Below are 57,671 nucleotides of genomic sequence, written 5' to 3' on the forward strand. Positions count from 1 at the left end.
GTAAATACAAATTGCCCCGATGAAAAAGATCCACCTTTTACTGCTTAAATCATTTATAAGGCCTTTTGTAAGCACCCTTTTCATCGTGATGTTTGTGTTGCTGATGTTGTTTTTGTTTAAATACATCGACGACTTGATAGGCAAAGGCTTTGCCTGGTATATTATCCTCGAACTGATGATGTATAACTCGGCAACCAACGTAGCGATGGCGCTTCCGCTATCGGTATTACTATCAACCATTATGACCTATGGCGCCCTTGGAGAAAATTATGAACTGGTAGCTATTAAAGCTGCCGGCATTTCCCTGCGCAGGGCAATGTATCCGATGATAATTATTGTATCAGTATTAAGTATCGGGGCTTTCTTCTTTTCAGATTATATGCTGCCAATAGCTAACCTGAAGTACTATTCCCTTTTGTATGATGCGCGAAAACAGAAATCGGCCGATTTACTGCCCGAAATGATTTTCAGTTCCAACTTTCCTGGTTACACTATTCGTGTAAGCAAAAAGGATCCCGATGGGCAGCGGTTATATGGCATCATTATATACAAGAAAAACGAAGAAAATAACAATACCGAGGTTACCATGGCCCGTGAAGGCACCATGTTTCGTACCATGGGTGACAAGTACCTGGTGTTAAAGCTAAAAGATGGCGTAAACTACAATGAGTCGAAAAGTGACGGCGCTAATTATGATTTACGGCAACGCTTTACCCGTTTCCGGTTTAAAGAAATGGAGCAAAAATTTCCGCTGGATGGCTTCAAGATTAGCCGCACCGACGAAAACGAGTTTAAGCAGGCATCGCAGATGATGAACTTAAGGCAGCTGAAGTTTTTTGTCGATTCGAGCCAAAAAGCGGTGGATGCTGCCGTATCGTTAAACTATAAGCTCATTACTCCCTACATCAAATATTTTAATTTACCGGCCAAATCAAAAGTGAAATTTATTCCTGCTGATAAAGATGTATTAAAAAGCATGAAAATAGCCGACCAACAGATGGCCTTGTCAAGCGCGGCATCGGAAGTGCGGTCGGTAAAAGACTTTTTGAAGAACCGCGCCGATAAGTATAATAACGACGCATCTACCATCCGCCGGTACAGCTCTGAAGTGCAGAAGAAATATACCTTATCTGCAGCCTGTATCGCCTTATTTTTAATAGGTGCGCCCCTGGGTGCTATTATCCGTAAAGGGGGGTTAGGGCTTCCGGTGGTAATTTCAGTAATATTTTTCCTCATCTACTATATCATATCAACCATAGGCGAAAAATCGGTAAAGGCAGGTAATGTTAATACCGTTTTCGGCATGTGGGTGGCTATTATCGTGCTAACGCCAATAGGGCTTTTCCTGTCATATAAGGCAGCCACCGATTCGGTAATATTTGATATGGAAGCCTATAAAAGGTATTTCAATAAACTCTTTAAACGCAAGGACGCGTGATAGCGGATATTGCCCCATAGATGATTTTACATAGTACCGACCAGAATCATTTTAATATAGTTTAAATTTGTTTAAACTTTAATACATCATGGCAGCCTTTTAGGCCCGCCGTACGTAATAACCATATAATGTTAAATACAATACAAGAAGCTATCGAAGATATACGGTCAGGTAAAATGATCATTGTGGTTGATGACGAGGACAGGGAAAATGAAGGTGATTTTTTGACTGCGGCCCGCAATGCAACCCCCGAAGCAATAAATTTTATGGTGCGCTATGGCCGCGGCCTTGTATGCGCGCCTATTACTGTAGATAGGGCCCGCGAACTTGACCTGGAGCCGATGGTGAGCCATAACACCACATCGCACGAAACCAATTTTACCGTTTCTGTTGACTTATTAGGGCATGGATGTACTACGGGTATATCGGCAACCGACCGCTCAAAAACTACGTTAGCGTTAATTGACCCGGCTACCAAACCAGAAGATTTGGGAAGACCAGGGCATATATTTCCGCTGATTGCTAAGGATGGGGGCGTTTTACGCCGATCGGGCCATACCGAAGCAGCTATTGATTTAGCTGTATTGGCTGGTTTTGAACCCGCCGGAGTAATATGCGAGATAATGAAAGAAGATGGCGACATGGCCCGCCTGCCCGACCTTTTGGTTATGGCAAAAGAATTTAACCTGAAAATTGTTTCGATAAAAGACCTGATAGCTTACCGCTTAAATGCCGAGACCCTGGTTAAAAAAGAGGTATCAGTGAAAATGCCTACCGAGTGGGGCGATTTTGAAATGATTGCTTACACCCAATTGGATACCGGCGAAAATCATCTTGCATTGGTAAAAGGCACCTGGGAGCCCGGTGAGCCCATTTTAACCCGGGTACACAGCTCATGTGTTACCGGTGATATTTTTGGCTCATGCCGCTGCGATTGCGGCCCACAACTGCATAAAGCAATGGAGATGATAAGCAGGGAAGGCAAAGGTGTTGTTGTTTACATGAACCAGGAGGGCCGTGGCATAGGGCTTATTAATAAGTTAAAGGCATATCATTTGCAGGAGAATGGGTACGATACCGTTGAAGCCAACGTTAAACTGGGCTTTAAAATGGATCAGCGCGATTATGGCGTTGGTGCGCAGATATTGCGCAGCCTGGGAATTTCAAAAATGAGGCTCATGACCAATAATCCTAAAAAACGTGCAGGCCTGATTGGGTACGGGCTGGAGGTTGTTGAAAATGTGCCTATCGAAATAGCATCAAACCCACATAACGAATTATATCTGCGCACCAAACGCGATAAAATGGACCACGCCATTATGCGCGATCATTAAGCCGTTCTTTTTAAGACAGCTTTTTGCCAACGATATTAAAGTTGGGGCTTACTATTTTCAAAAAGGATATTTTGCGAGTATGGCAAATGCATTAGTTAAATTATTGAGGCAATTCAGGAACATCCCGCAGGAAGATGAAAACCTGATATCATTGGCGGTACAACATCGGCACTATAAAGAAGGTGGTATTTTGTTTAAGGGTGGCAAAATATGCCGAGAACTATTTTTTATATGCAAGGGTGTGCTACGCATAATAGTGATAGACAATAACGGAAATCAGGTGACTCATTTCTTTTTAAAAGAAAACCAATTTTGCTCGATACTAAACAGCTTTAATAACCAAATTATAGCTTACGAGAGTATACTGGCTGCATGCGATGCCGAAGTGCTGGCGATAAGCCGCACAGCTTTGGACAAACTTTACCTGGATTTACCCTACTTACACGCGTTAATAAACCAGATAACCAACCAGGCCCTGATAGACAAGATAGCCATCCGAAACGCCTACCTTGGACAAGACTCGGCCAGGCGCTATAAAACATTTCTGGCCCGTCAGCCCGAAATCGCTGCACGTGTACCATTAAGCAGTATTGCATCATATTTAGAAGTTACTCCACAATCGCTTAGCCGTATCCGGAAAAATATTCGGTAGGTCATTCGTTTTTACCATTTGGTAAGTGTATAGCGCGCCTGCTTCCTGAAATTTGTATTAAAAATACAAATACAAATGGAAGAGTTATCAAAACAAGCAAACGCGTTATTGAATCAAAAAAAAGTAGTGATATTGGGCGGAAGCGCCGGTATAGGCCTGGCAACAGCAAAGGCTGCCGCTGCCAATGGGGCCGAAATTATTATTGTATCGAGCAATCAGCGTAAACTTAACGAAGCCTTAACGCAACTGCCAGCAAACGCTACAGCCATATCGGTTGACTTAACCCAGGAAGAGCAAATTAAAGAGCTGTTTACCACGATTGGAGCATTTGACCATCTTGTGTTTACCGCCGGCGAACCGTTGCAAATAAATACCATAGCGGATGTTACAATAACAAATGCGAAAACATTTTTCGACCTGCGGTATTGGGGTGCGTTTATGGCAGTAAAATATGCGGCGCCACACCTACGGAAAGACGGCTCGATTGTACTAAGTGGCGGGAGCGCCGCTATCCGCCCCGGAAAAGGCTGGGGATTAGGGGCAAGTATTTGTGCGGCGATGGAAGGGCTGACCAGGGCAATGGCCATTGAACTTGCGCCTATACGGGTAAATATAGTTGTACCGGGTTTAGTTAAAACAGACTTGTGGAGCAATATGGCCGAAGCTGAGCGTGAGGCAATGTTTAACCATTTTAGCGATACACTGCCGGTAAAATACATTGCCGGTGCCGATGATATAGCACAAAGCTATATTTACCTGTTAACCCAAAAGTACAGTACCGGACAACGTGTTGTTGTAGATGGCGGTTATGTATTAATATAGCCATTACAATTTTCGCCGTCCTTAAAGAGGCATCTCAGAAGTAACCTCGAGCTGGAAAGCAGATAACTTTTTGAGAAGCCTCTTTTTGACATTGGACGCTGCCGACTAAAGCAACCAAAAACATTTCATCGGCACATCAAAATCTTCCCCCGCATATCTACTGATCATCCTCATCCGGCCTGGTAACAATAGGATTTGGGTTTGTTACCGGTAGTGGCGTTATCGGTGCCTGGGCGCGCCTGCCACTTCTGAAAAGGTTGCGGATAAACTCGCGGAAAGTGTCAAAATCCCGTTGATATACCAAGCCTAAGCCGTTTACATACTGTGGGAGTAGCTGGTTGTTTAAATTGTTTAGCGTGGTACTATTTAAAATCCTGTATGAATACCTTGCTGTTAGGTTGCCGTCTTTCCTGATCCGGTACAGGGCTTCAAAATCCTTGTTAATGGCATTAAAGCTTTGGTTAAAAAGGGTAGTGTTATTGTTGTTAAACAAATCGTTTGAGGCTGTATTGGTAAATAAACTTCCGTTAAATGAAAGCCTGTCGTTAAAAAAGCGAAGCGAAGCGCTGGCCTCATTAAACGACCGGATGTTTAAATCAAAGTTTTTAATGTTTGATTGCGCTATCAGGTTATTCAGCTTATTAAAAGCGAATTCGGTAACGGCATCACCGGCTGTACTTATTACCTGGTTAGTTAAACTGTTGTTACTGCCCGACGAAAACTGCCTGCGTACAATAATACTTAACGCCTGCTGGCTGCGGTTGTTATTATCTGACAGGTAAGTAGCCACATCATCCTTTACAGATGGGTCAGTGGGGAAGTTAAAATCGAAATCGATAACAGGTAATAATAGCGATTTGGTCAGTATCAGCTCGGCTTGTACCAATACCTGCTTATTGCCCTGCGGCGATTGCAGGCCTGCAGCAGTATACAATGGCGAGCGGTCTGTACGTACTTCATATAACGCCTTAAGGTTTATTTCGGCCTTTGCAGGGTTACCTGTCCACCGGATGGTGCCACCCTGGCTTACCGTAAAGTTTTTGCTGATAAAGTTTTTAGCCGTAAACTCAAATTTACCGGTAGTTATTAAAAAGTCGCCATACATTTCAAAATCGCCCAGGCTATTGATGTTCAGCTTCAGGTTATTGGCCACGCCGCTGCCTTCCAGCAAACCATAATCGGTGGCTATCCTTACAACGGTTTTTTCGTCGGCGGTTAAATCGAAATTAAGGGTTACGCCGTTAAATGCACGCTCTTTTGCCACAACCTTTGCTGTATCGCTATGGCTCACGAATTTTATAAAATCATACTCACTTGCTGTTGACGAGGTGTTAAGCGGGATATTGAAGATTGTCCCCGCTTCGGTATGCGCTTTAATATCAATTTTCATGTTATCAACAGGCCCCTTGAAGCTGAAATTCCCGGTTCCGTATGCCGTGCCGTAATACAGGTGGTTATTTTTAAATGTGGTGTTTAGTGCCAACAGGTTTTTTGCTACAAGGTCAACCTCTATATCCGGGTTCGATGGGTTGTTCAAATCTACAGTGCCATTAGCGGTACCTGTGCCGCCTTTTTTATCTTTAAGCACCATGTTATCTATCTTGATAACACTGTTAGTTACGTTTACCTTGCTATTAACCGTATAGGCTGTTTTTAAATAGTTAACGGTTACCCCGGTATTAACCAAAGTCACATCGCCGTTTAATTTGGGTTTCGACGGGCTCCCCGAGAGCTTTAAATTGGTAGAAATATTTCCTTTAACGTCTGATACCAGGTCTTTAATAAATGGCTCAAAAATAATGGCTTCGGTTTGGTTCATTTTTACATCAAAGTCCAGGTTATCTTCTGTATCTTTTCCAAAAGCATATATTCCTGCCAGGTTCATGGTTTCAAGGCCACGGTTAACGATGTTTAGTTTCACATCGGCCTGCTTACGATCGTTATCCAGTACAGATACCAGTTTTACATTGCCAATAAGCGTTTTGTTCATGGTAAGCGAATCGATGGTAAGTTTGGCATCAACGCCGGGGTCTTTGGTAATGGCGGTCATGTTTACATCGCCATTAAGGTAGCCCTTTAAAAATATGCCCGATGTTTTGGTAAGCTGGTTAAGCGTTCGCATATTAAATTTCTCAAACGAGAGTTTTAAAACATCAGCAGGGCTATCAGATATAAAGCCGTTTATTTTTACCTTTTGCGTTCCGTTTGATAACTCAAACCCCGATACCTGGGTTTTGCCATTAAGCAGCCGGATGCGTACCAGGTCTTGTATCTTCCATTTTTCATGCTCCAGGATTACGTCTGATGGTAATAGTTTCAATTTGGCGGTAGTGTCTTTACCAAATTCAACCAGGCCATAAAGATCCAGTTGGTTCACCGCGTTTTTATCGGATAGCTTAACGTTAAAGTTTAAACTATCGTTTTTAAGAAAGTTAGTTATGTTAATGTCCTTTATAAAAAGGCTGTCGGTTAGATCAACCCTTTTTAGCGAAACGTTAAGCCCCAGTAAATTGTCGGATGTGCTTTCATCAATAATAAAATCATGAAAAACTATCTTTCCGTATTTAAACGTTTTTACATAGCCCGATAACGTAGCTGTTTTGTTATTGGAATCAAAATGGCCGGTAAAATTCCCCTGCTCAGGTATTTTTAATTTAGGTAAAAAAATAGATGTGAGCGGATCGAGTTTTTTTATGACGAGGTTAAAATCAAACTCCTCTGGTTTGGGGGGTACAATAGTAGTTTGTAACGACGGGATATATTTTTTGACAATGGTTTTAAAGTACGATGGTAAGGTAGCGAGGTCAAAGCTTCCTTTAATGTTTGCATCGGCAAAGTCTGATTGAAGCGCTATTTCCCTGGCATTGCCGCTGCCGTTGGCTGATAGGTAAAGCGAATCGGCCAGGTAATTATTGCGAGGGTCGACAATCTTTATCGGCGACAGCAAAATATTGCCCTGTAAATTTTTAAGATCATTACCCATGAATGTAGTTTTTAGCTGTGTACTAAGGGTAATGGTGTCTTTTATCAGTTTTAAGGCGTTTAATTTAGCATCCTTAATGGTGGCTGTTAAATCAAAAGCAGGCAGCTGGCCGTTTAAGTTTACCTTGCCTTTTAGGTCGAGTTTTAGGTTTTTGTCGTTAATGGTAATATGCCCATCTGCCAGTTTTCTAATAAACGATCCGTTGATGGAAAGGTTGTTATAGGTGTAATTATTAAAATCGATGTATTTAATTTTAGCATCGCCTTTCTCGCTCAGCGTTTTCAGGTTGTTGCCGCTGCCTTTTATGTTTGATGTAAATGTGGTGCGGCCCAGGCTGCTTTCATCAAGCAAGGTGCCCAGGTCAAAGTTAAAGGCGTCCAGTTTTCCGCTGTAGCTGGGGTTTCCTTTTTTGTCGATCTTTAAATTAATGTCCGAATCAAAACGGCCAAGCTTTGTTTTAAAAATACCGTAAGCCACAAAATCATTTTGCAAACCGCTAAACCTGCCTGTGAAATTGATGTTGCCAAACTTGTTTATAATATCAGGCACCTTTAGGTTGGGCTGGCCCGAGAAATGGCTGATAAGATAATCAATGTCTTTTTTGTTGGATGCTATCTGGTCAAACCTAAGTTCCAGGAAAGTGTTATCCCAATCGGGCAAACCTCTTAAGTTAAAATCGCCTTTTATAAAGGTAGCCTGGCCGCCGGTTATGGTAACTCCTTTTGATTTTATGTTACCAACCGTACCGTGGGCACGTCCATCTAAACCAAGGTCGAAGCTTACCTTTTCGAGCCCGCTGGTAAAGTAGGCAATATCGGCCGATGATACCCGCGACGATTTAAAATCGCCATCCATATAAACCTTGGTGTTAAACTCCTCAAAATCGCTAAACGATTTGAATTTCATCCTGAAATAATCTTTTAAATCAGAATGCCCGGTTTTTAAATGAAGATTTTGCGCCAGCACCTGGTTGGTATCGATAGTAACGTTTGATGTTAAATTTTTGACATAAAACCCACTTTTTTCTTCCAGCGTAAGCTTTTGAACATTGCCTTTAAACAAGTGGTTTTTAATATCCATGTTTAAAACCACGGTACTGAAGTGCTTTACATCAATATCGTCAAAATTAACCTGGGCCATCGCGGTATCAACCAGTTGATTTTTGTATCGGAAGTGGAAGTTGTTAATGGTAATCTTATCAAAATTAATCGTCCATGGCTTACTGGTAGTTTTTGCGGTATCGCCCGAATTAAAATAATTGATGATAAAATCGAGGTTGGTAGTACTATCCTTTTGCTTTTTAAGGTAAAAAGAACCGTTATCAAGCTCAATGGCCGAAAAGGTAATAAGCCGTTGTTTGATGCTGTTGAAAATGGAGAAGCCATTTACATCAACCGCCAGTTTGGGTGTGTTTAGCAGCGTATCCTTCTTTTTATCCAATATATACAAACCTTCGATGACTACTGTACTGAATGGCCTTATATAAAGGCTTTTTATACTCACGGTAGTTTGCAATTCGTCCGACAAATATCTGGTCGCCTTTTTAGCGGCCCATGTTTGCACGGGTTTATATTGAAAAGCTAATAAAAGTATGCTTAGTGTCAATAATATCAACAACACCAGCCCGAATACTATTTTGAGTGCTTTTTTAATAACTTTGCCTTTTATTTAGTGATTTAGTGAATTATTGAATTAGTGATTTAAAACTCATCAATTACAATTAAAGCATTGATTAGTTTGATGATCTTTCATTGAAATCAGAAAATTCAGCTAAACAGGAATTCACTAACTCACTAATTCATTAATTCAATAATTAAAAAAGTGCCTGTAATATTAGGAATTGAATCTTCTTGCGATGACACATCTGCCTCTGTTTGCGTTGATGGGGTTATCCTGAGCAATGTTATTGCTAACCAAAGCATTCACGAGGCATATGGTGGTGTTGTCCCCGAGCTTGCCTCAAGGGTACACCAGCAAAATATTGTTCCTGCCGTTCAACAAGCACTATTGAACGCAAAAGTAAACAAAAATGATATTGATGCGGTAGCTTTTACCCGCGGGCCGGGGCTTTTAGGCTCATTATTAGTTGGAGTATCGTTCGCCAAGGCGTTTGCGCTTGCTCAAAACGTGCCATTGGTCGAAATTAATCACATGCAGGCCCATATCCTTGCTCATTTTATTGGTGATCATAAGCCCGTGTTTCCATTTTTATGCCTTACGGTATCGGGTGGTCACACGCAGATAGTTTTGGTAAAAGACTATTTTGAAATGGAAATTATAGGCCAAACGCTGGATGATGCTGCCGGCGAGGCTATGGATAAAACCAGTAAGATATTAGGTTTACCCTATCCCGGCGGGCCATTAATAGATAAGTATGCACGGCAGGGTAACCCGGATGCTTACAGGTTCCCGGAGCCGCAGATCCCGGGCTTTGATTTTAGTTTTAGCGGGCTAAAAACGTCGATATTGTATTTTATTCGCGATAACGTGGCTAAGAACCCCGATTTTGTCAGCGAAAACATGGCCGATATTTGTGCTTCGGTTGAGAAACGGATAGCAACCATATTGCTTAATAAATTTGAAAAGGCCGCAAAACAGTACGGCATTAAACAATTGGCTTTGGCGGGCGGTGTATCGGCCAATACGGGTTTAAGACTGGGGCTGCAGGCGCTTTGCGAAAAAAACGGTTGGGAAAGCTTTATTCCGGCTATGCAATATTGTACAGATAACGCCGCCATGATTGCAATTGCCGGCTACTATAAATATTTAAAAGGCGAATTTGCCGGGCAGGAAATTGCACCTATGGCAAGGATGATATTTTAATTAGTGAATGGGCGAGTTAGTGAATTAGTGATTTGAAAAAGAATGATTCATCATTAACTTTGCAAATCACTTACTCATTCAATAAATCAGAAATTAAATTCAATCACTAATTCACTAATTCAATAATTCACTAACTGAATGAACATTCCATCATTAATATTCTGGGCAGTTTTTGTGCTGCCGCTGATTGCATTTTTAGTATGGCTGATGCGCCAGGATAAAAAGAAAGGCGTTACCGGTCTTATTGTATTGGCTATTACCGTTATTGGCGGTATTATTTACATGTACGTAAAAACGGGTGGTAAATAGTTGGGTGAGTGGTTGATTAAGTTTTTGTCTGAACCGGGATTTATCAGATTTTTGGTTTTTTTTACTCTAAAATCCTGAAATCCGGAGAATCTGCTTAATCCGGGTTCAGATAACTCGCGTTGGATGGAAAAGAATATCTGCATGAACTCAGCACCAACACACCTCGGCTCCAATTCTAATTAGGAAACGCCCTGTATATTCATATTGAAATGTTGTTAAGCGGTCGGCACCGTTAATCCTTTATAAAACGTTTGAGCATACCCCGCAATGGTTGCGGCCTGGTCAAGGCCGTTAATTATTTTGCGTGCGTTTATCCAGTCGGTTAAGTCGGTTGTAAAATATTTGCCAAGGCCCTTGCCTGTAAATAGCCCGCCAACCATCCCTTTAACCATGATGTTTGCGGCTATAGTTGGATCTAAGGCCAGTTCGGGATTTCCGAGCAGCTCAACATGTAATAAATGGCCCATACTCTCATAATTTTCGTACCAGGTTAGTTGTACGTAGCCCCTGCCATAATATAATTTATCGGGCGTGGTATAGGGTACCCGGTGACCAGGACCAGCCCCCATTTTTAATTTTTTACCATAGTCGTGGCCAGCGCCCTTGCCAAATTCAGCTATTGGCTGCATTTTTTTAGCGCATTCGTGAAACACGGTAGCCAGCATGTATGCTGTTTTGCGGTTATCGGTTATGCCAGCTGCTGCAATAACGGCTAAAATAGTTTCGACGCCATCAATCTGGCTTTGAGAGAAATGTCCGCCAAACAATGGGCGGATGGTGTCGTAAAATGTTTTACTTCCTGGCATAATAGTATAAGTTTAGGTATATTAATGATTGAGCCAACGTTTACCCGGATATAAAAATTGCGCAGTTTATTTGGTAAGATGTTGGATGTTAGTCAAATATAACGATTCAGGAGCAAAGTGGCAAATCTTTTTACGGATTTTAAAGTGGTGCGACCAGGAATATCCGGAGAAAAAAAACGGCTATGCTGTTATAAAGCGTAGCCGTTTTTTTGAAATTTGGATTATCTATCGTACAGCCCTGAATATCTTATTGGAACCAGTGTTGGTATACGCGCTGATGTAATAATAAGATGGAGTAATTACGATGCCTCCTAAAGTATATCCCGTTGGTATAGTGTATTTTGTAAATGTATTACCGTTATTAAAGGATAGATTAAGGTAGGCTGTTCCGTAGGCTACAATATCTCCGGCTGTTTTTATTACTCTGCATGCTTCGCTGCCTATGTCTTCCCATGAATCGCCTTGGTTTACAGAGCGATATAAGCGGGTGTTGCCAAGGCTTTGTCCCAGACCTTTATAAGCAAAGGAACAAAATACATAGTATGACGATGTTGTTAAGAAATCGCGCTCGCCCAGGTTATAATTGTAAATACCTGTTACGCCGCTGGTTTTTTGCCAGGTGCGGCCCTGATCTGTCGACTGGTAAAAAATTTTCTCTTCTTTCGAAGTAAAGTTCTTACTGGTATCAACAGCAAACATGTACTTTTCATTTGAAAAACTACTGATGTAATTGAGCGTGCCCAGACCGGAAATATCCGCGCTTGACCAGGTTGAGCCGCCATTCGACGATTTATAAACCTTTTTACCTGCTATTAAAGTAATTTTATCCTGGTTAACAGTAATGCCCGTAAAACTCCTGTTGGGCGATGTAGCATCCGGAACTAATTTTACCCAGTTAGTGCCATTTGTAGATTTTGCAATGCCAAGGCTTGTAGTAACGTAGTAGTTGTTGTTATCGGCTTTGATAATGTTGATAGATGGTTTTTGCCCCTGGCCAAATGGTAAAATGTTATAAACGTTAGTATATGATTTGCCGTCTGCACTAAAATACAGGTAACCCTGTTGCGGCCCTCCGGTGACCATGATGCTGCTCCCTGTGCTTACCATTTGGTTGCTTTTTTGCAAATTGATTGATGAGAAAACCTCTGCCCAGTCCAGCGAAGTTTTTGGCGGGTTCACTGTGAAAATTAATGCTTCATTGGCACTGTTCCCATCAACACTTAAAATTATCTTTCCGGTAGTAGCGCTGGCCGGGACTTTAACAGTAAGCTTAGTTGCAGTAGCCGTTAGTACCGACGCACGAACTCCATTAAAGAAAACAATATTTGTGGCTGGAGTAGTACTAAAGTTGGTGCCGGTAAAGGTGATAACATCGCCCGGGTTGCCCTGCGCAGGCGATATACTTTGCAGAACGGGTTTGTTAGTATAAGTAAACACCGGGCCTGTAATGGTTGTGCGGGCATGATTAACATTTACAGTTATTGCACCTGTTGACCCGCCTGCTGGTACCCGTACTGTTAATTTTGTACTGGTAGCGGTTAACATTATGCCGATGCCTGTTTTAAAAAATACCACATTTTCTGCTAATACTGTACTGAAGTTTGTACCGGTAATAGTTACAGTATCGTTTGTTTTTCCGCTCGCCGGGCTAATTCCGGTTATTGTTGCCGGTAATAAGTACGTGAATACAGGCCCGGTTACAGAAGTGCCGTTCTTTATGCTGACTATAATGCTTCCCGTACTTGCCGCAGAGGGCGCGATAACAACCAGTTGGGTAGCTGTTGCCGAGCTTACAACTGCCTTAGTGCCATTAAAACTAACTTCGTTATCGGTTTTTACTGCACTAAAATTTGTACCGGTAATTCTAACTGTATCTAAAGCAAACCCTTTTTGCGGACTAATACTTTCGATAGTCGGTTTATTACTTACAGGTGTTGGGTCAACTATATCTTTTTTGGGTTTAACATTGGCCTGGAAATTAGTAAGATCGAATGAGCCCGATGAGTTAAACGAACGGCCCTTGGCGTCGATAAACTTAATATCCCACTTAACCGTTGCTGTACCATTACTTTTTATAATAACAGTGATTGTGCCCGATACCGCGTAGTAAGTGTTGCCATCTTTGATATACTGCACATAGGTTTGGACAGGCGGGGTGGTTACTACCGCATTAATCTTTAAGTGAGGATTACCCGGATTGAAAGATGTTCCGGCTTTTTTGCTTAACTCAATGGTGCCGTCTTTAAAATTGTTTATAAAAAATACAATCTTATTTCCTGTTGTATTTAATCGGCCTGTAGCTTTCAATGCTTTTACGTCATCTCCATCCGTACTATAATAAGTTGATGTAATAGCCGCGGCATCCAGGTTATAATCGGTGCTGTCTATTTTTGCCGTAAGCGAGGGTTTGGTAATTGGCGAAGGATCCGATGAATCGTTTTTGCCTTTCGAGCATGAATAACCTACAATTAGCAATAATACTAATGCAGTTGATTTAGATAGATTTTTTAACGACATGTTTATTATGATGATAAGGAATAGACTTATTGTTGCATTTTTTAATTTAAACGTAAAATAACCGGATAAGGTTAACCATAATATCGTTAATAGTAATAACGGTGTGATGCAACCGGCGTGCGGACGATCAAACCGACGTTAAAGCTGGCAGCTTTTTGTAACCGTGGTTTTAGGATTGGGTTACGCCTTAGCAAATAAAACTTAAGAGTAAATAAGAAAGGCCTCATCATTATGAAGCCTTTCTTATTTTACATAGGTAACGGTTACTTTCCAAACCGCTCTTTTAAATAATGCCCGGTATGTGATTTTTTTTCTTTGATGAGGGTTTCGGGCACACCTTCAAATACTACTTTCCCGCCCCGGTCGCCGCCTTCGGGGCCAATGTCAATTACCCAGTCGGCGCATTTAATAACGTCCATGTTATGCTCAATAACAATAATTGTATTGCCATGTTCCAGCAAGGCATCAAATGATTTTAGCAGCTTTTTTATGTCGGCAAAATGAAGCCCGGTAGTTGGCTCATCAAAAATAAACAAGGTTTTGTGTGTATTGTTACCTTTCACCAGGAACGATGCAAGCTTTATCCGCTGCGCTTCGCCGCCCGATAGGGTGTTTGATGACTGGCCCAGTTGCACATAACCTAACCCCACATCAACTAATGGCTTTATTTTGGATATGATCTTTGGCTCCTTGGCAAAAAACTGCAAAGCTTCGTCAATGGTCATATGCAGTACTTCGGCTACGTTCTTTTCGTTGTAGGTAATATCCAGGATATGCTGTTTAAAACGGTTGCCGCCGCAGGTTTCGCAGGTAAGGAAAATATCGGCCATAAACTGCATCTCAATCTTCACTTCACCCTCGCCCTGGCAAACATCGCAGCGACCGCCCTCTACGTTAAACGAGAATGCGGATGGTTTTAAGCCCGCCGCTTTAGCTGCCGGTTGCGCCGCATACAGGTTACGGATCTCGTCCCAGGCTTTTACATAAGTAACCGGGTTTGAGCGTGATGAACGGCCGATAGGGTTTTGATCAACCATTTCTACCTGTTCTATCTTAGCATAATCGCCATCAATGCTATCATATGATCCGGTTTGCTCGCCCGAGTAATTGCCCAGCGTTTTTTGCAGGGCGGGGGCCAGTATGCGTTTTACCAAACTGGTTTTACCAGATCCGGATACGCCGGTAACCACCGTAAGTACGCCCAGCGGAAACTTAGCGTTTACGTGCTGCAGGTTATTTTCGCGGCCACCCTTTATCTCAATAAAATCGTGCCATTTACGGCGGGTGGCTGGTATAGCTATCTCGTCTTTACCGCTAAGGTAACGGCCGGTTAAGCTGTTATCGTCTTTTATAATCTCGTCATAAGTGCCGGTAAAAATCAATTCGCCGCCATGGGTGCCGGCTTCGGGGCCAATATCAATAATATGGTCGGCCGCCTTCATAATCTCTTCCTCGTGCTCAACTACCAAAACGGTGTTGCCCACATCACGCAGGGATTTTAATACGCCAATTAAGCGTTGGGTATCTCGCGGGTGTAGCCCAATGCTTGGCTCATCCAACACATAAATCGATCCCACTAAGCTGCTGCCCAACGAGGTAGCCAGGTTAATTCGTTGCGATTCGCCACCCGATAGCGTATTTGATAACCGATTTAGCGTTAAGTAGCTTAAGCCAACATCATTCAGGAAAACCAAACGATTGGTTATTTCCATTAATAAACGTTTGCCAATTTTGGCATCGGTTTCGTTCAGTTCCAGGCCCTGGAAAAACTCCAGCGCTTTATCCAGCGGCATCAAAACCACATCGGTAATGGAGCGCTCATTGATTTTTACATACGATGCATCCTGGCGTAAACGGCTGCCCTTACACTCGGGGCAGGTGGTTTTGCCCCTGTATCGCGATAGCAAAACACGGTACTGAATTTTATAGGTTTGCTCCTCCATCTCCTTGAAAAACTCATCAAGGCCACGGAAAAACTTATTGCCGGTCCACAATAACTTTTGTTCCTTAGCGGTAAGTTGGTTATACTGGCGATGGATAGGGAAATCAAATTTCAGGGCATGCCTAACCAGGTTGTCATTCCACTCACGCATCTTTTCGCCGCGCCATGGGGCAATAGCGCCTTCGTATATCGATTTGCTTTTATCGGGAATAACCAAATCCTCATCAATGCCAATTACCTTACCGTAACCTTCGCATTTTTTGCAGGCGCCGTAAGGGTTATTAAAACTGAAAAAGTTTGGTGTAGGTTCTTCAAATTTAATGCCGTCGAGTTCAAAACGGTCACAAAAAAAGCGCTCAGTTTCGTTAGCTTCCTCCTCGTCATTTAAAGTCCTCCCTTCCGGGGAGGATTTAGGAGGGGCTTGCTCCTTGTAACGTACATAACAATCACCTTTACCTTCAAAAAATGCTGTCTGAACAGAATCGCCTAAGCGACTTACTGTTTCATCTTCTTCGTTTTTGCTGACACGGTCGACAACAATACGTATAGCCGAGTAGGACGTAAGGGATGACTGATGCGTAGTAAGGTTTACGGTTTCGGTATCGCTTTCAGCCTTCAGTTTTTTGCCTTTCGCCTTTACGCTTTCGCCTTTCACCTCTTCCACCAGCCATGAGCCGTCGTCAACAATGCTGGCGTCTTCTAAAAGTGCCTCAATTTTTGATAGCTTGCCCTGGTACTCCACGCGTACAAAACCTTTTTGCATCAGTACGGCCAGCTCTTCTTTCAGGCTGCGGTTATTGTGCGGGTATAAGGGTGCCAATATGGTTACCTGGCTTTCATCGGGCAGGCTAAGTACAAAGTTCACCACATCGGTAACCGAATCTTTTTTTACAGGCAGGCCTGATATGGGCGAAATGGTTTTACCGATGCGCGAGAAAAGTAATTTGAGGTAATCATAAATCTCGGTAGATGTACCCACTGTTGATCGCGGGTTTGATGTGATTACTTTTTGCTCAATAGCTATTGCGGGGGCTATGCCTTTTATATAATCAACATCGGGCTTGTTCATGCGGCCCAGGAACTGACGGGCGTATGATGAAAGACTTTCTACATAGCGGCGCTGGCCCTCGGCATATAACGTATCAAAAGCAAGCGACGATTTGCCCGAACCAGACATGCCCGTTACAACAACCAGCTTATTTTTGGGGATAGCTACATCCATATTTTTAAGGTTGTGTACACGCGCCCCTTTTATAATAATATGTTTTGATGGATCTTTTTCTGCTTCTTTGCTCATGCGTTGAATTAGTTCATGGTTCATAGTTCATGGATCATAGCTGTTAGGAAGCTAAATAGGTTGATGGCAAAATTTATACCATGAACCATGATCTATCAACTATGAACTTTTTGCGAGTGCAAAAATCCTAAAATATTTAGCATAATCCAAATCGCTTTCACTTTGTTTAGATGATTATTGCAATTAAATACCCGAGTTTACAGTTTGTTGACTTTTAAATATTTAGGACGGATTTTTTGGGTTAATGATGAGTGAAATTAATTTAGCGCAAACACACGAAGGGGTTAACTTTTTAAGCCTTGGATTTAACCGATACGTGCATATTGGTATAATAATGCTTTTAAAAGTTGGTATCATTTTGTAATTTTACAATATAAGCTAACATAATGACTACGCTGACTGTAAGTATTGAGGATAAAAAAACCGAGAAAGCCATCAAAGCCGTATTGGACGCTTTTGGCCTGGATTATAATGTTGCAAAAGATAATGCTAAGCGCCCGTTAACAAAATCGGAACAGGTGATGTATAACCGTTTGAAACGATCTGTAAAGGAAATAAATCTTTATAAGGAAGGGAAAATTGAACTTCAGGATGCAAGAGAATTTTTAAATGAGCTATAGAGTTATCATAGCTTCTGCATTTGGTAAAGAAGCCAGGAGAATTGCTAAAAAACATCCGGGCATAAAATCAGATATAGGTAAACTCATTACTGATTTGGAAATAAATCCTATTATTGGGACAAATCTGGGGCAGAATTTTTATAAGATCAGGAGATGGCTATCACCGGAACCGGCAAAGGAAAGTCAGGTGGAGTCAGGGTGATAACATACGCAATATTAGATAATGAAACGGTTATTTTGGCAGAGATTTATCTTAAAAGCGAATATGATACGTCTGATATCAACGTGTTGTTGAAAAGTTTAAAGGATGATGGTTTGGTATAACATACATCCAATCTTCCCGAATTGTTGACTGTCATTGGTCGCCCTTAACACTGGCAACATTTAATATTTAACATTTTTTAACATATCGCTGGGCAATAAGTTGATGCCTTTTGATAAATTTACAATACAAAACATTTGTAACGATTTCAATACAATTAACAGCATCATATTTTTTTATCAATTCAATTTTAAGAATTTATTTTGGCGGTCGTTAAACCTTTGGCAACATAAATTAGTCTAATAAGCTATGCTGCCAAATAATAAATTGTTTTGCGGGTTGTAAACCCGATGTATTATTAAAAAAGCCCTGCAGAAAAAAATATAATTTGTTTTTTAATGTAGAATTTAMTTTATTTGAAGTAACAATTTGTTTACCCTAACGAGCACGCTATAGAATATACTTTACTTTTTAAGAGTTTAACTAAAAATTAAGTTTAAAGTAGTACTTTCTATGGATTTTCAATTGAAGAGTGATCAGGATCTAATCCATCTATACATTGCCGGTGATGAAGCGGGGCTTGTAGAATTGATCAGGCGTTACCAATCAAAAATATACACCTCTGTTTATTTGCTTGTAAAAGATGAATACCTTGCCGAGGATATTTTTCAGGATACTTTTATAAAAGTAATAAATACCCTTAAAGCCGGGAAGTACAACGAAGAAGGTAAATTTTTGCCCTGGGTAACCCGTATTGCGCATAATTTGGTTATCGACCATTTTCGCCGCGAGAAACGTGCACCAATGGTGAGCAATGGCGACGACTTTGATATTTTTGAAGTGCTGGGTAATTACGATGAAAGTACTGAAGATAAGATGGTTAGGGAGCAAACTTATAAAGACCTTAAAGGCTTAATACAGCTTTTGCCATCGGAGCAAAAAGAAGTTTTGATTATGCGTCACTTTGGCGATATGAGCTTTAAAGAGATTGCCGACATTACCGATGTAAGCATTAACACCGCCCTTGGCCGCATGCGGTATGCCCTTAATAACCTGCGAAAAATGATGCAGGGCAGGGAGCTTAGCCTAAAGAATTAGGCCATTTAGATATTAAGTAGTTAAGTTATTTTAATAATTTTAATATTGAATCCGGTTATTGATTAATTATCAATTAACCGGATTTTTCGTGTAAATAACTTTATTAATCAGGCAGCCAATTAATTAATGAGCAATGCTAAATTAATTAATAAAAAATATTTCATTTAATTTTCATCTAACAAAATATTATCTTTATGCCACCGTTATAAATCATATAAAAATTACAGTAATAAAGCTTATGGATGAAACTTTTACAAAAACGTTAAATGCTAATGCTAACCAAGCTGAGATGAACGAGAATGTACATTTAAACCTGGATGCAGACGAGATGATTTTTTACAATTCAATTCGTGCCGATTTGGATCTTTTGGCCAAAAAGCCCAAAGTTCAAACCATCCACCAGATATTGGACTACTCCAAGAGTCTGCGCTAAGCATTGCAACACTTACTGGTTCATAGATCATAATTGTTGATTAAGGTTACCCGATGCGAATCGAAAAAACCAAAAATCCGATAAATGATTTATGAACCTTTCTATTTTAGTTCATTTGTTCACTGGTTCATTAGTTCATTGGTGGATAGTTCAATAATTTTATAGCAGGTGTTTTTAGTGGTTTTGCCATTTGCGATTTATTGAGCATAATTGCAGTGTGCTGATTGCGCCTTATTATAAACGGATTAACGAACAGGCTAATAAAGCGTGCAGCTACCAATGAACTAATGAACAAGGCAAAGCCGATAATGAACTAATGAACCATGTTAAAAGCCGATCGCTACAAACACTTTGTTGAATATTTTTCGAAAAACCAACCCAATCCTGTTACCGAATTGCATTATGATAACCCGTTCCAGTTATTGGTGGCGGTGATCCTGTCTGCACAATGCACCGATAAACGTATTAACCAGGTAACGCCGGCCCTGTTTGAACGTTTCCCTACGCCCGAGGCATTGGCGGCATCAACACCCGATGAGGTTTTTACTTATATCCGTAGTGTAAGCTATCCTAACAATAAGGCAAAGCACCTGGTGGGTATGGCCAGAATACTGGTAGATGTATTTAACAGCGAGGTGCCATCTGGGATAGATAACCTGCAGAAAATGCCGGGCGTTGGCCGTAAAACTGCCAATGTTATTGCATCTGTAGTATTTGAAGAGCCGGCAATGGCGGTAGATACACACGTTTTTAGAGTAGCCAACCGCATAGGTTTAACTAATAACGCCACTACGCCGCTGGCTGTAGAGAAGCAACTGATACAGCACATTCCCAAAGAGCATATAGCCGTAGCCCACCACTGGCTGATACTGCATGGCCGGTACATTTGCGTGGCCCGCAGCCCCAAATGCGATATTTGCCCGCTCACCTGGTTCTGCAGGTATTATGAGCGCAACAATACAGAAACCGCTTTATTAAAAGCCGAGGCCGCAAAGATTAAAAAAGCCAAAGAAGCCAAAAAGAAAAAGGCTTTGAATACAATAAGCAAAGAGTTGAAGAAAAGGAGTGTGGAGAAGAGTTAAATGGTGAGTGGTTGATTGAGTTGATTAAGTGAGTAGTTGGCTAAGTTAATTGGTGAGTAGTTAGTTTGTATATTTGATGCTATTCCGGCAGCTAAAACTTAATCAACCTAATCCAACTTAATCAACTACTCACTAAACAAAAAATATTTACTAAAAAAATTAGTATTTCTAAATAATACATTTATATTTGCTAAAGATAATTTGAAGATGGCTAACATAGATAAAAATAACGCAGACAAATTAAAGGCTTTACAGCTTACGTTGGATAAGCTCGAAAAATCATACGGAAAAGGTACCATCATGAAGTTGGGCGATTCTGTTATTGAGCCTACAGAGGTAATATCAACCGGCTCTTTGGGGCTCGACATCGCCCTGGGTGTTGGCGGCTTGCCTAAAGGCAGAGTTATTGAAATATACGGGCCGGAATCATCTGGTAAAACCACTTTGGCTATCCACGCCATTGCCGAATCGCAAAAGAAAGGTGGCATAGCCGCGTTTATTGATGCTGAGCACGCGTTTGACCGTTTCTACGCCAAAAAACTGGGTGTAGATGTGGAGAACCTGTTAATCTCGCAGCCGGATAACGGCGAGCAGGCATTGGAAATAGCCGATAACCTGATCCGTTCAGGCGCTATTGATATCCTGGTTATTGACTCCGTAGCCGCGTTGGTACCAAAAGCCGAAATCGAGGGCGAGATGGGCGACTCAAAAATGGGTTTACATGCACGTTTAATGTCGCAGGCCTTGCGTAAATTAACCGGTACCATCAGCAAAACAGGATGCTGCTGTATTTTTATCAACCAGCTGCGCGATAAAATTGGCGTAATGTTTGGTAACCCCGAAACTACCACAGGTGGTAATGCTTTGAAATTTTATGCATCGGTACGGTTGGATGTACGCCGTATATCACAAATTAAGGATACCGATGAGGTTTCAGGTAACCGTGTAAAAGTTAAGATTGTTAAAAATAAAGTTGCACCTCCGTTCCGTATTGCCGAGTTTGATATCATGTTTGGTGAAGGTATTTCTAAAGCCGGCGAAATCATCGACCTGGGGGTTGAATACAACATCATCAAAAAAGCAGGCTCGTGGTTTAGCTATGGCGATACCCGCCTGGGCCAGGGCCGCGATGCCGTTAAGCAATTGATACTGGATAACCCCGAGCTGATGGAAGAACTGGAAGTTAAAATTAAAGAAACCGTAACTGGTGAACATTTAGCCGAAGCCTAACACGATTTTAGGATTTAGCAGGATTGACAGAATTTTTTTGATGTCCTGTTCGATTTTGAAAGTTTATAGATATTTGAAAGCCTCTCAATTTGGGAGGCTTTTTGTTTGTGTTAGCTTGGTGTAAGTTTAGTCCCCGGAGGGGTAAGTTGGGGTGTTGAGGAGGTGTTGAAAGGTACCGGAAGGTGTGCGAAGAGGATTTGCAACGTGATAAAAATAAAGCGCTGTTGAGGTGATTAAATGAGCGAATGCAGACAAAATTGCCAAACCGTAATTTATCCATTTAAGAAAATCAATAATTCAGTAATTCAATAAATCACTAATTAAGAACCTTCATCCCTGCGTAATAAATCGGCCGGGTACTGAATCACTAATTCAATAATCATTACATTAGCTTGTGATGAATAAACTGGTCTTACTGCTGTTTTTAGGATTGATGGTCCAGCTTTCGGCTTGCTCTTCAAAATCTGCAGATTCGCATAAAACGGTTTTTAATATTAACCTGGAGGAAGGCCTCACCTCGCTTGATCCTGCCTTTTGCCGCAACCGTTATACCATCTGGATGGATAACCAGGTTTTTAACGGATTGGTGCAGGTTAATGACAGTTTAAAAGTTACGCCATGCATTGCCAAAAACTGGGAAATATCTGCTGATGGCTTGCTGTATACATTTCACCTGCGCAATGATGTTTATTTTCATGACGACCGGCTTTTTGAAAACGGCGTAGGCCGCAGGGCTGTGGCATCTGATTTTGTTTACAGTTTTGGCCGATTGATAGACCCTAAAGTAGCTTCATCAGGCTCCTGGATTTTTAGCGACAAAGTAAAGGATTGCGGCGCCTTTACCGCCCCCAACGATAGTACTTTCCTCATCAGGCTGAAGCAACCCTTTGCGCCTTTTTTGAGCATGCTTACAGCGCAATATTGCTCGGTTGTACCTAAAGAGGTTGTGGAGTTTTATGGTAAAGATTTCAGAAGTCATCCTATTGGCACCGGCCCCTTCAGGTTTAAGTATTGGAAGGAAGGAGAGGTGTTGGTGCTGCTTAAAAACGATAAGTACTGGGAAACCGATAAAAATGGCAGGCATCTGCCGTACCTTGATGCGGTAAGGGCTACATTTATTGCCGATAAACAAACATCATTTTTGGAGTTTGTAAAAAAGAAGCTTGATTTTTTGAATGATATAGATGGCAGCTATCGCGATGATATCCTCACCAAATCGGGTACGGTTACACAAAAGTATAAAGGCAAATTCATTTTAAATACGGCGCCCTACCTGAACACCATGTACCTCGGTATTTTGGTCGACAGTAATTTGGCCATCGTCAAAAAATCGCCCCTGAAAATATTAAAAGTAAGGCAGGCCATAAACTACGCTATCGACCGGCAAAAAATGATCAAATACCTGCGAAATAGCATGGGAACTCCAGGTTATGCAGGCTTCATTCCACAGGGTATGCCGGGTTTTGATGGTAAATGTGTTAAGGGCTATACTTATGATCCGGAGAAAGCCCGCAGATTATTGGCGGAGGCCGGTTTCCCTGATGGCAAGGGCTTGCCCGAAATTTCATTGGCTACCACGGTAGGCTATCGCAGCCTCATTGAATATGTGCAAGGTCAGCTGGATAGGATAGGCATTAAAACCAGCGTAGAAATTACCCAGGGCGCGAGCCTGCGGGAACTGGTGTCGAAAAATGGCATCAACTTTTTTTACGGCCAATGGATTGCCGATTATCCGGACGGCGAAAATTACTTGTCGGTTTTCTATTCAAAAAATAAGATCCCGTTTGGACCCAACTATACCGGCTTCAACAATAAAAAGTTTGATGCATTGTTTGAGCAAACCTACCAGGTAAAAAATGATTCGGCCCGTTACGCGTTATATCAGCAAATGGATAACCTGGTAATGGAACAATCGCCGGTGGTGGTTTTGTATTATGATAAGTTAGTAAACCTTTATCAGAATAACATATCTGGTTTTAGTTTAAACGGGCAGAATTTGTTAGTATTGAAAAGGGTTGTGAAAGCCCCCTAACCCTCTAAAGGAGGGATTTTTATTTCTGTTTTTATTAATAGTAGATATAAATTATCGAAAACAAAAAAGCCTCCCAAAAGGGAGGCTCGTATAATTTAGCTTTCAGCTTTAACCTTTCGGCTTTCAGCCTTATTAAGATGCCATTTGTTTGCGAATGATGTTTAGCGCACCACCTGCTTTAAACCACTCAATTTGCTGAGCATTGTAAGTATGGTTAACCGGGAATGATTCAACCGAGCCGTCTTTGTGATTTAACACAACGGTTAACTGTTTGCCAGGAGCAAATTCTGTTAAGCCGGTGATGTCGATGGTGTCGTCCTCCTGGATCTTGTCGTAATCGTTGTTATCAGCAAAAGTGATACCCAGCATACCTTGTTTTTTAAGGTTGGTTTCATGGATACGGGCAAATGATTTTACCAATATGGCACGTACGCCAAGGTGACGCGGCTCCATTGCAGCGTGCTCACGTGATGAACCTTCGCCATAGTTTTCGTCGCCTACCACTATCGATCCAATACCGTTTGCTTTGTAATCACGTTGAGTAGCCGGTACTGGTCCGTACTCGCCGGTAAGTTCGTTTTTAACGCTATCGGCAGTGTTGTTAAAGTAATTGATGGCGCCAATCAACATATTGTTTGATATGTTATCCAGGTGACCACGGAACTTTAGCCATGGGCCAGCCATCGAGATATGGTCGGTAGTACACTTGCCTTTAGCTTTAATCAGCAATTTAAGGCCTTTAATGTCTACACCTTCCCATGCGGCAAACGGCTCTAATAACTGTAAACGTGCCGATTTTGGATCAACCAATACCTGTACCTGGCTGCCATCTTCGGCAGGGGCCTGGTAACCGGCATCTTCAACAGCGTAGCCCTTAACCGGCATTTCTATACCCAATGGTTCGTCAAGTTTAACTTGTTCTCCATTAATATTGGTTAAAGTATCAGTAAGCGGGTTAAAAGTTAAATCACCTGCAATAGCCAAAGCTGTTACAATTTCTGGTGATGCTACAAACGCGTGGGTGTTAGGGTTACCATCCTGGCGTTTAGCAAAGTTGCGGTTAAACGATGTGATGATAGAGTTTTTGCGTGTAGGGTCGTCGGTATGACGAGCCCATTGACCAATACATGGTCCGCAAGCATTTGCCAATACCACACCGCCCATTTGTGCAAAGGTATCCAAGTAGCCGTCACGGTCAACTGTGTAGCGTACCAGTTCAGATCCCGGGGTGATGGTAAATTCAGCCTTGGTTGTAAGGTGTTTATCAATAGCCTGTTTTGCAATAGATGCAGAACGGGTGATATCTTCGTAAGATGAGTTGGTACATGAGCCAATTAAACCAACTTCTAATTTTGCAGGCCAGTTGTTTTCTTTAACCGCTGTAGCAAATTTAGAGATTGGCCATGCCAGATCGGGCGTAAACGGACCGTTAATGTGCGGCTCCAGTTCGCTCAGGTTGATTTCGATAACCTGGTCAAAATATTGCTCAGGATTGGCATAAACTTCCACGTCGCCGGTTAAGTGTTCTGCAACAGCGTTAGCCAATTCGGCAATGTCTCCACGTTTTGTGCCTGTTAAATAGGTAGCGATTTTTTCATCATAACCAAATACCGAAGTGGTAGCACCAATTTCGGCACCCATGTTACAGATGGTACCTTTACCTGTGGCCGAAAGAGAGCGTGCTCCTTCGCCAAAATATTCAACAATAGCACCGGTACCACCTTTTACAGTAAGGATACCTGCTACCTTTAATATAACGTCTTTAGCTGATGACCAGCCAGATAATTTACCGGTTAATTTAACACCGATCAATTTAGGGAATTTAAGCTCCCATGGTAAGCCGGCCATAACATCGCAGGCATCGGCGCCACCAACACCAATGGCAATCATACCTAAGCCACCCGCGTTTGGCGTGTGCGAATCGGTACCTATCATCATACCACCAGGGAACGCATAGTTTTCCAATACAACCTGGTGAATGATACCGGCTCCTGCTTTCCAGAAACCGATGCCATATTTATCAGATACTGAAGCCAGGAAATCATAAACCTCGCGGTTGATGTCAACGGCGGTATTTAAATCGGCAACGGCGCCAACTTTTGCTTGTATCAGGTGATCGCAATGTACGGTAGATGGAACAGCAACCTGCGGACGGCCAGCCTGCATAAACTGCAATAAAGCCATTTGCGCTGTTGCATCCTGCATAGCCACGCGATCTGGTGCAAAATCAACATAATCCACACCGCGGCCAAACGCTGTTTTAGCATCGCCTTCTGAAAGGTGGGCGTATAAAATTTTCTCGGTTAAAGTAAGATGTTTACCAGTCGCTTTGCGGGCAGCATCCACACGGGTGCTGTAGCGGTCGTAAACCTTTTTGATCATATCTAAATCAAAAGCCATTTGTATTTGATTTTTAGGTGAAAAGTAAAAGAAGTTGACACTAAAATTGATTGTCAGAAACTTAGTGCGGCGAATTTACAAAATATAACATCTAATTAATAATCAAGGTTTCGTCAATTCTTATTTGGATAGGTTCTAAATAAGTTGTTGGTTGATTGGGTTGGTTGATTGGGTTGGTTGATTGGGTTGGATTGAGTTGAGTTGAATGGGTTGGAACGGATTGGGTAGGTTGTATGGAATTAATTGTAACCTATTCAACTCAAGCCAACTTAATCAACAACTCACTCAACTTAATTCATCATTCTTTTTCTTTTTGATAAAAGAGATATAGCCGTTTAATAATTTAAGGCATTGACCGTAGTCATTTTGAAATGATTTTAATGTTTTATCGTCAATGTAATTCTCATCTCTTGCAATAATCATGTGAGCAAGTGTCTCCGACAATGAGCCGCGGGCGATGATGCAAAAACGAATATTATCCTGAAAATGGAAACGGCCATGACCTTCGGCGATGTTGTTTCCTATTGATCTTGAACATCGAATTATTTGATCCGTTAACCTGATTTTTCCTCATTTGGAAAGCTTTTGACAAGGTCAGAAATCGACATCCGTATTTTTCGGGCCTACTTCTAAGTTTCCAGTTCGGTGAATGATGCCATTTAATATTTTATTTTTTGTGAAGTACTTCCTCATAAATAATTTTCAACCCAATCAACCCAATCAACCCAATCAACCCAATCAACCCAATCAACTCAATCAACCCAATCAACTCAATCAACCCAATCAACCCAATCAACTCAATCCAACTTAATCAACTCAAAACAGTACCCCTCTTTACTCCAAATCTCCATCGCCCTTGGTAAAACAAACTTCAACCTGTCAAAGGCTTTCAAACTATCATGAAATACCACTATTGATCCTGCTTCGGTATGCTTCAGTACATTTTTCAGGCAATCCTCCGGCTTTAGGTCAATATCAAAATCGCCACTGAGCACATCCCACATGATGATTTTGATGTCGGGTTTAACAGATTTTAAATCCATTACCTGTTGTTTTTTGATACGGCCGTAAGGTGGCCGAAATAAATTAGTATGCAGTATTTTATCTGCCAATAGGAAATTATCAAGGTAGGTTTTGTTATCAGTCTTCCAGCCTTTAAGGTGGTTGTAGGTATGGTTGCCAACAGCATGCCCATCGTTAACTACCTGCCTGAAAATATCGGGATGTTTGCTTACATTGTCGCCAATACAAAAAAACGTTGCTTTGGCATTGTACTGTTTTAAAATATTTAAAACAAATGGTGTAACAATAGGTATGGGTCCATCGTCAAAAGTGAGATAAATACAACAACGGTTAGTTTGGTTTACATTCCAAATAAGCTCAGGATAAAGCTTTTTTAGCAGCCAGGGAGTTTTAACCAGGTACATATTCAAACAGAAATTAATGTTAAATTTTCCGGTAGATAGAAAACAACACCGCAAGGTAGTAATCAGTTGCTTACCATTGTATAGAAAAACCTTATGAAACTAAAATTTATACCATCTTTTAAAGCTACTGTTATTTGCGCCATCATGTTTTCGTCATTAAGCTTCAGGGCTAATGCGCAGGAGGTAATATCGTTACAAAAAGCTGTGGATATGGCTTTGGAGCGCAACCTGAATATTAAACAGTCGCAGTTTACCGAGGCTTTGGATAATGAAACTTTAAAACAGTCAAAATATAACCAGCTCCCAAACCTTACCGCAGGCCCGCAGGCATCATTCAACTTCGGCCGTAACATCGATCCATCTACCAACCAGTTCATCAACCAGCGCATTTTTGCGTTGAATGGTACCATACAAACACAGGTAACCCTGTTTCAGGGTGGGCAGTTGCGCAATACAATCATTCAGAACCGTTTACTGCTGGATGCTGATAAAACTGCAACAGCAAAAGTAAGGAACGACCTCATTTTAAACGTAGTTACTACTTATTTACAGGTATTAACCAACCAGGATTTGGTAAAAGCCGCTCAGCAGCAAATAGATGTATCTAAAATTACTTTAGACAGGGCTCAAAAAAACTTTGATGTTGGCAACCAAACGCTGGCAGATCTGTCGCAGGCAAAGGCAACTGTGTCTACAGCCGATCTGAATTATACCAATGCTCAAAATGCCTATGAAATTTCGTTGCTTACCTTAAAGCAATACATGGAAATGGCCCCGCAAACAAATATAGTAGTTGAGAAACCTGATATCAGCAAACTGACAGACATTCAAACCTTATACAATGCCGAAGAGGTTTTAAAAACCGCCGAATTGGTTAACCCGGATTTATTGCTGGCAGAACAACGGGAGAAGGCTACCCAACAAGGTATTAAAATAGCGCAGGGTAATTATTACCCAAGTGTAGTATTGTTTGGGCAGTTGGGATCAAATTATTCAGACGCGCGTACTTTATTGGGGGGGATAACACCTACCGGCAGAGTTGATACTGTTGGTTTTGTTAATGGCAACCGCAGCCTGCCGGCTACTGTGCCACAATATGCTGCAGTATATAATAAGTATCCGTTTTTTAAACAGCTGAGCGATAACTTTAACCAATCGGTAGGGGTTAGTTTGCAGATACCTATTTTTAACCGTTTTAGTTCACGTACATCGGTGCGCAAAGCAAAAATACAGTACGAAAATGCAAGGGTAACAACACAGCTTGCCCGCAACAACCTGAACAAAATTATTTACCAGGCGGTATTGGATGTAAAAGCTGCCGAAAAATCATACCTGTCATATACGCAAACTTACCAGGCCAATAAAGAGGCTTTTAACATTATACAACAGCGCTATAATGTTGGTTTGGTAAACTCGCTAGATTATAATACCTCCTTAACCAACCTTAATAAATCGCAGTTTGACATGATCAACGCGCAATACATGGTTGTGTTTAGGGCAAAAGTGATTGATTATTACCTGGGCAAACCGATAACATTATAAATAAAAAAACTAAAACCGTAAATATCCAAACTCATAATCATGGGAAAAACTACTAAATATATTCTGATAGGACTTGGCTCGCTGATTGTTCTGCTGATCATTGCCAAAGTAACAGGCCTTATTGGTAAGCCGCCTTTAACGCAGGTTGCCACCGAGAAAGCCGAGACCCGCGTTATTAATGAAACCGTGTCTGCCAGCGGCAAAATAAAACCGCATATCGAAGTTAAGATAAGCCCTGAAGTGTCTGGTGAGGTTGTTGAGTTGCCAATTAAGGAAGGCGACGTGGTTAAAAAAGGCCAGTTGCTTTGTAAAATCCGTCCTGATATATTAAAATCTGGTTATGACCGTGCCATTGCATCATACAATACCCAAAAAGCAAGTGTAGGTAACTCCGGTCAATTGTTAAAACAGGCCCAGGCTACATTTGATAACCAGGCAGGTATATTTAAACGCAGCCAGGAGCTTTATAAAAATAAGGTACTTACTGTGTCGGAATATGAAAACGCCAAGGCCGCTTACGAGGGCGCTAAGGCATCGTTGGAAGCTGCCAAGCAAAATGTTATTGGCTCGCAATACGGTTTAGCGCAATCATCAGCATCTGTTAAAGAAGCGCAAGATAACCTGGCCAAAACAACCATTTACTCACCGGTTGATGGTGTAGTATCAAAACTATCTATCGAATTGGGCGAACGTGTGTTAGGTACCCAGCAATTTGCAGGTACTGAGATCATGACCATATCTGACCTTAGCAAAATGGATGTTAACGTTGATGTGAACGAAAACGATATTAATCGCATTTCGTTGGGCGATTCATCCAACATCGAGATTGACGCGTTTTTGGGTAAGAAATTTACCGGTGTAGTTTCTGAAATAGGGAGCTCGGCCAATGTGGTAGGTACAACAGCCGACCAGGTAACTAACTTTACTGTTAAAGTGCGTATCAATGCCGCCTCATACACAGCCTTATTAAAAAAATCTGCCGATAACCCATCACCTTTCCGCCCGGGATTAACAGCTACAGTTGATATCAATACCAACCAGGTAAAATCGTTATCGGTACCAATTCAATCGGTAACCACCCGCGAAGAGAAAAAGGAACAGAATGGCCCGCCTAAAAAGGACGACGACAAGAGTAAACCATCAATTACACAGCCATCAAAAGAATATGTATTTGTGTTAACTGCGGGCAACAAGCTTAAACAAGTACAGGTTACTACAGGCATCCAGAATGATACTTATATCCAGGTGTTGACCGGACTTAAGGGAGGCGAGGAAGTGGTATCTGCCCCTTATGCGGCCATCACTAAAACACTTGCCGATGGTATGGTAGTGGAAAAAGTTGATAAAGCAAAGCTGTTTAATGCAGATAACAGTAAGAGCAACTAATCAGAAGATATTTTAATATTAACAAAGCCGCAGTCCTATTGGGTTGCGGCTTTGTTAATATATGTCTGAATCAGAATTTACAGGATTTTAGAATTTTCAGAATCATTGCTGTAGTGTTGCGCAACTGGTGAAACAGCGAAAAATAACATCTTCTTGATAGTCAATGTATTATGAATTTTCATAAAATAAAACCGCAACAAAACCGCAACAGCGGAGGTCATAGCGGGTTATCAGATTCATTGTTCTTTCATCGGCTGCGGGTTTTACAACCACCTGGATTTTACTTCTTGTAATAATATTTTTCTTATATCAATCCTTGTAAACTCATCACAGCCTGATCCAAAAAATTAGGGATTAGTGTTTGTTGGGTATGGCTGATTTTGTCAGGGTCGGCAAGGTGGCTTAGCATTTCCTTGTATTTTACGTCGCCATGCTCGTTAATTACCTCATCTTTTTTGTCTTCCTTTAAAAGCAGGTTTTTCATGCCATTGGCATCCGCTTCGGGGTGAAACTGGGTAGCAAAGGAATACTCGTCAAAGCGAATGGCCATCATTGCGCGCGGTAAGTCAATATGCGGGCGCTCTTTTTCGATAGCCACCAGCTGCATATTCAATTCTTTAAACCGGTTTTCGTTCGGATTGATCACCTGCCAGCTTCTTGAATCAACCGCGTAAAATGGTTCGGCAAGGCCTTCAAATAGTGGCTCGGTTAAACCGGCCCCGGTTTTATTTACCGGCAACACGCCAAATGATGGTGAGCGGCGGGTATTAATATCACCTAAGCCGTATTTGCAACACATCAGCTGGAAAGAATGACAAACATACAAGGCATGCTTTTTATCGGTAGTGCCGGATAGGTTGTGGTCTTCGAGCTTGTCTGTGAGCCTGAAATATTTCTTTTCCCATTCCGTACCCTCATGTAAAGGGCTGCCGGGGCCTCCGCTTGATATGTAAATATCAAAATCAAGCCCAGGCACCTCGCATCCCCTGCGAACATCAAATATTTTGTAAGTGATATTTAAATCGTGTTGTACTTTATATCTGTTTAAAATATCCTGGAAACCGCGCATCCCCTCATTCGCTATCCCATCATACAAATCAAGTATGGCTACTTTTATTTCCGGTTTCGTTGTCATTCTGTCGTTACAGTCCCTTTAGTGTTTGCGATGTGATGTAATCAACCACATCTGCAAAGTTATTATTTTGCTGGTAAACTGCCAGCTGCCTGTCGGCCCCCGTGCCGGTTTCCAGTATTTTGTGTACATACTGCAGGTCATCGCGCGAGCCAAGGTCGTCAACCACATCGTCCACAAAATCTAAAAGCTCCAAAACTAACGACCGGGTGTTTACCTCCATCTCTTTACCAAAATCAATCATTTTACCATCAATGCCGTAACGGGCGGCCCGCCATTTATTTTCATTAATAAGCGCCCGCGAGTAGGTTATAAACTTCATGTTTTGCTGACGGAGCTTATATAGCTTAGCACACAGGGCTTGGAAAAGTGCTGCAAAGGCGATAGTTTCATCAACCAGCATGGGGCAATCGCAAATGCGAAATTCGATAGTCTCGAAAAACGGGTGAACCCGGATATCCCACCAGATTTTTTTAGCGTTATCGATGCAGTTGGTTTTTACCAGCAGCTTAATATAATTATCGTACTCCTCGATGCTACTGAAATAATCGGGAATACCGGTGCGCGGAAATTTATCAAATACCTTGGTGCGGAAGGATTTGAACCCAGTGTTCCTTCCCTCCCAAAACGGAGAGTTTGTTGATAAGGCATACACGTGCGGTAAAAAATATCGCACCTGGTTGGCAATATGGATAGCCATATCCCGCGATTGGATGCCCACATGCACGTGTAAGCCAAAAATGAGGTTGGAGCGGGCAGCCTCCTGCATCTCATCTACAATCTCGAAATAACGTGGATGATCTGTGATGAGCTGATGTTGCCAGTGCGAAAACGGGTGCGTTCCCGCTGCACCAATGCGCAAGCCAATATCGCCGGCAAGCATGGCCACGGTTGTGCGCAGTTTGCTTACCTCTTTACGGGCTTCAGTGGTATTATGGCAAATATGCGTGCCTACCTCCACAACCGCCTGGTGCATTTCGGCCTTCACCTGGTCTTCGTGGATTTTTTGCGCGCTATCTACAATTTTTTGCTCGTGCGATTTTAGCTCCCTGCTTACAGGGTCAATCACCATAAATTCTTCTTCAACACCTAAGGTAAACTTGTTCATAATTGGTTAGGTTAAATACGTAAAAGTTCCCTCTCGAGAGGGGGCGGGTTTGGCTGTGCGAGGGCAGGGGTGTGTTATACAACATTCAGAACACACCCCTCCGCCCCTCTCAAGAGGGGAATCGCGCCAGTCCGGGCTTTTTTAACTAAAGCGATGACCTTAAACCCCTCGCTATCCTATATTACTTCTTTGCTACTTTCTTCGCTTTCACCACCTTCTCCTTCTTCACTTTCCCTTCTACCTCAATAGCATGTTCAACTACACCCACGGATACATCCACTTTAGCCGGTTTTGCTTTCGCGCTTACCAGCGGAGTTTTCGCAGCGGATGTTTTTACAAACTCGCCCCAGGTAAGGTTGTCTAAACCGTCCTTTTGTTTTTTGGCGCGTTCAATGGCGTAATCGGCAGCAGTTTCAACCACCCATTCAAAATTGTCCTGGCCTACGCTGGTAACTTCGGCATCGGGGGCAGGGTTACAAAAATCAATAGCATAGGGGATGCCATCGCGAATGGCAAACTCCACGGTATTAAAATCGTAGCCTAAAAACTGGTTCAGTTTTATCACATAATCTTTAACAGTTTCTAATAATTTTTTTGATGCAGGCGCTTTGCCATGCTCGTAACGCAAATGATGCGGGTTGCGCGGCTCGTATTGCATAATGCGTACGTGCTTGCCGCCAATGCAGTAGCATCGAAAATAATCGTCAAAAACCACCTCTTCCTGCAGCATCATTACATACTGTTTGGTTTTGTTGTACTTGTCAAAAAAATCTTCTTTATCCTCCAGTTTATAAACCTCTTTCCAGCCGCCACCATCAAATGGTTTCATGTAGGCAGGGAAACCAACATAGTTAAAAATGCCGTCCCAATCCAACGGGTAAGCCAGGTTACGGAAAGATTTGTCTGTAGTATCATCGGGTAGATCTTTTGAAGGTAATATCACTGTTTTGGGTACGGGTATGCCAATTTTTACAGCCAGCGCATTGTTAAAAAACTTCTCGTCGGCGCTCCACCAAAAGGGGTTATTGATAACAGCCGTACCGCAAATAGCAGCATTTTTTAATGCAGCGCGATAAAAAGGAACATCCTGCGAGATTCTATCCACAATCACCGCGTAATCCAATGGTTCGGCCTGTATTACTTTATCAATGCGGACAAACTCCGCCGATATGTTTTTCTCTGCTTTCTGGTTTATCCTATCCACAAAAGCCTGTGGGAACGAATTTTCCTGTCCGAATAAGATGCCTATTTTTTTCATAGTGTTGTTCAGTTTGCAGTTGCCGGTTTGCAGTTTGCATTTTGGGCTCCTGGCTGTTTTTATGTAGATTTTAAGTTTTAGATAGTATTGTTTTTCTGTCTTGATTCTTAATTCTATTTTATCGTTGACAAATAATGCGGAAACATTTCTTTCCAAATCGGCCAGTCGTGACTGGCATTCGGGCGGATATCCAGCCAATGGTTAATACCTTTTTTATTTAAAATGTTTGATAGCTGGATATTATAATCCTTGCAAATGTCATGTTCAGATGTGCCCAGGATGATGTTGATGTTCCACAGGTCGCCGGTGTTGCTGCCGGGCAAATAATCTACGGGGTTGTTGTAAAAAATATCGTCGTTATAAAAGCCGTCGGTAAACATTTTGATATCAAAGGCGCCGCCCATTGTAAAAAGGTGCGCCACTTTTTCGGGATGCTTAAATGCAAAGTTTGCAGCATGGTAACCGCCAAAACTGCATCCGGCAACTGCTACTTTACCAATGCCGGTTTCGTGCATAGCCCAGGGCGCCAGCTCATGTAAAAGCATTTTATCGTACCAGCTGTAATTGCGGGCGCGGTCGGCCGGGTGGATGCCTTTATCGTACCAGGTGCGGTCATCCAACGTATCGGGGCAGTAAATCTTCACCAGGCCCTGGTCTACAAACCATTTTACGCTATCAATCAGGCCAAAATCCTTATTCTGGTGATAGCGGCCCTTGGTAGTAGGGAATAGTATAACAGGAAATCCACGATCGCCAAATACCAGCATTTCTACGTGCAGGTTTAAGTTTGGCGAGTACCAGCGATGATATTTTTCTATCAAAATGGGCAGTTTAAGTTTTAATTGATGTAAGTTAAGTGGTTTAACTGAAAAAGGCAACTAACTGATAAATTAATACATTACCTTAATAAACTGAAAACATAGCGTACTTTTGTGCCCTTTAAAATTAACATAAGATGAATTGGGGCTGGGCTGAAACAGAAATGACGATAATAGAAAAAACGATAACGATAAATTCAACCCTGCTAAAAAGGGAAGTAACATTAACCCTTTTAATACCCGATGAACAGGAAATTGCAGAGCCGTTAAACCTTTTATTGCTGAACGACGGACAGGAGCTGGAAAACCTTGCACTTAGCCAAACACTGGAACAACTATATAACACCAACCGCATAAAACCATTGTTGGTGGCGGCCATACACGCCGGTGAAGATAGGCTGCAGGAATACGGGGTAGCCGGCAGGGCCGATTTTAAAAAGCGGGGTGCAATGGCTGATAATTATACTCAATTTATTATAAATGAATTGCTGCCGCAGATAAAGCTGCAAACAGGTATTCACGAATTTGAAAGTACGGCCTTTGCCGGTTTTTCTTTAGGCGGGTTATCGGCATTTGACATTTGCTGGAATAACGCGGATGTGTTTGATAAGGTGGGGGTATTTTCAGGTTCGTTCTGGTGGAGAAGTAAGGACTTGGCTAAAGGGTACACAGATAACGACCGGATTGCGCATGCTTTAATCAGAGAAACCGAAGATAAACCCTGTTTAAAGTTCTGGCTGCAAACAGGCACCAAAGATGAAACCAGCGACCGGAACAAAAACGGGATTATAGACGCTATTGACGACACCATCGACCTGATTAAGGAACTGGAAGCAAAAGGCTATTCGCGCCCTGCGGATATTCAGTATGTTGAAGTTGTTGGCGGCAGCCATAATACCGAAACCTGGGGCAGAGTAATGGGTAAGTTTTTGTGCTGGGCTTTTGGGAGGTAGGATTTTTAATAATTTAACTGCTTAGTATAATGGATGCAAAGTAATCAGCTGTTAGGTTTATGGTCGTGTTGTTTTTTATAATTGTTGATAGGCTGTACAGTTTGTTGCCAATCAAAATCATAAATATGGTGTATTTATTGCTTAATTTATCTGTTCCTGATGTGGTATAACTGGTGAAGCCTTTCCATGTGCCTATCTTAAAGTCTTCCAGATTTACGCTCGGCAAACTTTTACTCATTCCTTCCTTAAGTTGTGCGGCAAATTGAGGCGTGGCTTTAAACGGAGCCAAGGCTGTTGAGTCAATATGTGCCACTTCTTCAAAATCAACAATCGTGAATACAAATACATTGCTGCTATCTTTAAGTGTAGCGCCGTAAGTGCCTTTAATTAATTCCTTGGGTTCTGTTGGGAATTTTACAGAAATTCGATTATCACCTCTGTGGGTCACCCATGTTTGAGCTTTTGATATATTTCCAATAAGCACTATTGAAAATAGCAGGAGTAGGATTTTTTTCATTGTGTTCCAAATGTCAGCAAAAAACAATTAAATATCCAATAACTTGACAACGTTTTAAAATCTCATATATTAAACGTACCTTTGCGCCAAATTTATAGGGGCATATTTCATGCAAAAAATAAGAAACATTGCGATCATCGCACACGTTGACCACGGTAAAACTACATTGGTTGACAAAATTTTACACAGTTGCGCCATCTTTCGTGATGGCCAGGAAACTGGTGAATTAATATTGGACAACAATGACCTGGAACGTGAGCGAGGTATCACCATCGTATCAAAAAACGTTTCGGTAAGGTATAAAGACGTTAAGATCAACATTATTGATACTCCTGGTCACGCCGATTTTGGTGGCGAGGTTGAGCGTGTATTGAAAATGGCCGATGGTGTATTGCTACTTTGCGATGCTTTTGAAGGCGCTATGCCTCAAACCCGCTTTGTAACCCAAAAGGCTTTGGCTTTAGGCTTAAAACCAATTGTGGTTGTAAACAAGGTAGATAAAGAAAACTGCCGCCCTGAAGAAGTTTACGAACAGATATTTGAATTATTCTTCAACCTTGAAGCAACTGAAGATCAGCTGGATTTCCCGGTTATCTACGGTTCGTCAAAACAAGGTTGGATGAGCACCGACTGGAAAACTCCTACTGAGGATATTTTCCCGTTAATGGATGCCATATTAGCTAATATTCCTCCTGCACCTATTGCTGAAGGTACTTTACAAATGCAGATTACCTCTTTGGATTATTCTTCATTCGTAGGCCGTATCGCTATCGGTCGTGTGGCACGTGGTACTATCAAAGAAAACCAGCCGGTATCTTTGGTAAAACGCGATGGCACTATCCAAAAATCAAGAATTAAAGAACTTTATACCTTTGAAGGTTTAGGTAAAGTACGCGCTACAGAAGTTAGCTCGGGCGATATCTGCGCTGTTGTTGGTATTGAAGGTTTTGATATTGGCGATACTATTGCCGATTTTGAAAAACCAGAGCAACTGGCGGTTATAAAAATTGATGAGCCAACCATGAACATGCTGTTCACCATCAATACCTCTCCTTTCTTCGGTAAAGAAGGTAAATTTGTTACTTCACGCCACTTACGCGACCGTTTGTACAAAGAGATGGAAAAAAACCTGGCGCTTAAGGTTGTTGAAACCGAATCGCCTGACTCATACCTGGTGTATGGCCGTGGTATCCTTCACTTATCAGTACTGATCGAGACCATGCGTCGTGAAGGTTACGAATTGCAGGTAGGTCAGCCGCAGGTTATCGTTAAAGAAATTGACGGTGTTAAATGCGAGCCGGTTGAAACCCTTATTGTTGATGTACCGGGCGATGTTGCAGGTAAAGTAATTGAGCTGGTAACACAACGTAAAGGCGATTTGTTGGTAATGGAGCCTAAAGGCGATTTACAACACCTGGAATTTGATATCCCTGCACGTGGTATCATAGGCTTGCGTAACAACGTATTAACCGCTACCGGCGGCGAGGCTATCATGGCACACCGCTTTAAAGCATACGAGCCATGGAAAGGTACTATCCCAGGCCGTTTAAATGGTGTATTGGTATCTATGGATACAGGTAAAACCACCGCTTTCGCCATTGATAAATTACAGGATCGTGGCAGGTTCCACGTTGATCCGGGAGTTGATATTTACGAAGGACAGGTATTAGGCGAGCACATCCGCGATAACGACTTGGTTATTAACCTAACCAAAGGCAAGCAGCTAACCAACATGCGTGCATCTGGTAGCGATACCAACGTTAGGATTGCACCGGCTATCAAATTCTCGTTAGAGGAATCAATGGAGTACATCCAGGCTGATGAGTACATCGAGGTTACGCCGCAAAGCATCCGTTTACGCAAAATTTACCTGAACGAAAACGAGCGTAAAATAAACGCTAAGAAATTTACAAGCCAATAATCATTATTTTATTATAATAAGGCAGAGGCAAGCTTAGGTTTGCCTCTTTTTTTTTAACAATAATTAATGCGATATCTAAACTGTTTCTTTTGTATATTTTTGTAAATATGGTTACACACTTAATGGTGCCTGTTGTTTTTAATTTGATAAGCTGATGCAGAAAAATAAAATTGAAGGCGTGGTAGTTTTATACCACCCTGATATTTCGCTTGTTGGTAATATCAAATCATATATTGATGGTTTGGAGCATTTATACGTTATTGATAATTCTGCCGAAACCGACTTAAATGTTATTAACGGGCTAAACTCCGTTCCTAAATGCATATATATAAAAAACCAAACTAACCAGGGTATTGCCTATGCCTTAAACCAGGGTGCAAAGCTGGCCATTGCCAATGGCGCCAATTGGTTGCTCACGATGGACCAAGACAGCAGGTTTGAGCCGGGTGATATTTTAAAGTTAATTGAATTTGCGATACAACAGGATGAGGAGCTTACCGGTATCGTATCGCCATTTCATCAAACCAATGTTTCTGTTAAACCGGCAACGCATGATGAGGCGGTGTTAACAACCATGACATCGGGAAACCTTATCAGCCTGTTTGCTTACCGGTATATTAACGGTTTTGACGAACGGTATTTTATTGACGCGGTTGACTGGGATTATTGCCTGCGGTTAAACGTGCACAACTTTAAAGTATTAAGGCTTAATACGGTACACCTGGCGCACAACCTGGGCAATGCAACCAAACACCAATCGCCTGCGGGATATCAAATAACCGCGCTTAATTACAATGAAGTAAGGCGGTATTATATCACCAGAAATAAATTGATACTTATATTCAAGTACTGGCGGCATTACCCCGGCTTTTGTTACAACATATTTTTAAGCATGTTCCGAGATTTGAGGCATGTTTTATTATATGAAAAGCATAAAATGATAAAACTCCGGTTTATGCTAAAAGGGTGGCTGCACTTCATCACTAAAAAAACCGGTAAGCTGCAATAGCAAATATTTTATGCCCCAATCATGTAATTGCTTAAGTTATTTATTATAAAAATCGCCATTTTTTAATGGCAGCCTAAAGAAAGCTAAAAACCTGTTTAGTGCATATGTAACTTTATAATTTAACTTTTTCTTAAAAAATAGCTCAAGCCCCTTCATTTCTTCTTCGGCATAAGGTATTGTGATAGTACCGGTTTTGGCAGTATACGGTTTTGGCGTAGGCCTTTTTTCGATAACCAAAATACTATCGTAATAATGTAAGGAGTTTACCGATTCTGTAAAAGAATTAACCTTCAATGATTTTTCGGCATGGTAGGCGTTTAAATAATCAATAAATTTTTTGGAATATTCTACAAATGTTCCTCTCCTTTTAAATCCTCCTCCAAAACGTACCCAGTATGAAGTATGCATATCCTCACATAAATAAACACCATCGGGCTTTACGTGCGAAAACAACTCTTCAAAAGAAACAATTTGTTGTAACATGGTGTGTCCCCCATCGTCAATCAAAATATCAATAGGAGGAATTTCTTCTTTTACTTTCTTTAAAAAATTACGGTCAGATTGTGATCCTATCAGTATAGTGATGTTTTCTTCTTCAACCTGTTTACAATTAGGATTGATATCGATACCATAGATTTTGGCACGATCGCCAAAATAGTTCTTCCACATTTGCAGGCTACCCCCGTTAAATGTTCCTATTTCTAACAAAACAATATCTTTATTCCTGTATTTGCTAAAATGTCTTTCGTATACTTCAAAATAATGGGGCCATTTTAAAATAACTCTTTCTGTGTTTTGATTAAAATAAGTTTCTAAATCATTCATCCCTTTTATTGTAAGTATTTGAAACCAAAAGTAATTAAATAATGTATTCTTGCCGGTAAAAAAAAGACTTATTCTGAAACCGGTTATAAAAACTGCAAATGTTTGATAAATTAAAACATGTTAGTTATTGTTGATAAAATGATAATTTTGACGACTGATGTCAGGCTTAGAAAATAGTGTATGTATCTTAACTGTTACTTATGGCGATAGGTGGCGGTTTCTGGAAAAAGTACTAAAACGTGTACTCGCCTTTAATCAAATAACGCAGGTAATTGTTATTGACAACGCTTCATTATATAGTGTGGCAGATAAGGTAAGAAAGCTTGAGGACGGTAGAATAGATGTTATAAGTAATACCGAGAACAAGGGGTCTGCGGGGGGGTATAAAATGGCGATTGAATATGCCGTGGAAAACACCAAAGCCGATTTTTTTTTTCTGCTTGATGACGATAACCTGCCCTGTGCCGATGTGCTCACCGTACTGCTGGCAGAATGGCAAAGCATTGAAGGGGCCGACAACAGGAAAGCTTTATTTTGCCTTCGCGAAGACAGGATGCAACACGTAAAAATAGCTCAGGGAGAAAACTCCCATCGTTACCTGGCTTTTAACGATTTTATGGGATTTAATGTTTTTAGGATATTAGCCAATCAATACCAAAAGCTGAGCTATAAATTTCAGACAGATAAGCCTTATAAAAGCCGGGTTCAGATGCCATACGTTCCATATGGAGGGTTATTACTTCACAGATCGATAATTAACGATATCGGATTTCCTGATGAAAGGCTGTTTTTATATGTCGACGATTCTGAATACACTTATCGTATTACCAAAAACAAAGGCACTATCTGGCTTATACCCGTATGCAAAGTGGTTGATATTGACAAATCACAAGGGTTGGATTACAAGCGAAAGCCCTTCCATTCTCATTTACTTGATCAATGGAATTTCAGAACATATTACCATGTCAGAAACCGGATGTTTTTTTACTCCAATAACTTTATCAGCAATATGCTGGTTTTCAAACTGAACAAAGGGTTGTATTTAAGCTATCTGAAACTGATAAGTTTGATGAGTTCGAAAAAGGAGGCATATTCAAAACTATTGGTAGCGGTAAGGGATGGGCTTGAGGGGAAATTAGGCAAAGCCGATAACGAAAAGTTTTAGCAGGCCGGCTTTCAAACAACAGGACTCTTTTTAGTAAATATAAATATTTGTTAAACAATTCAGCTTTATAAATACTGTGCATGGGCATTGTTAAAAAAAACGCTTATAAAAATACGCTCATAACTTATACCGGTATGGTTATAGGTTATATAAATTTGGTTTTATTGTACCCTATTTATTTAAGCACTAAAGAATATGGCTTATTTAACTTAATTGGCGGTTTAGCAATTTTATATTCAATTATTGCATCGTTAGGTATCCCCAATATTATTGCCAGGTATTTTGCCTATCACCGTACAGAAGACCGCGAGCACAAAGGCTTTATGCACTGGGCGGCAATGGTTTCATTAATTGGGTTTATAGCGGCAACCTTGCTTTTTATTGTATTTAAGCCAATTATTGTTGCCAGTTATATCCAAAAGTCGCCATTGTTTTTAAAATATTATTATTACCTGATACCGCTTACTTTTTTTACTATTTGCTTTAATTTTCTTGAAATGACAGGAAGGGTTATTTATCAAACTGTTTTTTCGGGCCTTTTAAAAGATGTTCTTTTGCGATTGTTTACTACTGCGGGTATTTTAATGCTTGCCTTAAAATGGATCGATTTTCAGGGGTTTATAATATTATATGTTTTTATTAACTTTTTAGTATCTGTTATGCTGTTAATCAGCATAGCTGTGTCCAAAAAAATCTCAATCAGGCTAAAAAGACAAAGTATCTCGAAAATCAACAGTAAAGAACTTATGACTTATGGTTTGTACACATTAATATCGACTACGGTATATGTACTGCTGCAAAAAGTAGATATAATTATGCTAAGTTCAATGTCCGGGCTGTCTGAACAGGGGGTTTATAGTTTTTTCTTTAATATAGCCATCGTTATAGGTGTTCCGGCGCAAGCGCTAAGCCGTACAACCTATCAAATAGTAACCGACTCCTGGAAATCAAAAGATATGGCCACTATTGCCGATCTTTATTATAAAACTTCTGTTATACAATTGGTTGCTGGCTTACTGTTGTTTATTGGTATTATTATTAATAGAGATAATTTGGCTGACATTCTTCGCAAAAAAGAATATAGCGATCACTTTAATGTATTTATCATCATAGGTTTAGGCTTTTTAGTAGATATTACCGGGGGCTTAAATACCGCTATTATTGCGGCATCTCATAAATACCGCCTGGCAATGGGTTTCGTTGTTATTTCAAGTTTAGTATGCATATTTTTAAACTATCTGCTTATACCCAAATACGGAGGGGCCGGCGCCGCTTTGGCATACCTGATAACCATGACTGCTCTTAATTTGGGCAACTGGTTTTATATTAAGGTAAGGTTTAAAATGCAGCCATTCCATTATAAACACCTGTTGGCCGTAGTTATTGCACTTGTGAGCTTTTTGGTGGGCAAATACTTTTGGCGTATGCCCAATTTATACCTGGATATAGTGTTACGCAGCGGAGTAACAACCTTGGTTTATATATTGATGACATATTACTTTCATGTTTCGGATGATGTAAATGAGAAAATAGATTCGATACTTAAAAAAATAAAACCCAGTAGATAATGGCTAAATAAGTTGTGACGTAACAATTTATTTATTATAATTAAACCTTAATTAATTACCGAAAACTTTGATCACAAAAATACCCGGCAGGTTATTTTATTTGCTGCTTCTTATTTCAGCCCCGTTTTTGGGGTTAGGCCAGATATCAAAGCCTCAATGGGTTGATGGGATTGGCGGCCCTGGTAGCAATTCTATACCGTCTGGCGTAAAGGCCGACAAACAAAATAACATTTATGTTACCGGTCTTTTCAGCGGAACAGTGGATTTTGATCCATCTCCCGGGGGTGTGTACAACCTGACATCGGTAGGTGGTAGTTTTGATACCTATATCGCAAAATATACGTCTGCAGGAGCACTTATTTGGGCAGTGAGTGTAGGTGGGGAAGGCACGGACCAGGTAAACTCTCTTACAATTGACAATAACGGAAACCCAACCGTATGCGGTCAATATGATTCCTCTTCAATGGATGCTGACCCCGGACCGGGTGTTTCCATGTTGAATAATAATGGAGATAAAGATGCTTTCATAATCAGGCTAACAACAAATGGAAAATTTTCGTGGGCCCATTCAATAGGTAGCTTTCAAACGGATTATGGTGGTAAGGTGGTGGCCGATAGTCAAGGTAGTGTAGTAGCAGTGTCACAATATCAAGGTACAATAGATGTAGGGGGACAATCATTTAGCTCACAAGGCGCATTTAATGGCCTGGCTGTTAAATATGATGTTAACGGCAATTTTGTTTGGGCAATAAATATTGCCGATTCAGACAATAGCGAAACACACAATTGTGCTATCGATGCTAACAATAACGTAATTTTATCCGGCGTTTTTAATGGTAACGATAATTTCAACCCTTTAGGAACGGCAACTTTTTTTAACGGAAATGGTACTTCCACATTCTTAGCAAAATACACTCCGGCCGGCAAGCTGATTTGGGTAAATGGTATCCAGGGCGGAGTTGTAAACAACAATACAAACGTATGTGTCAATTCTAAAAATGACATCTATATAGATGGCCCATTTTCATCATCGCTGATTTTTAACGGAACCAAAACATTAAACCCGCAAGGGCAACAGGATATTTTTATTGCCAAATATAAAAGCGACGGAACTTTCCAGGTTGCGAATGATATAGGCGCCCCTGGTGGCAGCATTTATAATTACGGAATAGTTGCCAGTAAGGATGATGAAATATATGTTTCAGGGTACTTTAGCGGTAGCATTGATTTCGATCCGTCGGCCACCGATGCGCTTATTCAATTTCATGGTCAGCGAGATCTTTTTTTGTCGAAGTTTGATGAAAATGTAAATTATAAATGGGCATTTAGCGCCGGAAGTGCTAATTGCAATAATTCCTTAGCCCGAAATGTCGATATTGATCAAAACAATGCGGTTTTACTGGTTGGATCATTTTGCTCAACCGTTGATTTTGATGCTACAACCTGTAGCGATTACCCGCTTACCGCACAAAGCGATGTAAGGGATAGTTTCATTGCGAAATATATTCAAAGTGTTGCCGCCCCAGCCTTACAAATAACCAGTTTTTCTGTTCCTAACCAGAGTGTTCCGGCGGTAATTGACCAAACCAAACTTAAAATAACAATTACAGTACCACAGGGTACAAACGTAACGGCGCTTGTTCCTGCTATAGGTGTAAGCACTGGAATTACAATAAACCCGGCTTCGGGCATTGCACAGGATTTTACTACTCCGGTAACCTATCAGCTTAGTAACGGCAATTGTAAGTCATTAAATTATGTAGTTGAAGTTGTTTTTGCTTCAATTACACCGCCTGTAATTCCTCCATCAACTCCGACGGTGTGTGCCACATCAGGTGCCGATGGCACGACAAACATTAACGGATCAATAAATACTTATTTCCCGCCCATAAATAATGTAACATTGGCCGCCGGTAGCAAAACAATAAACCTAACCAAAGTACCCGCTGTTGATGCTTATGGAAATAATTTTGGTACTGTGCCAATTAAATCCGGCGATTTACTGTTAATTATCCAGACACAGGATGCCACTATAAATTACGAAAATAGTACAACCTATGGCAGTGGGAAGCCTACCGCCGGAGCAGATAATTTAGGCGGAACAGGTTTTACCGCCTTGGGTAACAGTGGTAAGTTTGAATATGTAATGGCAACCAGCAATGTACCGCTTACAGGCGGCACTTTAACTTTCAGCGGGTCGGGAACAGGCGGGGGGACCGTTTATACCTATACTAATGCCAGCTCAACCAGTGCAAGGGGCAAGCGCTGTTTTCAGGTGATCAGGGTACCTCAGTATGCCAATTTAAAGCTGACATCAAATATTTCGCCGCCGCCTTTTAATGGCAATGCTGGCGGTATTATAGCATTCCAGGTATCGGGTAACATGGATTTTAATGGTTTTACTGTTGACGTTTCTGAAAGAGGTTTCAGGGGCGGTTATAGCCTGGTAAAAAATGCTGCGGCCAATATTTCAGATCTGTATGTTACCTATGCAACAGATGATCGTGCATCGGGGAAAGGTGAAGGTATTGCCGGTACGCCAAGGTATATGTGGGATGGCTTTAATCAGGTTGATAATGTAGAAGAAGGCTTACCCGGCGGTTCGGCGGGTAAAGGCGCACCTGCAAATGCGGGCGGCGGGGGTAACGATACCAACGCCGGTGGTGGTGGCGGCGGTAATGGCGGTAGCGGTGGTGTAGGTGCCTGGGGATACGAGCCATTCGGCGGAAGTCAGCCAAGCGGCGGCCGGCCCGGATCACAAAGTTATGTAAATTCAACTCCTGATGATGCCACACGTTTAATTATGGGCGGCGGCGGTGGCGGCGGCCACGCTAACGATGCACTTACCGGAGTTAAGGGAGGTGTAGGCGGTGGTATTGTGATAGTTAGCGCGCGTACCATTTCCGGCAACGGAACCATCCTGGCAAATGGCGCAAATGGCGCCCCGGGCGTTTATGGTTCGCATCCTGATGGTTCTGGTGGTGGTGGTGCAGGCGGCTCGGTATTTTTGAAAGTATCCAACGCGAGTGCTACAGCTAATATTACCGTTCAGGCTAAAGGCGGGCGGGGTGGCAATACAGAAGGTGATAGTCCCGCCACAACCGGCGTTCAGCCACACGGGCCTGGTGGTGGTGGCGGAGGTGGAATTATCTTTTATAATCTACCTTCCGGAGCTTTTCATAGTGACGTGTCGGGGGGGCTTCCGGGTAAAACAGATAGCGGGAACGGCATCACCCATAATTCTGGCGGTGGTGTTACTGGTAACGTGATTTCAATTAATACAGCGGCCCTTCCCCCTTATTTGCAATCTGGTACATCGGTTTGTTTTCCGTTGCTGACTACAACCATGAGCATACTAAATCCGGCAATACCTAAAACTGTGGGGGGTACAGCAACTTATACTATTAAAATTACAAATGACCCTTCTGCCGGTAGTGCAGCTGGTGTTGAAGCCGATTGCATATTACCTTCCGGATTTACCTTTCAATCTGCCACAGCTACTTATCAGAATGCAGCAACGGGCGCAACTACTTTAATCAATACCGGAACGGATGTGCGGCCTTTGATGGGCGATTTTGTAATTCCTGCCGGCGGCTCTGTCACCATCAATTTGATAGTAAAAATTGGGTGTGTTGCCTCGGGTACCTACAATAGCAACGCACAAGCGCTCTACCTGGACCCAACCCGGGATTATACGGCACCCAACCGGCGGATTACCGCTAAAGCTAATGCCTTTACCGGATCGAACACAACATATCAAACCACAAGTTACGGCACTGTTGGAGGTGCAAACTATAACGGAAGTAAATCAACAAATGAAGATGCCGTTGTTGTAAACAACGCTATAAGTAATAATACGATCACTGCAGCAACGCCAAACGTGTTTTGTGTAACAGGTAATCCCGGAGTAATTTCTGGTAGTACGCCTGTAAGTAGCAGTCCCTTCGCCTACCAATGGCAATCATCTGTCAACAATACAACCTTTACCGATATTGCCGGTGCAACGGCAAAGGATTATGCCCCGGCTACGTTAAATGTTACTACATACTATCGGCGGGCGGTAATTTCGGCCAGTTGTGCTACGCCGGCTTTAAGCAATGTGGTTGCCATCACCATACAACCGGCCTTGTCCAACAATAAGATCACCGCTCCTGCTACCTCGGTATTTTGCGCGGCGGGTAATCCACTGGCAATTATCGGAAACGTTCCTTCTGGTGGCGATGGAACTTATATTTATACCTGGCAATCATCTGCAGATAATGTTAACTTTTTTACCATTGCCGGGGCAACCGCCAGGGATTATGATCCAGGTGTTGTAAATGTTACCACTTATTACCGCCGCATGGCCGCTTCGGCATTGTGTACAGTTCCGTTGGCAAGCAACGTAATAACAATTTCAGTTCAGCCGGTAATAACCAATAATGCCATAACTGCCCCTGTTGCGGCTAATTTTTGTGCAACGGGTAATGCGGCTGCAATTATTGGCAGCACACCGTCTGGTGGTACCGGTGTATTTACTTATCAATGGCAAAGTTCAGCCAATAACACAACCTTTACAGATATAGCTGGCGCAACGTTAAAAGACTACGATCCGCCGGCGGTGAGTGTGAATACCTATTTCAGACGGGCGGTAGTTTCCGGCGCATGTACGTTGCCTGTATTAAGCAATGCTGTAACTATAAAAGTAGAACCGGCCCTGGCGGCCAACTCCATAACCGCACCTGCTGCCAACACGTTTTGTGTTGCGACAGATCCGGGGGCAATAACGGGCAGTACGCCAACCGGCGGTAACGGTATTTATAGTTACCAATGGCAGATATCAACCGACAATGTTAATTTTAGTAATATAGCAGGAGCGGCGTCAAAAAATTATGACCCAACTCTTGTAAGTGTTACAACTTATTTTCGTCGTTCGGTTACATCAGATGTTTGTACGGTTCCGTTAATAAGTAATACTATCAGCATAAAAATTGTAGTCCCGGTTGCTATCACTAATAATGTGATCACAGCCCCCGTCATTACAACTTTTTGCACAAGCGGCAATCCTGCGGTTATAACGGGTAATACACCATCGGGTGGCATAGGCACATTTACTTATCAGTGGCAAAGCTCTGCTAATAATGTAGTTTTTACCAACATACCTGCGGCCACGTCAATTGATCTTGATCCGGGTATCATTACTGTTGATACTTATTATCGTAGGGTAGCTACATCCGGAAATTGTGTTGCCCCGGTAAATAGTAATGTCATCAGTATGAAAGTACTGCCCGCCACGGCAAATAATGCGATAACGGCTCCGCTTGCAACTGCTTTTTGCGTTACAGGCGACCCTGCAATTATAATCGGCTCTACGCCAACCGGGGGATCGGGCGCTTATGCTTACCAATGGCAAAACTCGCCCGACAATACAACGTTTGCCAATATTGAGGGAGCTACTGCAAAGGACTATGATCCTTCGGCTATAAACGGTACTACCTATTATCGCCGCATGGTAACGTCTGGCCCATGCACAACGCCATTGGTGAGTAATGCCGTGAAAATTACCATTCAGGCGGCAATAACCAATAATAATATTATAACCCCCATAGTGGCTTCATTTTGCATGAATGGCAATCCTGCTATTATAACCGGCAATGTGCCTTCAGGTGGTAATGGTACGTACAGCTATCAGTGGCAAACATCTGCAGATAATATCACCTTCGGCAATATAAGCGGAGCTACAGCTAAAGATTACGATCCGCCGGTAGTAAGTACCGATACGTATTATCGCCGTTTGGTAACATCGGGCACCTGTACTATTCCTATGCCAGGCAACGTGGTAAGCATAAAAATATTGAGCATCCCGGTAATACCTGTCCTTGTTGATGCAGCGCCTTCGGTTTGTCCTGGCAGCGGTGCAACTTTAAAAATAAGTTCGCCCCAGGCTGGCATTACCTATAACTGGTACAATTCGCCGGCAAAAACCGTTATCCTGTTTAGTGGTACGTCTTATCCAACCGGTAATTTATCCTCCGCAAAAACGTACTATATTGAAGCTTCTAACGGTACTTGCGGCAGCGCACTGGCTACTGCAACGGTTAGCATAGCATCACCGCCAACTGCTCCGGTACTGGCCGCAAATCCCGTTGCTGTTTGTAGTGGGGCAGCTGCTACATTAAGTATAGCTTCGCCTCAAAATGGTTTTAGTTACAATTGGTATAATACCGCAACCGGTGGTACATCCTTACATGCGGGAACCAGTTTTGTAACCCCGGTTATAACAACTGCCACAACATATTATGCCGAAGCGACCAACGCGGGCGGCTGTATTTCGGCAGCGCGAACGCCGGTAAATATTACGGTTAATCCTTTGCCGCAACTTAGCGTTCAGGATGCGGCTGTTTGTCCGGGCAGCAGTGCTTCGTTAACTGCTGTTATTGCTGATTTTACAGGCCAAATTGGCTGGTATGCAGACCCAACTACAACAACCGCTTTGCAGTTAGGCACATCGAAAAGTTTTAACACTCCGGTTTTAACTTCCGCAAAAAGTTACTATGTCGAAGCTATTAGTACCGGTAATTGCAAAACACCGGTGCGTGTTAAGGTTAATGTAGCTATGCTGCAGCAGCTTGATGCACCCGTTGTAGCTGTCGATTCTACCACAAATTCAACAATAACTTTTAAATGGGATGCCGTGGCCGGGGCGCAGGGCTATCAGGTTAGTATCGATGGCGGTAAAACATTTATCAACCCAAGTACAGGTAGCGCTGGTTTGAGTCATAAAGTTACCGGCCTGCAACTTAGCCAACAGGTAACTATATTGGTGCAGGCACTGGGGGCATCGGCCTGCCAGCTTAGCGGGAGTTCAACCGCGGTTACCGGTACGGCCGTAAGCCAGCTGGGCAACCAGATATATGTAGCTAATGCCTTTACACCCAATGGCGATGGCAACAATGATATTGTGTATGTGCACAGCGAAAGCATTAAAAGCCTGAGCTTTTATGTTTATGACCAGTGGGGCGAACTGTTGTTTGCTACTACCGATATTAAAAAAGGATGGGATGGCTATTACAAAGGCACAAAAGAGCCTACAGGCGTATATGTATACTTTGTAAAAGCGATAATGAATGATGGGGCGCAATTGAACAAAAAAGGAACAATTACGCTATTACGATGAAGAAATTAATAATAGCAATAACAATAATGCTGCAATTTGCAGCGACAGGGATACTTAGAGCTCAGGTAGATCCGCACTTTTCACAATATTATGCTTATCCATTATGGTTAAATCCGGCGCTTACCGGGGTTTTTGACGGAGATACACGTATATCGGGTAATTTTAAAGATCAATGGGCTACTGTAGAAAACGGATACAGAACGGCAGGTTTATCTGCCGATTTTAGATCAAATGATAAAGTATCGTTAGGGTTTAATGTGATAAACCAGGCAGCCGGAACAGCTGGCTACAATTACTTCGCAGCTTATGGCTCTTTTGGTTATGGCATAAAACTGTCTGATGATGAAAATCAACGGCTGCATTTTGGCGTGCAGGCCGGGCTGATAAACCGTAGTTTTGACCCCAGTAAATTGCAACTGGATAACCAGTATAACCCCAATAGCGGTTACGATCCTAATTTGCCCAATTTTGAAAATTTTGCCAACACACACGCTACCGTGTTTGACGCCAGCGCCGGTATATTTTATTACAACGCCGACCCGCTGAACACAGCCAATTTTTTTGGCGGGGTAAGCGTTGCCCACTTAACCAATGCAAAAGATCCGTTTGCTACCGATGGCATTAGCAGCCGGTTGCCTATGCGGTTCACGATCCATGGCGGGGTGCGCATCAAAGCATCCGATTTGTTTGATGTAACGCCGCATGCCATCTACATCAGGCAGCAGCAAAACCAAATCAAAGCGCTTGGGGTTTACTCCGAGCTAAAGTTTGAAGATAATAAAGGACTGATATTGGGCGGCATGGTGCGCTTGCAGGATGCTATTGTAGCCAATGTAGGGTATCACCTCAATAATATGGCAATTGGTTTAAGTTATGATTTTAATACATCAGGCTTAAGGGCAGCCACAGCAGGGCAGGGTGGTTTCGAGTTATCGGTAAGTTATATCTTTAGCCATGTGCCGCCAAACCCGTCGCAGGTTTGCCCACGCTTTTAAAATTACGGTATGAAGAAGTTATCCATATACCTCTTTATATTATTTGCTCCTTTGGGGCTGGCTGCCCAAAAGGGAAGTTATAAAGTGTTAGGCGATAAGGCATTTGATAACAACGATTTTTATGAGGCTGCCAACTATTATTTAAAGGCTGCAACAGGTAAATCAACGGTATCGGCCAACAACGTTCCGTTTTATTCAAGCGGAAAATACACCCGCAAGCAACAACAGGCAGATCAGCCTTACGTAACCTATCGCCTGGCCGAATGCTATCGTTTATACCAGGATTTTACCAATGCGGCTACATGGTATTTAAAAGTTATAGGTGATAGTAAATTTCCATTGGCGCGGTTACACTACGCAATATGTTTGCGGGCAAGCAGTAATTACCATGAAGCCCTTGAGCAGTTGAAACAGTTTATCGGTTCATATAAAGGTGATGCTAAATACCTGGCTGTGGCCCAACATGAAATAGATGGGTGTAAGTTTGCCATGCTGCAGCAAAAAAATCTGCAGGCGGTGATGATTTTGCCAAAGGAGGCGTTAAATGGTGGCGGTGGAGACTACGCGCTCACAATCAGTAACAATGCATACTGGTTTACCTCATCAAGATCTATCGAAAGCAACAGGTATCTGAACAAAATTTATACCACCGATCTTAAGGGCACCTCTTCGCCAAGGGCCATAGATTTTAAAAGGTTTGATAAAGGTACATTGTTTGAGTATGGCACACCATCATTAAATGCATCGGGTACAAAAATGTACCTGACCAGGTGGCATAAGGCGGGAGATAAAATAGTAACAGAGATATGTTACAGCAATTTGGAAAATGGTAAGTGGCAGCAACCACAGGAGTTAAACCTCAATGTAAATATTGAAGGATATAGTGCACGGCAACCCTTTGTTACCGCAGATGGTAAACGCCTTTTTTTTGCCTCTAACAAACCCGGCGGGCAAGGCGGAGACGATATATGGGTAAGTGATTTGAACAACGATGGGCAGGCTGCAAATGCTGTTAACTTAGGTGCTGCTATAAATTCGGCATTTGATGAACAAGCTCCTTGTTATGATGACTTACACAAAAAATTGGTGTTTAGCTCCAATGGTTTTATTGGGATGGGTGGTTTCGATTTGTTTGAAAGTGACGGTGATGCCGGTACGTGGACAAAACCCGTAAATATGGGTTATCCAACCAATTCATCGAAGGATGATCTTTATTATACCATCGATCCGAAAGAGGAAGGCCGGTTTTATTTTAGTTCCAACAGGTGGTCTGATTGCTGCCTTAGCCTGTTTACCGGGCAAGTTAAATTCAGTTACATTGCCGGCAATGTAATAGACTGCAAAACACAACAGGGTTTAGCGGGAGTAAAAGTTACATTGGTGGATTCTGTTACCAAAAAAACTATCGGCCGGCTAAGTACTGATGCAAATGGTAAATATCTATTTAAGCTGAAAAATAAAAGCCCTTACCTGTTAGAATTATCAAAAGGAGGTTACTTTACTAAATTTGTTTACCCGCAAGCCAACGCAGCGCAGCGGGCCGACACGCTGTTTAATCCCGGATTTTGCATTGTCCCCTTTAAAATTAATGTACCAATATTGATTAAAGATATTTATTATGACTATGATAAAGCTATTTTAAGGGCCGCATCGATAGCGGAGTTAAATAAACTGGTAGGCATTATGAACGATAATCCTAAAATTAAAATAGAGGTGGGTTCGCATACCGATTCGATAGGGAAAGATGATGCCAATTTAACATTATCCCAGGCGCGTGCGCAGTCATGTGTTAGCTATCTGATAACAAATGGAATCACCCCGGCAAGGATAGTAGCTAAAGGTTATGGCGAAACAATGCCGGTGGCGCCCAATTCATTGCCGAATGGTAAAGACAACCCGGCCGGGAGGCAATTGAACAGGCGTACAACTTTCACTGTAAAGGCAGTCGATTAAAGTTACATTGCTTAATATTTTTATTTATTTGCAAGGGAAAACTTAAGCTATAATTTTACCTTCGTAAATAATGCAGGAATCAATTATTGGCGGCGATTACAAAACCGCGTATGATAAATTTTACCAAAAGCACGATGAGGCCTGGCGCATGCTGGGTGCCAAATTCAAAGCGCAACATATTATAGATGTATGCAATGGCCATACATTTGCCAAAGTACTGGAAGTAGGTGCCGGCGATGGCAGTATCTTGAAAATTTTATCTGAAAATAACTTTGCTCCCGAATATCATGCTGTCGAGATTTCTGAAAGCGGGGTTAGCTATATTCAATCGCGCGAAATAAAAAATCTCAAATCTGTGCAGGTATTTGACGGCTATAAATTACCTTTTGCAACCGATAGTTTTGATCTGATCATTCTATCGCACGTGTTGGAGCATGTAGAGCATGAGCGTATGTTGCTGCGCGAGATAAAACGTGTGGCAAAACGCTGTGTTATCGAGGTCCCGCGCGACTATAAAGCAGGGGTTGATACACGGATAAAGCACTTTTTGGCTTACGGACATATCAATGTGTATACTCCAACATCTTTGCGTTACCTGTTAAGTACCGAGGGTTTTGAGATAGAGAATGACCTTACATCGATGATTGAGCCCGAAGTTACCAGGTTTAATACCTATGTTAATCAAAAAAAACCTGAAAGCTTTTTGAAAAACCTAAAGATAGCAGCCGAATATTCGGTTAAGCAAACCCTAAGCAAGTTGATGGGAAAAAAAGTACGCGAACAATTTGCCAACGCTTATACCGTTCTGTGTAAAAAGGCCGACCATCAACCCGAGTTATTCTGATTTTTTCCTGATCGATGCAAAAACTTGCCCCAATAGCCCTGTTTGTATACAACCGGCCCGATCATACTCGCCGCACCATTATCCATTTGCAAAAAAATGTGCTTGCGGATGAATCCCGTCTGTATATTTTTTGTGATGCACCCAAAACCGAAGCCGACCGGGCAAAAGTGGAGGAGGTAAGGCAGGTTGCTAAAGAAACATCCGGCTTTAAAGCGGTAAAAGTTATCCTGCGCGATCATAACCTTGGTTTGGCAGAATCGATCATCAGTGGCGTTACGCAATTGGTTTATGAGTATGGTAAAGTGATTGTTTTTGAGGATGACTTATTATCCTCGCCGTATACCCTGCAATATTTTAACGAGGCATTAACCCGTTACGCAAACAATGATAAAGTGATGCATATAGGTGCCTATATGTACAACCTGAAAGATAAAGATTTGCCCGAAACCTTTTTTTACCGCGCTGCCAGCAGCTGGGGCTGGGCAACCTGGGCACGCGCGTGGGACAGTTTTGAACCTGATATTGATAAACTGATAAGCCAGTTTGATGCGCTGAAGATCCTTAAATTCTCTATTGAAGGCAAGATGAATTTCTGGAAGCAGATTAAAGAGTTTAAGGCCGGCAAAAATAATTCATGGGCTATTCGCTGGTATGCTTCTATATTTTTAAAAGGAGGGCTTACCCTGAATCCGGCCAAATCGCTTATTAACAACATAGGGCATGATGGCACGGGCTTTCATAGCAATAAAGAGAATATGTACGATGTACATATTTCACAACAGCCGGTAAAAACCTTCCCAATTATTATTGAGGAAAATGAAAAAGCCTACCAGTCCATTAAATATTTTCTTGCCCGTCGTAAAGGGAGTTTATTGCAAAGGACAATACGATTTGTGAAGCAAAAGGTAGGTTGATTTCCTTAAATCAGGTTAATCTGAATAAACATATTTTTGGATCATGTTAAAAGTAGTTCATTTAAATACCTATGATGGCAACGGCGGCGCAGGCCGGGGTTGTATGCGCCTAAACCGGGCATTAATAAGCCAGGGGGTCAATTCAAAAATGGTAGTGCACTATAAATTTGGCAACAACCCACAAATAGGTACTTTCAATACCAACAAAATTCAAAAATCATATGCCGCTTTCACTATTATATTGGAGCGGATTTTGGCCAGGCGATTTTTGAAGCCGCTGATGAAAACACCCTTTTCATTTGCCTGGTTTGGCCGCCCGGTTATCCATCATCCGGATGTTAAAAATGCCGATGTTATTCACCTGCATTGGATCAATCATGGCTTTCTCAACCCAAAACATATTGCCGAAATTGCCAAGTTGAACAAGCCCGTTGTATGGACTTTTCATGACAGCAACGCCTTTACCGGCGGATGCCATGTACGTTATGCCTGTGATCATTTTATGCGCGAATGTGGTAACTGCCCCTTGCTGATTAAGGCGGCTGATAACGATATCTCGAACCAGAACTGGCTGCAAAAAAATAAAGCCTATCAGGAACTTGATTTTGCCATTGCGGCGCCAAGCTTATGGATGCAGAGGTCGATAGCGGCCAGTAGCCTGATGCGGGGAAAGGCCGTTTATCACATCCCCAATACACTCGAAACGGATATTTTTAAACCGGTTGATAAACAACAGGCAAAAGAAAAGACCGGGCTGCCAATTGATAAATTTATTTTTTTGAGCGGCTTTATGCCCTCTCGTAAAGATTTGCATAAAGGCACCCAATACCTGCTGGACAGTATGGAATTATTAAAGCAGCGCCTGGGCGTTGATGCCGATAAAATAGAATTGATTGTTTTTGGAAACCGCGGAACGGAAGGCCTGCCCGATTTTCCATTTAAGACCAGTTTTTTAGGCACGATAAATAACGACGAACAGCTGGCATTACACTATGCTGCCGCCGACGCGTTCCTGATCCCCTCGCTGGAAGATAACCTGCCTTATACCGTAATGGAAAGCCTGGCTTGCGGAACGCCTGTAATAGCCTTTACAACGGGTGGTATACCAGATATGGTTCGGCACCAATATAACGGATACCTGGCTACTTATCGTTCGGCAGAGAGCTTTACAGATGGCATGGAGTGGGTAATCAAATATCCGCAGCGACAACTGCTGCAAAAGCAGGCCCGGCAAACGGTAACGGATACGTTTTCTGAAGAAATTATCGCAAAAAAACATATCGAACTTTATCAAAGCTTATTAAACAGTGCAGGAGGCGCCAATGTTTAACCCCAAGCTTAGCATTATCACCATTGTATACAATAATGTGCGCGATATTGAGCGCACAATGTTGTCTGTATTGAATCAAACTTACCATAATATTGAATATATTATTATAGATGGCCTTTCTACAGATGGTACCTTGCAGGTAATCGGACAATACAAAGATCGTGTAAGCAAAATCATCAGCGAAAAAGATAAGGGTATTTATGACGCCATGAACAAGGGGCTGGCGTTGGCTACGGGCGATTATGTGATGTTTATGAACTCCGGCGATGAGTTTTACGATGCCGAAACCGTAACCGCTGTTTTTGCCGCTGCCGATGATGCCGATATTTATTACGGTGAAACCGAAATGATAGCTGATACCGGCGAAAGTTTAGGGCAGCGCCGGCATAAAGCACCGGCTAAATTTACCTGGCGTGGGTTCAAATATGGCATGAGTATCAGCCACCAGGCTATTTACATTAAGCGGGAATTAGCCGAACCTTACGATGTGCAATATCAGTTGAGCGCTGACATTGAATGGATCATCCGCGCAGCAAAAAAAGCAAAAAAGATTGTGAACGTAAACAGGTATGTTGCCAAATACATGGTAGGGGGCATGTCGAAAAAGAAACACAGGCAAAGCTTGCAGGAGCGGTTTGATATTATGAAAAGGTATTACGGTTTGATACCAACAGTTTTAAATCACTTTGTAATTGCGCTCAATTTGGGATGGTATTGGCTAAAGAATAGAAGGACGAATGATTAGCCGATTGAAGTTATAGGTAAATGAACATCAACTAAAAAGTCCATTAGTTAACCTCTTCTAAAGTTTTACCAGATAAGCTGATTTTGGCATAAGACAAGGAAGCAAGTATATCTTCTTTATGCAATTCGGGATGGTCATTCAAAATATCATCAAATGACATTCCTGAAGCTATCAGATCAATAATAACTTCGACAGGCCACCTCATGTGACGAACACACGCCTTACCATGGCATATAGCCGGATCAACAGTAATTCTTTCGAGTAAATTGCTCATAATGTAAATTTACAAAATACTTATGATTTAATCTATATAACAAAAAAGCGATGAACTGCCCGTCCATCGCTTTTCCATATAAGATTAAAAACTTTATTAAGCCTTTTTTGTAGCCGGCTTGGCAATCGTTTTCTTTTTTGTTTCGCTGTATGCTGCACCACCAAGGGCTAATACCAGCAGGATAGATCCTGCCAATGATATATTTTCGCCGGCGTAATAAGATGTAGGGTGGAAAGTAAATTCAATTTTGTGATTGCCTATCGGAATCACAGCTGCACGTAACAGGTAGTCAGCACGGAAATAAGGCTCCTCCTTACCGTCTATGAACATTTTCCATCCTTTATCATAATAGATTTCCGAGAATACGGCTACTTGTGCCGCCGTTGAGCCACTTTCATAGGTGAGGTGTTCCGGCGTATAACTTGTCAATTTTATGGTTGATGATGCATCAGTTCCCACCGATTTATTATCAATCATGCTTTGATATTGTTTATCAACAATGGCCTCATCTTTTGGCGAAAAGCTGCTGATGGCCTGCATTTCCTGATCGGCGTTATCGGCGAATTTTACGCTTTTTACAAACCACGCGTTTCCGCACGCCGTGGAGTTGGCCTGCATCCCCGCATTTCCGGTTTTAGGATCGGCGGTAATAATATATTTGGTGTTCAGCATGTCAAGCACGTCGTGGTTTACACTTTTGGTAAATTGGTTTTCAATCAATTCATCAAACCGTCTTAACCTGGCCGAATGG

General features: G+C 41.9%; 42 protein-coding genes (1 of these 42 only partly in view). 27 read left to right on the forward strand and 15 right to left on the reverse strand.

All coding sequences use genetic code 11. The features are described from left to right. The first annotated feature begins 19 nt into the window (after nucleotides 1-19). From AC1DXF_RS11255 to AC1DXF_RS11270, 4 genes are all read left to right on the forward strand, one after another. Nucleotides 20-1,438: an LptF/LptG family permease gene (locus AC1DXF_RS11255; RefSeq protein WP_477448572.1), complete on the forward strand. Its 1,419-nt coding sequence runs from the start codon at nucleotides 20-22 to the stop codon at nucleotides 1,436-1,438. 128 nt (nucleotides 1,439-1,566) lie between these two features. Continuing rightward, on the forward strand, nucleotides 1,567-2,772 hold the full coding sequence (locus AC1DXF_RS11260; protein WP_477448574.1) for a bifunctional 3,4-dihydroxy-2-butanone-4-phosphate synthase/GTP cyclohydrolase II: 1,206 nt from the start codon (nucleotides 1,567-1,569) through the stop codon (nucleotides 2,770-2,772). A gap of 79 nt (nucleotides 2,773-2,851) precedes the next feature. Continuing rightward, nucleotides 2,852-3,424 (forward strand): Crp/Fnr family transcriptional regulator, encoded by a 573-nt coding sequence (locus AC1DXF_RS11265; RefSeq protein ID WP_477448576.1) that lies wholly within the window; start codon nucleotides 2,852-2,854, stop codon nucleotides 3,422-3,424. Nucleotides 3,425-3,499: 75 nt separating this feature from the next. After that, nucleotides 3,500-4,246: an SDR family oxidoreductase gene (locus AC1DXF_RS11270; RefSeq protein ID WP_477448578.1), complete on the forward strand. Its 747-nt coding sequence runs from the start codon at nucleotides 3,500-3,502 to the stop codon at nucleotides 4,244-4,246. A 157-nt stretch (nucleotides 4,247-4,403) separates the two neighbouring features. Here the strand turns inward: AC1DXF_RS11270 and AC1DXF_RS11275 are convergent, their stop codons facing one another. Then, on the reverse strand, nucleotides 4,404-8,792 hold the full coding sequence (locus tag AC1DXF_RS11275) for a translocation/assembly module TamB domain-containing protein (protein WP_477448580.1): 4,389 nt from the start codon (nucleotides 8,790-8,792) through the stop codon (nucleotides 4,404-4,406). A 258-nt stretch (nucleotides 8,793-9,050) separates the two neighbouring features. Here AC1DXF_RS11275 and tsaD point away from each other — a divergent pair, with 258 nt between their 5' ends. Together tsaD and AC1DXF_RS11285 are read left to right on the forward strand one after the other, a co-directional pair. Next, on the forward strand, nucleotides 9,051-10,052 hold the full coding sequence (tsaD, locus tag AC1DXF_RS11280) for a tRNA (adenosine(37)-N6)-threonylcarbamoyltransferase complex transferase subunit TsaD (protein ID WP_477448582.1): 1,002 nt from the start codon (nucleotides 9,051-9,053) through the stop codon (nucleotides 10,050-10,052). Between the two features lie 138 nt (nucleotides 10,053-10,190). Next, on the forward strand, nucleotides 10,191-10,361 hold the full coding sequence (locus AC1DXF_RS11285) for a hypothetical protein (RefSeq protein WP_477448584.1): 171 nt from the start codon (nucleotides 10,191-10,193) through the stop codon (nucleotides 10,359-10,361). 215 nt (nucleotides 10,362-10,576) lie between these two features. Here the strand turns inward: AC1DXF_RS11285 and AC1DXF_RS11290 are convergent, their stop codons facing one another. The 3 genes from AC1DXF_RS11290 to uvrA form a co-directional block, all read right to left on the reverse strand. Next, nucleotides 10,577-11,167, reverse strand: a complete 591-nt coding sequence (locus tag AC1DXF_RS11290) for a glycoside hydrolase family 19 protein (protein ID WP_477448586.1) — start codon at nucleotides 11,165-11,167, stop codon at nucleotides 10,577-10,579. A gap of 225 nt (nucleotides 11,168-11,392) precedes the next feature. Beyond that, complete coding sequence (locus tag AC1DXF_RS11295; protein WP_477448588.1) at nucleotides 11,393-13,684, reverse strand: IPT/TIG domain-containing protein; 2,292 nt, start codon at nucleotides 13,682-13,684, stop codon at nucleotides 11,393-11,395. A 263-nt stretch (nucleotides 13,685-13,947) separates the two neighbouring features. Further along, nucleotides 13,948-16,923 carry an excinuclease ABC subunit UvrA gene (gene uvrA / locus AC1DXF_RS11300; RefSeq protein ID WP_477448590.1) on the reverse strand — a complete coding sequence of 992 codons (2,976 nt, stop codon included), beginning with the start codon at nucleotides 16,921-16,923 and terminating at the stop codon, nucleotides 13,948-13,950. 386 nt (nucleotides 16,924-17,309) lie between these two features. Between uvrA and AC1DXF_RS11305 the strand changes: the two genes are divergently transcribed. From AC1DXF_RS11305 to AC1DXF_RS11335, 7 genes are all read left to right on the forward strand, one after another. Further along, nucleotides 17,310-17,543: a hypothetical protein gene (locus AC1DXF_RS11305; RefSeq protein WP_477448592.1), complete on the forward strand. Its 234-nt coding sequence runs from the start codon at nucleotides 17,310-17,312 to the stop codon at nucleotides 17,541-17,543. Between the two features lie 153 nt (nucleotides 17,544-17,696). After that, nucleotides 17,697-17,867, forward strand: coding sequence for a hypothetical protein (locus tag AC1DXF_RS11310; protein WP_477448594.1), 171 nt, complete (start codon nucleotides 17,697-17,699; stop codon nucleotides 17,865-17,867). A 451-nt stretch (nucleotides 17,868-18,318) separates the two neighbouring features. Then, entirely contained in the window at nucleotides 18,319-18,903 is a 585-nt protein-coding gene (locus AC1DXF_RS11315) for an RNA polymerase sigma factor (RefSeq protein WP_147055814.1), read from the forward strand. A 238-nt stretch (nucleotides 18,904-19,141) separates the two neighbouring features. Continuing rightward, nucleotides 19,142-19,336: a hypothetical protein gene (locus AC1DXF_RS11320; protein WP_477448596.1), complete on the forward strand. Its 195-nt coding sequence runs from the start codon at nucleotides 19,142-19,144 to the stop codon at nucleotides 19,334-19,336. A gap of 323 nt (nucleotides 19,337-19,659) precedes the next feature. Then, nucleotides 19,660-20,418 (forward strand): endonuclease III, encoded by a 759-nt coding sequence (gene nth, locus AC1DXF_RS11325; RefSeq protein ID WP_477448597.1) that lies wholly within the window; start codon nucleotides 19,660-19,662, stop codon nucleotides 20,416-20,418. A gap of 207 nt (nucleotides 20,419-20,625) precedes the next feature. Continuing rightward, on the forward strand, nucleotides 20,626-21,648 hold the full coding sequence (gene recA, locus AC1DXF_RS11330; RefSeq protein WP_477448599.1) for a recombinase RecA: 1,023 nt from the start codon (nucleotides 20,626-20,628) through the stop codon (nucleotides 21,646-21,648). Between the two features lie 397 nt (nucleotides 21,649-22,045). Continuing rightward, nucleotides 22,046-23,680, forward strand: a complete 1,635-nt coding sequence (locus AC1DXF_RS11335; RefSeq protein WP_477448601.1) for an ABC transporter substrate-binding protein — start codon at nucleotides 22,046-22,048, stop codon at nucleotides 23,678-23,680. A gap of 132 nt (nucleotides 23,681-23,812) precedes the next feature. Here the strand turns inward: AC1DXF_RS11335 and AC1DXF_RS11340 are convergent, their stop codons facing one another. The 3 genes from AC1DXF_RS11340 to AC1DXF_RS11350 all read right to left on the reverse strand — a co-directional run bounded on the left by AC1DXF_RS11340 (nucleotide 23,813) and on the right by AC1DXF_RS11350 (nucleotide 27,507). Continuing rightward, nucleotides 23,813-26,080: an aconitate hydratase gene (locus AC1DXF_RS11340; protein ID WP_477448603.1), complete on the reverse strand. Its 2,268-nt coding sequence runs from the start codon at nucleotides 26,078-26,080 to the stop codon at nucleotides 23,813-23,815. Nucleotides 26,081-26,365: 285 nt separating this feature from the next. Further along, a complete protein-coding gene (locus tag AC1DXF_RS11345) occupies nucleotides 26,366-26,644 on the reverse strand; it encodes a four helix bundle protein (protein WP_477448804.1) in 279 nt (92 codons plus the stop codon). 233 nt (nucleotides 26,645-26,877) lie between these two features. Next, complete coding sequence (locus AC1DXF_RS11350) at nucleotides 26,878-27,507, reverse strand: polysaccharide deacetylase family protein (protein ID WP_477448605.1); 630 nt, start codon at nucleotides 27,505-27,507, stop codon at nucleotides 26,878-26,880. A gap of 93 nt (nucleotides 27,508-27,600) precedes the next feature. Between AC1DXF_RS11350 and AC1DXF_RS11355 the strand changes: the two genes are divergently transcribed. Together AC1DXF_RS11355 and AC1DXF_RS11360 are read left to right on the forward strand one after the other, a co-directional pair. Next, nucleotides 27,601-29,049, forward strand: coding sequence for a TolC family protein (locus AC1DXF_RS11355; protein ID WP_477448607.1), 1,449 nt, complete (start codon nucleotides 27,601-27,603; stop codon nucleotides 29,047-29,049). A gap of 39 nt (nucleotides 29,050-29,088) precedes the next feature. Continuing rightward, entirely contained in the window at nucleotides 29,089-30,435 is a 1,347-nt protein-coding gene (locus AC1DXF_RS11360) for an efflux RND transporter periplasmic adaptor subunit (RefSeq protein ID WP_477448609.1), read from the forward strand. A gap of 304 nt (nucleotides 30,436-30,739) precedes the next feature. Here the strand turns inward: AC1DXF_RS11360 and AC1DXF_RS11365 are convergent, their stop codons facing one another. The 4 genes from AC1DXF_RS11365 to AC1DXF_RS11380 form a co-directional block, all read right to left on the reverse strand. Then, nucleotides 30,740-31,570 (reverse strand): type 1 glutamine amidotransferase, encoded by an 831-nt coding sequence (locus tag AC1DXF_RS11365; RefSeq protein WP_477448611.1) that lies wholly within the window; start codon nucleotides 31,568-31,570, stop codon nucleotides 30,740-30,742. A gap of 7 nt (nucleotides 31,571-31,577) precedes the next feature. Next, nucleotides 31,578-32,675 (reverse strand): carboxylate-amine ligase, encoded by a 1,098-nt coding sequence (locus tag AC1DXF_RS11370; RefSeq protein WP_477448613.1) that lies wholly within the window; start codon nucleotides 32,673-32,675, stop codon nucleotides 31,578-31,580. 181 nt (nucleotides 32,676-32,856) lie between these two features. Then, complete coding sequence (locus AC1DXF_RS11375) at nucleotides 32,857-33,933, reverse strand: ATP-grasp domain-containing protein (RefSeq protein WP_477448615.1); 1,077 nt, start codon at nucleotides 33,931-33,933, stop codon at nucleotides 32,857-32,859. Between the two features lie 113 nt (nucleotides 33,934-34,046). Then, nucleotides 34,047-34,754, reverse strand: coding sequence for an alpha/beta fold hydrolase (locus AC1DXF_RS11380; protein ID WP_477448617.1), 708 nt, complete (start codon nucleotides 34,752-34,754; stop codon nucleotides 34,047-34,049). 161 nt (nucleotides 34,755-34,915) lie between these two features. Here AC1DXF_RS11380 and AC1DXF_RS11385 point away from each other — a divergent pair, with 161 nt between their 5' ends. After that, nucleotides 34,916-35,704 carry an alpha/beta hydrolase gene (locus AC1DXF_RS11385; RefSeq protein WP_477448619.1) on the forward strand — a complete coding sequence of 263 codons (789 nt, stop codon included), beginning with the start codon at nucleotides 34,916-34,918 and terminating at the stop codon, nucleotides 35,702-35,704. Nucleotides 35,705-35,717: 13 nt separating this feature from the next. On the opposite strand, the gene AC1DXF_RS11390 is transcribed toward AC1DXF_RS11385, so the two are convergent. Then, nucleotides 35,718-36,221, reverse strand: a complete 504-nt coding sequence (locus tag AC1DXF_RS11390; protein WP_477448621.1) for a hypothetical protein — start codon at nucleotides 36,219-36,221, stop codon at nucleotides 35,718-35,720. A gap of 109 nt (nucleotides 36,222-36,330) precedes the next feature. Between AC1DXF_RS11390 and typA the strand changes: the two genes are divergently transcribed. Both typA and AC1DXF_RS11400 read left to right on the forward strand, forming a co-directional pair. Next, nucleotides 36,331-38,142 (forward strand): translational GTPase TypA, encoded by a 1,812-nt coding sequence (gene typA / locus AC1DXF_RS11395; RefSeq protein WP_477448622.1) that lies wholly within the window; start codon nucleotides 36,331-36,333, stop codon nucleotides 38,140-38,142. 154 nt (nucleotides 38,143-38,296) lie between these two features. Then, the gene (locus AC1DXF_RS11400; protein WP_477448624.1) at nucleotides 38,297-39,151 is read left to right on the forward strand and encodes a glycosyltransferase; all 855 of its coding nucleotides are present in this window, start codon (nucleotides 38,297-38,299) and stop codon (nucleotides 39,149-39,151) included. Between the two features lie 36 nt (nucleotides 39,152-39,187). On the opposite strand, the gene AC1DXF_RS11405 is transcribed toward AC1DXF_RS11400, so the two are convergent. Further along, nucleotides 39,188-39,976: a class I SAM-dependent methyltransferase gene (locus AC1DXF_RS11405; protein WP_477448626.1), complete on the reverse strand. Its 789-nt coding sequence runs from the start codon at nucleotides 39,974-39,976 to the stop codon at nucleotides 39,188-39,190. A gap of 157 nt (nucleotides 39,977-40,133) precedes the next feature. On the opposite strand from AC1DXF_RS11405, the gene AC1DXF_RS11410 reads away from it, so the two are divergent. The 9 genes from AC1DXF_RS11410 (at nucleotide 40,134) to AC1DXF_RS11450 (ending at nucleotide 56,646) form a co-directional block, all read left to right on the forward strand. Beyond that, nucleotides 40,134-41,141: a glycosyltransferase gene (locus AC1DXF_RS11410; protein ID WP_477448627.1), complete on the forward strand. Its 1,008-nt coding sequence runs from the start codon at nucleotides 40,134-40,136 to the stop codon at nucleotides 41,139-41,141. Nucleotides 41,142-41,221: 80 nt separating this feature from the next. Beyond that, complete coding sequence (locus AC1DXF_RS11415; protein WP_477448629.1) at nucleotides 41,222-42,709, forward strand: oligosaccharide flippase family protein; 1,488 nt, start codon at nucleotides 41,222-41,224, stop codon at nucleotides 42,707-42,709. Nucleotides 42,710-42,776: 67 nt separating this feature from the next. Beyond that, nucleotides 42,777-49,865 carry an Ig-like domain-containing protein gene (locus tag AC1DXF_RS11420; RefSeq protein WP_477448631.1) on the forward strand — a complete coding sequence of 2,363 codons (7,089 nt, stop codon included), beginning with the start codon at nucleotides 42,777-42,779 and terminating at the stop codon, nucleotides 49,863-49,865. Further along, the gene (locus tag AC1DXF_RS11425; protein WP_477448633.1) at nucleotides 49,862-50,860 is read left to right on the forward strand and encodes a PorP/SprF family type IX secretion system membrane protein; all 999 of its coding nucleotides are present in this window, start codon (nucleotides 49,862-49,864) and stop codon (nucleotides 50,858-50,860) included. Before AC1DXF_RS11420 ends, AC1DXF_RS11425 begins: the two co-directional genes overlap by 4 nt. A gap of 9 nt (nucleotides 50,861-50,869) precedes the next feature. Continuing rightward, nucleotides 50,870-52,813 carry an OmpA family protein gene (locus AC1DXF_RS11430; protein ID WP_477448635.1) on the forward strand — a complete coding sequence of 648 codons (1,944 nt, stop codon included), beginning with the start codon at nucleotides 50,870-50,872 and terminating at the stop codon, nucleotides 52,811-52,813. Nucleotides 52,814-52,883: 70 nt separating this feature from the next. Further along, nucleotides 52,884-53,657, forward strand: a complete 774-nt coding sequence (locus tag AC1DXF_RS11435) for a class I SAM-dependent methyltransferase (protein WP_477448637.1) — start codon at nucleotides 52,884-52,886, stop codon at nucleotides 53,655-53,657. A gap of 14 nt (nucleotides 53,658-53,671) precedes the next feature. Then, nucleotides 53,672-54,571, forward strand: a complete 900-nt coding sequence (locus tag AC1DXF_RS11440) for a glycosyltransferase family protein (RefSeq protein ID WP_477448639.1) — start codon at nucleotides 53,672-53,674, stop codon at nucleotides 54,569-54,571. Between the two features lie 43 nt (nucleotides 54,572-54,614). Continuing rightward, nucleotides 54,615-55,901, forward strand: a complete 1,287-nt coding sequence (locus AC1DXF_RS11445; RefSeq protein ID WP_477448641.1) for a glycosyltransferase — start codon at nucleotides 54,615-54,617, stop codon at nucleotides 55,899-55,901. Then, nucleotides 55,894-56,646, forward strand: a complete 753-nt coding sequence (locus AC1DXF_RS11450) for a glycosyltransferase family 2 protein (protein WP_477448643.1) — start codon at nucleotides 55,894-55,896, stop codon at nucleotides 56,644-56,646. The genes AC1DXF_RS11445 and AC1DXF_RS11450 overlap by 8 nt, the downstream gene beginning before the upstream one ends. Before the next feature lie 43 nt (nucleotides 56,647-56,689). Here the strand turns inward: AC1DXF_RS11450 and AC1DXF_RS11455 are convergent, their stop codons facing one another. Both AC1DXF_RS11455 and AC1DXF_RS11460 read right to left on the reverse strand, forming a co-directional pair. After that, a complete protein-coding gene (locus AC1DXF_RS11455) occupies nucleotides 56,690-56,920 on the reverse strand; it encodes a DUF433 domain-containing protein (protein WP_477448645.1) in 231 nt (76 codons plus the stop codon). A gap of 96 nt (nucleotides 56,921-57,016) precedes the next feature. After that, a protein-coding gene (locus AC1DXF_RS11460; protein ID WP_477448647.1) for a YfhO family protein crosses the window boundary here: on the reverse strand, nucleotides 57,017-57,671 show its final stretch. 1,832 nt of this gene lie beyond the right edge of the window; only the last 655 of its 2,487 coding nucleotides appear in the window; its start codon lies off the right edge, out of view — the gene reads right to left on this strand; its stop codon occupies nucleotides 57,017-57,019.

The sequence above is a fragment of the Mucilaginibacter sp. P2_A5 genome, assembly GCF_056404995.1.

What these genes read in the sequence shown, in the direction of transcription:
- AC1DXF_RS11385 (WP_477448619.1), top strand. Translation starts at nt 34,916, where the DNA reads ATGACGATAATAGAAAAAACGATAACGATAAATTCAACCCTGCTAAAA.
- AC1DXF_RS11255 (WP_477448572.1), top strand. Translation starts at nt 20, where the DNA reads ATGAAAAAGATCCACCTTTTACTGCTTAAATCATTTATAAGGCCTTTT.
- uvrA (WP_477448590.1), bottom strand. Translation starts at nt 16,923, where the DNA reads ATGAGCAAAGAAGCAGAAAAAGATCCATCAAAACATATTATTATAAAA.
- AC1DXF_RS11400 (WP_477448624.1), top strand. Translation starts at nt 38,297, where the DNA reads ATGCAGAAAAATAAAATTGAAGGCGTGGTAGTTTTATACCACCCTGAT.
- AC1DXF_RS11375 (WP_477448615.1), bottom strand. Translation starts at nt 33,933, where the DNA reads ATGAAAAAAATAGGCATCTTATTCGGACAGGAAAATTCGTTCCCACAG.
- AC1DXF_RS11390 (WP_477448621.1), bottom strand. Translation starts at nt 36,221, where the DNA reads ATGAAAAAAATCCTACTCCTGCTATTTTCAATAGTGCTTATTGGAAAT.
- AC1DXF_RS11435 (WP_477448637.1), top strand. Translation starts at nt 52,884, where the DNA reads ATGCAGGAATCAATTATTGGCGGCGATTACAAAACCGCGTATGATAAA.
- AC1DXF_RS11370 (WP_477448613.1), bottom strand. Translation starts at nt 32,675, where the DNA reads ATGAACAAGTTTACCTTAGGTGTTGAAGAAGAATTTATGGTGATTGAC.
- AC1DXF_RS11430 (WP_477448635.1), top strand. Translation starts at nt 50,870, where the DNA reads ATGAAGAAGTTATCCATATACCTCTTTATATTATTTGCTCCTTTGGGG.
- AC1DXF_RS11295 (WP_477448588.1), bottom strand. Translation starts at nt 13,684, where the DNA reads ATGTCGTTAAAAAATCTATCTAAATCAACTGCATTAGTATTATTGCTA.
- AC1DXF_RS11440 (WP_477448639.1), top strand. Translation starts at nt 53,672, where the DNA reads ATGCAAAAACTTGCCCCAATAGCCCTGTTTGTATACAACCGGCCCGAT.
- AC1DXF_RS11455 (WP_477448645.1), bottom strand. Translation starts at nt 56,920, where the DNA reads ATGAGCAATTTACTCGAAAGAATTACTGTTGATCCGGCTATATGCCAT.
- AC1DXF_RS11315 (WP_147055814.1), top strand. Translation starts at nt 18,319, where the DNA reads ATGGATTTTCAATTGAAGAGTGATCAGGATCTAATCCATCTATACATT.
- AC1DXF_RS11450 (WP_477448643.1), top strand. Translation starts at nt 55,894, where the DNA reads ATGTTTAACCCCAAGCTTAGCATTATCACCATTGTATACAATAATGTG.
- AC1DXF_RS11260 (WP_477448574.1), top strand. Translation starts at nt 1,567, where the DNA reads ATGTTAAATACAATACAAGAAGCTATCGAAGATATACGGTCAGGTAAA.
- AC1DXF_RS11310 (WP_477448594.1), top strand. Translation starts at nt 17,697, where the DNA reads ATGGCTATCACCGGAACCGGCAAAGGAAAGTCAGGTGGAGTCAGGGTG.
- AC1DXF_RS11335 (WP_477448601.1), top strand. Translation starts at nt 22,046, where the DNA reads ATGAATAAACTGGTCTTACTGCTGTTTTTAGGATTGATGGTCCAGCTT.
- AC1DXF_RS11350 (WP_477448605.1), bottom strand. Translation starts at nt 27,507, where the DNA reads ATGTACCTGGTTAAAACTCCCTGGCTGCTAAAAAAGCTTTATCCTGAG.
- AC1DXF_RS11340 (WP_477448603.1), bottom strand. Translation starts at nt 26,080, where the DNA reads ATGGCTTTTGATTTAGATATGATCAAAAAGGTTTACGACCGCTACAGC.
- AC1DXF_RS11285 (WP_477448584.1), top strand. Translation starts at nt 10,191, where the DNA reads ATGAACATTCCATCATTAATATTCTGGGCAGTTTTTGTGCTGCCGCTG.
- typA (WP_477448622.1), top strand. Translation starts at nt 36,331, where the DNA reads ATGCAAAAAATAAGAAACATTGCGATCATCGCACACGTTGACCACGGT.
- AC1DXF_RS11290 (WP_477448586.1), bottom strand. Translation starts at nt 11,167, where the DNA reads ATGCCAGGAAGTAAAACATTTTACGACACCATCCGCCCATTGTTTGGC.
- AC1DXF_RS11305 (WP_477448592.1), top strand. Translation starts at nt 17,310, where the DNA reads ATGACTACGCTGACTGTAAGTATTGAGGATAAAAAAACCGAGAAAGCC.
- AC1DXF_RS11270 (WP_477448578.1), top strand. Translation starts at nt 3,500, where the DNA reads ATGGAAGAGTTATCAAAACAAGCAAACGCGTTATTGAATCAAAAAAAA.
- nth (WP_477448597.1), top strand. Translation starts at nt 19,660, where the DNA reads ATGTTAAAAGCCGATCGCTACAAACACTTTGTTGAATATTTTTCGAAA.
- AC1DXF_RS11265 (WP_477448576.1), top strand. Translation starts at nt 2,852, where the DNA reads ATGGCAAATGCATTAGTTAAATTATTGAGGCAATTCAGGAACATCCCG.
- AC1DXF_RS11320 (WP_477448596.1), top strand. Translation starts at nt 19,142, where the DNA reads ATGGATGAAACTTTTACAAAAACGTTAAATGCTAATGCTAACCAAGCT.
- AC1DXF_RS11415 (WP_477448629.1), top strand. Translation starts at nt 41,222, where the DNA reads ATGGGCATTGTTAAAAAAAACGCTTATAAAAATACGCTCATAACTTAT.
- AC1DXF_RS11360 (WP_477448609.1), top strand. Translation starts at nt 29,089, where the DNA reads ATGGGAAAAACTACTAAATATATTCTGATAGGACTTGGCTCGCTGATT.
- recA (WP_477448599.1), top strand. Translation starts at nt 20,626, where the DNA reads ATGGCTAACATAGATAAAAATAACGCAGACAAATTAAAGGCTTTACAG.
- AC1DXF_RS11355 (WP_477448607.1), top strand. Translation starts at nt 27,601, where the DNA reads ATGAAACTAAAATTTATACCATCTTTTAAAGCTACTGTTATTTGCGCC.
- AC1DXF_RS11445 (WP_477448641.1), top strand. Translation starts at nt 54,615, where the DNA reads ATGTTAAAAGTAGTTCATTTAAATACCTATGATGGCAACGGCGGCGCA.
- AC1DXF_RS11410 (WP_477448627.1), top strand. Translation starts at nt 40,134, where the DNA reads ATGTCAGGCTTAGAAAATAGTGTATGTATCTTAACTGTTACTTATGGC.
- AC1DXF_RS11405 (WP_477448626.1), bottom strand. Translation starts at nt 39,976, where the DNA reads ATGAATGATTTAGAAACTTATTTTAATCAAAACACAGAAAGAGTTATT.
- AC1DXF_RS11365 (WP_477448611.1), bottom strand. Translation starts at nt 31,570, where the DNA reads ATGACAACGAAACCGGAAATAAAAGTAGCCATACTTGATTTGTATGAT.
- AC1DXF_RS11425 (WP_477448633.1), top strand. Translation starts at nt 49,862, where the DNA reads ATGAAGAAATTAATAATAGCAATAACAATAATGCTGCAATTTGCAGCG.